Origin of the sequence: Pseudomonas sp. NPDC096925 (assembly GCF_044762545.1) — a bacterium.
Taxonomy (GTDB): domain Bacteria; phylum Pseudomonadota; class Gammaproteobacteria; order Pseudomonadales; family Pseudomonadaceae; genus Aquipseudomonas.
In genome coordinates, this window is record NZ_JBIWEM010000001.1 from 137,455 (window position 1) to 192,189 (window position 54,735).

56 protein-coding genes, 1 tRNA gene, 1 pseudogene and 1 riboswitch (1 of these 59 only partly in view) are annotated in these 54,735 nt (G+C 61.7%); of the genes and pseudogenes, 26 read left to right on the forward strand and 32 right to left on the reverse strand.

From position 1 onward, the window contains the following. The 7 genes from ACIQYU_RS00690 to ACIQYU_RS00720 all read right to left on the reverse strand — a co-directional run. Positions 1–1,190, reverse strand: the 5' portion of a protein-coding gene (locus ACIQYU_RS00690) for a YbfB/YjiJ family MFS transporter (protein ID WP_402797781.1). Its footprint begins 1 nt before the window's first position; the window shows 1,190 of its 1,191 coding nt (coding positions 1–1,190); it begins with the start codon at positions 1,188–1,190; its stop codon straddles the left edge of the window (only 2 of its three bases are visible, at positions 1–2). Positions 1,191–1,223: 33 nt separating this feature from the next. Then, positions 1,224–1,655 (reverse strand): DoxX family protein, encoded by a 432-nt coding sequence (locus ACIQYU_RS00695; protein WP_233688078.1) that lies wholly within the window; start codon positions 1,653–1,655, stop codon positions 1,224–1,226. 169 nt (positions 1,656–1,824) lie between these two features. Further along, complete coding sequence (locus ACIQYU_RS00700; protein WP_207832396.1) at positions 1,825–2,937, reverse strand: alkene reductase; 1,113 nt, start codon at positions 2,935–2,937, stop codon at positions 1,825–1,827. A 156-nt stretch (positions 2,938–3,093) separates the two neighbouring features. After that, positions 3,094–4,062 (reverse strand): XdhC family protein, encoded by a 969-nt coding sequence (locus ACIQYU_RS00705; RefSeq protein ID WP_233688077.1) that lies wholly within the window; start codon positions 4,060–4,062, stop codon positions 3,094–3,096. Positions 4,063–4,114: 52 nt separating this feature from the next. After that, on the reverse strand, positions 4,115–6,334 hold the full coding sequence (locus tag ACIQYU_RS00710; protein ID WP_233688076.1) for a molybdopterin cofactor-binding domain-containing protein: 2,220 nt from the start codon (positions 6,332–6,334) through the stop codon (positions 4,115–4,117). Continuing rightward, positions 6,327–6,800 carry a (2Fe-2S)-binding protein gene (locus ACIQYU_RS00715; RefSeq protein WP_207832400.1) on the reverse strand — a complete coding sequence of 158 codons (474 nt, stop codon included), beginning with the start codon at positions 6,798–6,800 and terminating at the stop codon, positions 6,327–6,329. Before ACIQYU_RS00715 ends, ACIQYU_RS00710 begins: the two co-directional genes overlap by 8 nt. Next, positions 6,797–8,065 carry a cytochrome c gene (locus ACIQYU_RS00720; protein WP_207832402.1) on the reverse strand — a complete coding sequence of 423 codons (1,269 nt, stop codon included), beginning with the start codon at positions 8,063–8,065 and terminating at the stop codon, positions 6,797–6,799. The genes ACIQYU_RS00715 and ACIQYU_RS00720 overlap by 4 nt, the downstream gene beginning before the upstream one ends. 331 nt (positions 8,066–8,396) lie before the next feature. Here ACIQYU_RS00720 and ACIQYU_RS00725 point away from each other — a divergent pair, with 331 nt between their 5' ends. The 4 genes from ACIQYU_RS00725 (at position 8,397) to ACIQYU_RS00740 (ending at position 12,443) form a co-directional block, all read left to right on the forward strand. Beyond that, a complete protein-coding gene (locus ACIQYU_RS00725; protein ID WP_233688075.1) occupies positions 8,397–9,611 on the forward strand; it encodes an MFS transporter in 1,215 nt (404 codons plus the stop codon). A gap of 414 nt (positions 9,612–10,025) precedes the next feature. Beyond that, positions 10,026–10,928 carry a LysR family transcriptional regulator gene (locus tag ACIQYU_RS00730; RefSeq protein ID WP_207832406.1) on the forward strand — a complete coding sequence of 301 codons (903 nt, stop codon included), beginning with the start codon at positions 10,026–10,028 and terminating at the stop codon, positions 10,926–10,928. A gap of 95 nt (positions 10,929–11,023) precedes the next feature. Then, the gene (locus tag ACIQYU_RS00735) at positions 11,024–11,632 is read left to right on the forward strand and encodes a DsbA family protein (RefSeq protein WP_207832408.1); all 609 of its coding nucleotides are present in this window, start codon (positions 11,024–11,026) and stop codon (positions 11,630–11,632) included. Positions 11,633–11,798: 166 nt separating this feature from the next. Continuing rightward, positions 11,799–12,443 (forward strand): hydrolase, encoded by a 645-nt coding sequence (locus tag ACIQYU_RS00740; RefSeq protein WP_402797793.1) that lies wholly within the window; start codon positions 11,799–11,801, stop codon positions 12,441–12,443. Between the two features lie 39 nt (positions 12,444–12,482). On the opposite strand, the pseudogene ACIQYU_RS00745 reads toward ACIQYU_RS00740, so the two are convergent. Further along, positions 12,483–12,769, reverse strand: a pseudogene (locus ACIQYU_RS00745) (AraC family transcriptional regulator); the annotation flags it as partial. Between the two features lie 57 nt (positions 12,770–12,826). On the opposite strand from ACIQYU_RS00745, the gene ACIQYU_RS00750 reads away from it, so the two are divergent. From ACIQYU_RS00750 to ACIQYU_RS00760, 3 genes are all read left to right on the forward strand, one after another. Further along, positions 12,827–13,186, forward strand: coding sequence for a response regulator transcription factor (locus tag ACIQYU_RS00750; RefSeq protein WP_233688385.1), 360 nt, complete (start codon positions 12,827–12,829; stop codon positions 13,184–13,186). 101 nt (positions 13,187–13,287) lie between these two features. Continuing rightward, on the forward strand, positions 13,288–14,268 hold the full coding sequence (locus ACIQYU_RS00755; RefSeq protein ID WP_207832412.1) for an MBL fold metallo-hydrolase: 981 nt from the start codon (positions 13,288–13,290) through the stop codon (positions 14,266–14,268). A 290-nt stretch (positions 14,269–14,558) separates the two neighbouring features. Next, complete coding sequence (locus ACIQYU_RS00760) at positions 14,559–15,464, forward strand: LysR family transcriptional regulator (protein WP_233688384.1); 906 nt, start codon at positions 14,559–14,561, stop codon at positions 15,462–15,464. A gap of 39 nt (positions 15,465–15,503) precedes the next feature. On the opposite strand, the gene ACIQYU_RS00765 is transcribed toward ACIQYU_RS00760, so the two are convergent. The 11 genes from ACIQYU_RS00765 to ACIQYU_RS00815 form a co-directional block, all read right to left on the reverse strand. Beyond that, positions 15,504–15,944, reverse strand: a complete 441-nt coding sequence (locus tag ACIQYU_RS00765; RefSeq protein WP_207832416.1) for a DoxX family protein — start codon at positions 15,942–15,944, stop codon at positions 15,504–15,506. Positions 15,945–16,013: 69 nt separating this feature from the next. Next, positions 16,014–16,637: a DedA family protein gene (locus ACIQYU_RS00770; RefSeq protein ID WP_233688383.1), complete on the reverse strand. Its 624-nt coding sequence runs from the start codon at positions 16,635–16,637 to the stop codon at positions 16,014–16,016. Between the two features lie 117 nt (positions 16,638–16,754). Further along, positions 16,755–17,399 (reverse strand): hydrolase, encoded by a 645-nt coding sequence (locus tag ACIQYU_RS00775; RefSeq protein WP_207832420.1) that lies wholly within the window; start codon positions 17,397–17,399, stop codon positions 16,755–16,757. Between the two features lie 886 nt (positions 17,400–18,285). Next, positions 18,286–19,386, reverse strand: coding sequence for a redox-regulated ATPase YchF (ychF, locus tag ACIQYU_RS00780; RefSeq protein ID WP_063911218.1), 1,101 nt, complete (start codon positions 19,384–19,386; stop codon positions 18,286–18,288). A gap of 23 nt (positions 19,387–19,409) precedes the next feature. Beyond that, positions 19,410–19,994, reverse strand: coding sequence for an aminoacyl-tRNA hydrolase (gene pth / locus ACIQYU_RS00785; RefSeq protein WP_008099045.1), 585 nt, complete (start codon positions 19,992–19,994; stop codon positions 19,410–19,412). A gap of 79 nt (positions 19,995–20,073) precedes the next feature. Next, on the reverse strand, positions 20,074–20,667 hold the full coding sequence (locus ACIQYU_RS00790; RefSeq protein ID WP_087502895.1) for a 50S ribosomal protein L25/general stress protein Ctc: 594 nt from the start codon (positions 20,665–20,667) through the stop codon (positions 20,074–20,076). A 121-nt stretch (positions 20,668–20,788) separates the two neighbouring features. Continuing rightward, the gene (locus tag ACIQYU_RS00795; protein ID WP_016391678.1) at positions 20,789–21,730 is read right to left on the reverse strand and encodes a ribose-phosphate pyrophosphokinase; all 942 of its coding nucleotides are present in this window, start codon (positions 21,728–21,730) and stop codon (positions 20,789–20,791) included. Positions 21,731–21,777: 47 nt separating this feature from the next. Continuing rightward, positions 21,778–21,852, reverse strand: a tRNA-Gln gene (locus ACIQYU_RS00800). A 20-nt stretch (positions 21,853–21,872) separates the two neighbouring features. Further along, positions 21,873–22,733, reverse strand: coding sequence for a 4-(cytidine 5'-diphospho)-2-C-methyl-D-erythritol kinase (gene ispE / locus ACIQYU_RS00805; protein WP_207832422.1), 861 nt, complete (start codon positions 22,731–22,733; stop codon positions 21,873–21,875). A gap of 3 nt (positions 22,734–22,736) precedes the next feature. After that, positions 22,737–23,354 (reverse strand): lipoprotein insertase outer membrane protein LolB, encoded by a 618-nt coding sequence (gene lolB, locus ACIQYU_RS00810; RefSeq protein WP_207832423.1) that lies wholly within the window; start codon positions 23,352–23,354, stop codon positions 22,737–22,739. A 4-nt stretch (positions 23,355–23,358) separates the two neighbouring features. Further along, positions 23,359–25,080, reverse strand: a complete 1,722-nt coding sequence (locus tag ACIQYU_RS00815) for a tetratricopeptide repeat protein (RefSeq protein ID WP_207832425.1) — start codon at positions 25,078–25,080, stop codon at positions 23,359–23,361. 519 nt (positions 25,081–25,599) lie between these two features. On the opposite strand from ACIQYU_RS00815, the gene hemA reads away from it, so the two are divergent. The 6 genes from hemA to ACIQYU_RS00845 all read left to right on the forward strand — a co-directional run bounded on the left by hemA (position 25,600) and on the right by ACIQYU_RS00845 (position 30,945). After that, a complete protein-coding gene (hemA, locus tag ACIQYU_RS00820; RefSeq protein WP_063911223.1) occupies positions 25,600–26,877 on the forward strand; it encodes a glutamyl-tRNA reductase in 1,278 nt (425 codons plus the stop codon). After that, entirely contained in the window at positions 26,874–27,956 is a 1,083-nt protein-coding gene (gene prfA, locus ACIQYU_RS00825) for a peptide chain release factor 1 (RefSeq protein WP_013970909.1), read from the forward strand. The genes hemA and prfA overlap by 4 nt, the downstream gene beginning before the upstream one ends. Further along, positions 27,956–28,786 (forward strand): peptide chain release factor N(5)-glutamine methyltransferase, encoded by an 831-nt coding sequence (gene prmC / locus ACIQYU_RS00830; protein WP_207832427.1) that lies wholly within the window; start codon positions 27,956–27,958, stop codon positions 28,784–28,786. The genes prfA and prmC overlap by 1 nt, the downstream gene beginning before the upstream one ends. After that, positions 28,780–29,535, forward strand: coding sequence for a molybdopterin-synthase adenylyltransferase MoeB (locus ACIQYU_RS00835; protein WP_013970911.1), 756 nt, complete (start codon positions 28,780–28,782; stop codon positions 29,533–29,535). The genes prmC and ACIQYU_RS00835 overlap by 7 nt, the downstream gene beginning before the upstream one ends. Beyond that, on the forward strand, positions 29,528–30,325 hold the full coding sequence (gene murI / locus ACIQYU_RS00840; RefSeq protein WP_207832429.1) for a glutamate racemase: 798 nt from the start codon (positions 29,528–29,530) through the stop codon (positions 30,323–30,325). Before ACIQYU_RS00835 ends, murI begins: the two co-directional genes overlap by 8 nt. Positions 30,326–30,426: 101 nt before the next feature. After that, positions 30,427–30,945: an acyloxyacyl hydrolase gene (locus tag ACIQYU_RS00845; protein WP_207832431.1), complete on the forward strand. Its 519-nt coding sequence runs from the start codon at positions 30,427–30,429 to the stop codon at positions 30,943–30,945. Between the two features lie 123 nt (positions 30,946–31,068). Here the strand turns inward: ACIQYU_RS00845 and ACIQYU_RS00850 are convergent, their stop codons facing one another. The 5 genes from ACIQYU_RS00850 to ACIQYU_RS00870 all read right to left on the reverse strand — a co-directional run bounded on the left by ACIQYU_RS00850 (position 31,069) and on the right by ACIQYU_RS00870 (position 36,142). Next, positions 31,069–31,767, reverse strand: coding sequence for an SDR family oxidoreductase (locus ACIQYU_RS00850; RefSeq protein ID WP_207832433.1), 699 nt, complete (start codon positions 31,765–31,767; stop codon positions 31,069–31,071). Then, on the reverse strand, positions 31,764–33,206 hold the full coding sequence (gene phrB / locus ACIQYU_RS00855) for a deoxyribodipyrimidine photo-lyase (protein WP_233693840.1): 1,443 nt from the start codon (positions 33,204–33,206) through the stop codon (positions 31,764–31,766). The genes ACIQYU_RS00850 and phrB overlap by 4 nt, the downstream gene beginning before the upstream one ends. After that, positions 33,197–34,096, reverse strand: a complete 900-nt coding sequence (locus ACIQYU_RS00860; protein ID WP_207832437.1) for a MerR family transcriptional regulator — start codon at positions 34,094–34,096, stop codon at positions 33,197–33,199. The genes phrB and ACIQYU_RS00860 overlap by 10 nt, the downstream gene beginning before the upstream one ends. Beyond that, complete coding sequence (locus ACIQYU_RS00865) at positions 34,086–35,054, reverse strand: DUF523 and DUF1722 domain-containing protein (RefSeq protein WP_233687306.1); 969 nt, start codon at positions 35,052–35,054, stop codon at positions 34,086–34,088. The genes ACIQYU_RS00860 and ACIQYU_RS00865 overlap by 11 nt, the downstream gene beginning before the upstream one ends. A gap of 101 nt (positions 35,055–35,155) precedes the next feature. Beyond that, entirely contained in the window at positions 35,156–36,142 is a 987-nt protein-coding gene (locus ACIQYU_RS00870) for an NAD(P)/FAD-dependent oxidoreductase (protein ID WP_063911231.1), read from the reverse strand. Positions 36,143–36,329: 187 nt separating this feature from the next. Here ACIQYU_RS00870 and ACIQYU_RS00875 point away from each other — a divergent pair, with 187 nt between their 5' ends. After that, on the forward strand, positions 36,330–37,235 hold the full coding sequence (locus tag ACIQYU_RS00875; protein WP_402797813.1) for a TIGR01777 family oxidoreductase: 906 nt from the start codon (positions 36,330–36,332) through the stop codon (positions 37,233–37,235). A gap of 13 nt (positions 37,236–37,248) precedes the next feature. After that, entirely contained in the window at positions 37,249–38,262 is a 1,014-nt protein-coding gene (gene hemH, locus ACIQYU_RS00880) for a ferrochelatase (RefSeq protein WP_207832442.1), read from the forward strand. Positions 38,263–38,394: 132 nt separating this feature from the next. Here the strand turns inward: hemH and ACIQYU_RS00885 are convergent, their stop codons facing one another. After that, positions 38,395–39,669: a uracil-xanthine permease family protein gene (locus ACIQYU_RS00885; RefSeq protein WP_046616023.1), complete on the reverse strand. Its 1,275-nt coding sequence runs from the start codon at positions 39,667–39,669 to the stop codon at positions 38,395–38,397. A 2-nt stretch (positions 39,670–39,671) separates the two neighbouring features. Further along, positions 39,672–40,310: a uracil phosphoribosyltransferase gene (gene upp / locus ACIQYU_RS00890; protein ID WP_063911234.1), complete on the reverse strand. Its 639-nt coding sequence runs from the start codon at positions 40,308–40,310 to the stop codon at positions 39,672–39,674. Positions 40,311–40,470: 160 nt separating this feature from the next. Here upp and ACIQYU_RS00895 point away from each other — a divergent pair, with 160 nt between their 5' ends. From ACIQYU_RS00895 to ACIQYU_RS00910, 4 genes are all read left to right on the forward strand, one after another. Continuing rightward, a complete protein-coding gene (locus ACIQYU_RS00895) occupies positions 40,471–41,028 on the forward strand; it encodes a hypoxanthine-guanine phosphoribosyltransferase (RefSeq protein WP_003256346.1) in 558 nt (185 codons plus the stop codon). Between the two features lie 2 nt (positions 41,029–41,030). After that, positions 41,031–41,504 carry a WbuC family cupin fold metalloprotein gene (locus ACIQYU_RS00900; protein WP_233693841.1) on the forward strand — a complete coding sequence of 158 codons (474 nt, stop codon included), beginning with the start codon at positions 41,031–41,033 and terminating at the stop codon, positions 41,502–41,504. Between the two features lie 77 nt (positions 41,505–41,581). Further along, a complete protein-coding gene (locus tag ACIQYU_RS00905; RefSeq protein ID WP_013970925.1) occupies positions 41,582–42,052 on the forward strand; it encodes a hypothetical protein in 471 nt (156 codons plus the stop codon). A gap of 68 nt (positions 42,053–42,120) precedes the next feature. After that, positions 42,121–42,411 carry a PA4642 family protein gene (locus ACIQYU_RS00910; RefSeq protein ID WP_063911237.1) on the forward strand — a complete coding sequence of 97 codons (291 nt, stop codon included), beginning with the start codon at positions 42,121–42,123 and terminating at the stop codon, positions 42,409–42,411. A gap of 174 nt (positions 42,412–42,585) precedes the next feature. Here the strand turns inward: ACIQYU_RS00910 and mqo are convergent, their stop codons facing one another. Both mqo and ACIQYU_RS00920 read right to left on the reverse strand, forming a co-directional pair. After that, on the reverse strand, positions 42,586–44,094 hold the full coding sequence (mqo, locus tag ACIQYU_RS00915) for a malate dehydrogenase (quinone) (protein WP_063911238.1): 1,509 nt from the start codon (positions 44,092–44,094) through the stop codon (positions 42,586–42,588). A 600-nt stretch (positions 44,095–44,694) separates the two neighbouring features. Beyond that, positions 44,695–44,928, reverse strand: coding sequence for a hypothetical protein (locus ACIQYU_RS00920; RefSeq protein ID WP_063911239.1), 234 nt, complete (start codon positions 44,926–44,928; stop codon positions 44,695–44,697). 145 nt (positions 44,929–45,073) lie between these two features. Here ACIQYU_RS00920 and ACIQYU_RS00925 point away from each other — a divergent pair, with 145 nt between their 5' ends. Both ACIQYU_RS00925 and ACIQYU_RS00930 read left to right on the forward strand, forming a co-directional pair. Then, on the forward strand, positions 45,074–45,658 hold the full coding sequence (locus tag ACIQYU_RS00925; RefSeq protein ID WP_013970929.1) for a YajG family lipoprotein: 585 nt from the start codon (positions 45,074–45,076) through the stop codon (positions 45,656–45,658). A gap of 280 nt (positions 45,659–45,938) precedes the next feature. Beyond that, on the forward strand, positions 45,939–46,199 hold the full coding sequence (locus ACIQYU_RS00930) for a hypothetical protein (protein ID WP_207832446.1): 261 nt from the start codon (positions 45,939–45,941) through the stop codon (positions 46,197–46,199). 34 nt (positions 46,200–46,233) lie between these two features. Here ACIQYU_RS00930 and ACIQYU_RS00935 read toward each other — a convergent pair whose 3' ends face one another. After that, a complete protein-coding gene (locus ACIQYU_RS00935; RefSeq protein ID WP_024086266.1) occupies positions 46,234–47,400 on the reverse strand; it encodes a 1-acyl-sn-glycerol-3-phosphate acyltransferase in 1,167 nt (388 codons plus the stop codon). A 125-nt stretch (positions 47,401–47,525) separates the two neighbouring features. Between ACIQYU_RS00935 and ACIQYU_RS00940 the strand changes: the two genes are divergently transcribed. The 4 genes from ACIQYU_RS00940 (at position 47,526) to ACIQYU_RS00955 (ending at position 49,603) form a co-directional block, all read left to right on the forward strand. Beyond that, a complete protein-coding gene (locus ACIQYU_RS00940) occupies positions 47,526–47,711 on the forward strand; it encodes a CPXCG motif-containing cysteine-rich protein (RefSeq protein ID WP_063911241.1) in 186 nt (61 codons plus the stop codon). Further along, entirely contained in the window at positions 47,711–47,971 is a 261-nt protein-coding gene (locus ACIQYU_RS00945) for a putative signal transducing protein (protein ID WP_133970277.1), read from the forward strand. The genes ACIQYU_RS00940 and ACIQYU_RS00945 overlap by 1 nt, the downstream gene beginning before the upstream one ends. 15 nt (positions 47,972–47,986) lie before the next feature. Next, complete coding sequence (locus ACIQYU_RS00950; protein WP_233693843.1) at positions 47,987–48,607, forward strand: SOS response-associated peptidase; 621 nt, start codon at positions 47,987–47,989, stop codon at positions 48,605–48,607. Between the two features lie 180 nt (positions 48,608–48,787). Next, positions 48,788–49,603, forward strand: coding sequence for a M48 family metallopeptidase (locus ACIQYU_RS00955; protein ID WP_207832451.1), 816 nt, complete (start codon positions 48,788–48,790; stop codon positions 49,601–49,603). Between the two features lie 36 nt (positions 49,604–49,639). On the opposite strand, the gene ACIQYU_RS00960 is transcribed toward ACIQYU_RS00955, so the two are convergent. The 3 genes from ACIQYU_RS00960 to ACIQYU_RS00970 form a co-directional block, all read right to left on the reverse strand. Beyond that, a complete protein-coding gene (locus ACIQYU_RS00960; RefSeq protein ID WP_207832452.1) occupies positions 49,640–50,224 on the reverse strand; it encodes a TMEM165/GDT1 family protein in 585 nt (194 codons plus the stop codon). A gap of 88 nt (positions 50,225–50,312) precedes the next feature. After that, positions 50,313–50,452, reverse strand: a riboswitch (yybP-ykoY riboswitch). 39 nt (positions 50,453–50,491) lie between these two features. Further along, the gene (locus ACIQYU_RS00965) at positions 50,492–51,490 is read right to left on the reverse strand and encodes a class I SAM-dependent methyltransferase (RefSeq protein ID WP_233687302.1); all 999 of its coding nucleotides are present in this window, start codon (positions 51,488–51,490) and stop codon (positions 50,492–50,494) included. 54 nt (positions 51,491–51,544) lie between these two features. Next, on the reverse strand, positions 51,545–52,510 hold the full coding sequence (locus ACIQYU_RS00970) for a 2-hydroxyacid dehydrogenase (RefSeq protein ID WP_343583770.1): 966 nt from the start codon (positions 52,508–52,510) through the stop codon (positions 51,545–51,547). Positions 52,511–52,822: 312 nt separating this feature from the next. Here ACIQYU_RS00970 and ACIQYU_RS00975 point away from each other — a divergent pair, with 312 nt between their 5' ends. Continuing rightward, positions 52,823–54,505 carry a fatty acid--CoA ligase gene (locus ACIQYU_RS00975; protein WP_233687301.1) on the forward strand — a complete coding sequence of 561 codons (1,683 nt, stop codon included), beginning with the start codon at positions 52,823–52,825 and terminating at the stop codon, positions 54,503–54,505. Positions 54,506–54,735: the final 230 nt, after the last annotated feature.

Genomic DNA, 54,735 nt, shown 5'->3' on the forward strand with positions numbered 1-54,735 from the left:
CAAACGGTCTGAATCGATGCTGTTCGGGCCTCGCGTTTGAGGATCAGGTCGAGCAGCAGAGCCAGAATCAAGGCACCTGCAGCGACGCTGAACAGCACGCCATGATGACCGTTGCTGCTTGCGAACAGCGCTGAGTATCCATATCCCGCAATGGCTTGGAAGCTTGCGAAAGCGACTGTAGCGCGGCTCCAAGTCGCGTTCTGCTGCGTGTGCCCCTCTACCAGATTGTGCACCCGAGCAAGGACCAAAGGAACGATACCTGGCGGGAATGAGCCTATGAGCAATGCCGCTGCTCCAAGCAGGCGCAGATCATGGGTCTCAATCAGTACACCTACTGCGATAAGTTGGGCAATCAGGACAATCCGAATGCCTGTCCGAGCGCCCAGATGATCCGCCAACAGCCCGTAAAGCACCGGACCTGCAATGGCACCGATACCGTACAGGCCCCACATCAACGCTCCTGCATGGGTTCCTGCACCAAGGCCGCGGCTAACGTAGTCCACCAGGAACATCATGGGTGCAACCAGCGCAGTCGCCATCAAAGCGTACTGGCCGAACAAAACCATTACGGCGGATGAGGTTGCAGCTTCAGGTGTAGTCGGTGTCGCTTGATGGTGAGGATGATCGGCCGGCCACCCCGCCCAGCTGCTGACAGTGAGCGCGAATGAGAGTGCCGCTAAACCAAGCCAGGTTTGCTGAAGCCCTTTGGCCAACAGCCAGGGAACCAGGCTTGCAGCTCCTGCGATTCCCAATCCGATACCAAGGAAAATCGCGCCACTTGCGAGGCCCCTTCGGTTGGCAGATACATGTGGCAGGATAGCAGTTGCTGCCAGCACCATGATCACGCCACCGGCGATGCCTGAAAGCAGACGCCAGAAGAAGAACCAGCTCACCGACAGCGGCCAGGCGCAGCCAAGGAATGCCAAGCTGACCATGACCATCATGACACGCAGCACGGTTGCGCTTGACCATCTGACGGCCATTGGCCGGCCAATCAAAGCTCCAATCAGGTAGCCGGCCAGGTTTGCCGCGCCAAGGAAAACGACTGCAGAGCTGGCAAACCAATGGGCTTCAATAAGTGCCGGGATGAGTGGTGTATAAGCGAATCGTGCCAATCCGATGCCGACGAGGCTGGCACAGAGACCAGCCCAAATCGGTAGCCAGGGGGCACGTTGTGTGGATGTAGTCATGACTTCCCCCTGCGCCGTTCGCGGCGTGAAAGGTTAGACGGGATTGAGTTGGGCTTTCGCAGTCCGAGCTTTGATGTTGGCCACCAGCGCATCGAGGCTCAGCGCACCGCCGCCAAAGGCTGCGATCTGCAACAAACCGCCGGCAATGGAAATGTTCTTGAAGAAGTTAATGAACTGACCTTGATCAGCCAGATTGTTATGGAAAGCAAACGCTGCCATTACCGTGAATAGAGCCATGACCACAGCGACAATGCGCGTTTGAAAACCAATGATCAACAGTGTGGCGAGACCAAGTTCCACACCAAGTGCGGCCAAGTAGCTCAGCAATGGGAACGGCAAACCACTTGACTCGATATAAGCAATGGTTCCCTCTGGTGAGGCCAGCTTGCTGAAGCCGCTAAGCAAGAAAAGAACAGCCAACAATACGCGGCCGGTTACTGCAGTGGTATTTTTTAGTGAGTTCATTTGATTGCTCCTGATTTTAAAGTTTGCCGAAGTGGCTTTCGATGGAGAAATCATAAATTCAGGCCAACTTGGCAACAATATGAACACTTTCGATTTGACTGTTTCAAAATCAGGGACAATTGGCACCGTACAGAACTGGCTGGGGCATCCAGCCAGTCTGTCGATCAAGTTACGGGTGTACGGGGTAGTCGATGTAGCCGCGTTCGTTGCCACCGAAGAAGGTGGTCGGATCAGGTGTATTGAGCTCCAACCCATCTCGAATCCGGCGTGGTAGATCCGGGTTGGCCAGGAACGGCCGACCGAAAGCCACAACGTCCGCGCGTCCTTCCCGAATCGCTTTCTCCGCAGAGGCCGCGTCATAACCGCCTGCGATGATCAACACACCGTTCCAAGCGTCACGCAGCTTCAAGATGATCTCGTCCCAGCGCGGGTCGAAGTTTTCGTCCTTCACCGTACCGACAACGGCAGGCTCTACGAGGTGGAGATACGCCAGCCCATAGCGGTTCAACGACTCCACGATGTAGGTGAAGGTCTCGATGGGGGTGTCGTCTCCCATGCCCATGAAACGTCCCATCGGGGTAAGACGCACACCGACGCGGTCTGCACCGATCTCTTGCGCAACTGCCTGAACGATCGCCAGGAGCAGGCGCGCCCGATTCTGATAAGTACCACCGTATGGGTCATTGCGCTTGTTGCTGTTGCTGTTGATGAATTGGTCGAGCAGATAGCCGTTGCCCGCATGGATTTCCACGCCGTCCATACCGGCCTCGATGGCGTTAAGCGCGGCGATGCGGTAGTCATCAATGATTGCGGCGATTTCTTCGGTTTCTAGCGCGCGCGGTACCGGCACATCCCCCCACACCCCGTTACCATCTTCGTCGACAATGAAGGTCTTGCCAGGCGCTGCGATGGCACTCGGTGCCACAGGCAGAGCGTTATCCGGCTGGAAGCTGGGATGCGAAACGCGGCCAACGTGCCAAAGTTGCATGAAGATGCGTCCATCGAGTTCGTGCACCTCATCGCTTACACGTTTCCAGGCCTGAATCTGTTCAGGGGTATAGATACCTGGAGTCCATGCGTAACCTTGCCCCTGTTGAGAGATTTGCGTGGCCTCGGTAATGATTAGAGCCGCGCTTGCCCGCTGGCCATAATACTCCGCAGCCATTGATGTCGGGACATCCCCAGGTTGACCAGCGCGAGACCGGGTCAATGGAGCCATCGCAATGCGATGAGGAAGTTCTAAGGCGCCCACACGAATGGGATTGAACAGATGGCTGGTCATTACTCAGTTCCTTTTGAAGTAAATTCAATAAATTCAAGAGATGAAACATCGTCGCTTCTGTTTGATGAAGTTAGGTTAATACCCAGACCGAAAATTGATAATCCGCAAAACCGGAGCAAGTGCATTGCGCAACTCGCAAAACCTGGGATCTCTGCCCTAAAGCGCAGTACGAGCTTTACCTCTGTAAACCCGCAGCACGTCAGCCATGACCGACAAGGCGATCTCGGCCGGGGTCCTGGAACCGATATCCAGGCCTATGGGCATGTGCAAGCGGTCTACGTCGGTAGACGACAGGCCGCCGATTCGCCGCAACCTCTCTGCTCGCTTTTCCGAAGTGCGCTTGGAGCCCATTGCACCGATATAGAAGGCAGGGGTGTGCACAGCTTCCATCAAGGCGAGGTCATCGATTTTCGGGTCATGGGTGAGCGCAACGACGGCTGTCGCTTCGTGGCAACCTCCATTGGCGATGTACAGCGAGGGCAACAGCGGAATCAGAGGCACCCCTTCGATTGGCATTTCGGCCGCTTCTTCCCGCGGATCGCAGGCAATCACTTCGAACCCGAGGGCTTTGGCGAACTGACCACAGGCCTGGGCGACGGGTGACATGCCGGCAAGTAGCAGGCGAAGTGCAGGACCTAGGTTAATTTCCAGACGGCTACCACGGCGAGTCACGGTGTCGGCTCCGTCTGCGTAACGCCGGGAGCTGAACAGGTCGCTTTCAAGTTCGATTATCCGCGTCAGCCGTTGCTGGCCACGCATTGCGTCGAGCAACTGGCTCAGGTGAGCCTTCCATTCCACGGTTGGTTCTCGATGCTCGACCAACACATCCAGGCTGCCGCCACAGGGAAGTTGCAGGCGGCTTCGCTCTTCAGCGGTACGTCCGTAACTGACAACCTGGGCGGGGGCCGCGTGCTCGCCACGGCCCAGCGCTTGGAGGAATTCTTCTTCGACGCAGCCACCCGACAACGAGCCGCAGTGCGCGCCGGACTGCGTGGCCACCAGCATTGCACCAGGCGATCTCGGCGCCGAACCGAAGGTGGAGAGCACGGTGCACAACCACATGCTTTGCCCTTCGTCGGCCCAGGCCAGTGCTTGCTCGAGTACCTTCACATCAAGATGCTGCATCTGCCGTTACCTTTCCAAGCACTTGACCGAACGTCGGCGACCTGCTCATTGCTCAGGCCTTGCGGGTAAGTGGTAACGCAAGCCGGCGGTGGCCGGTGGCATCGGCCACGGCGTTACCCAGCGCCGCCGCCATCGGGCCTTGGACGATTTCGGCAGCGCCAAGGAACGGCTGGCCAGGCTGATCGATCATGTGTACTTCCACGTGCTTGGGAAGCTGCGGGAAACGCAGGATCGGGTAGCCGCTCCAGTCGTAGCTGCGCACCCCGCCGGCGTCATGACTGACCGCCTCGTAAAGCGTCCAACTGCTCGACTGGACGATACCGCCTTCGACCTGATTGCGAAGGCCATCGGGGTTGACGATCTGACCCACGTCCACTGCGGTGACCACCCGCTGGATCTCGATGTCGCCAGTTTGCGGATGCACCTGGATTTCCACGGCCACCGCACAGTAACCCATGATGTTCTTGTAACGGGCGAAGCCCAGGCCGATGCCGCTTCCCGGAGCCGGTGAGCGGCGTGGCCAACCGAACTCGTCCCGGGCCCGCTCAATGACTGCTCGGGCCCTTGGGTCGGTGAGGTGCTCAAGACGGAATTCGACGGCATCCACACCCGCCTGATCCGCCAACTCGTCCAGGCAGGCCTCGATGGCGAAGACATTTATGTGCGCGCCCAGCGAGCGCATCGCCGAGGTCCGGAACGGCATCTGGGTGATGAAGTTCATGTCGATGCTAGCCGCACCGGTTTCGTACAGCGGGATCGCGTTGCGGTCGCCATCCCCCTCGGGCTGGGCAATCGGAACGGAGGGCATCGAGGTGAACGGGCGGGCGATCATCCGCGCCGGCACCAGGCGTCCGGCGTTGGTGATGCGCTCGTTGTGCGGGGTGGTCCACAGCTCGTACTTCCAGTCGTTGATCCGCCCGTCACTGCCCAGGCTGGCTTGCAGCTCGGTAAGCATGGCCGAGCTGTAGGGTTCCCAGAGGTTTTCCTGTTCGCGCATCCATTGAACTCGCACGGGTACACCTGGCAGGCGCACGGCGATCAGGGCAGCATCGGCCGCGGCGTCATCGGCGCCATTGTGTCCGTAGCATCCCGAGCCTTCGGCGTGGATGCAGCGTACGGCGGCTGGCGGCAGGCCGACCATTTCGGCGATGCCGGCACGCAGCGGGAACACTCCCTGGGTGTGGGTCCAGACCGTCAGCATGCCGTCTTTGAACCAAGCTATCGAACAGGATGGGCCGATGGAACCGTGCATCAGGTACTGCTTGGTGACCCGCGCCCGGTACGTCTTGCCGCTCGAAGGCGCTGGGGTTCCCTCATGCTTGATGGGATAGCGCTTGGACTGCAACTTGGGCAGCAACTGGTGAATCACGGCTTGGTCCGGGATCACGTCGCCACCGGCCCACGTCGCGGCCTCGTAGCCGGCGCGCATGGCTTTGACCGCTTGCCACTCATCTTTGGCTACCACTGCGAGGTAATTACCGTCCCGGATCACCTTGACCACACCCGGCAGGCGTTCGATGGCGGGCATATCAAAGCCGGTGAGCTGGCTGCCCGGGCGCGGCGGTCTGATCACGCGGGCATGGAGCATGCCCGGCAAGCGCATGTCCTGTACGAACGCTGCGGCGCCAGTGACCTTTGCAGGGATGTCGAGCCGCTGCACCGCATGGCCGATAAGCTTGAACTGTTCAGGTGAAATGTCTGGTGACTTGGCCTGGGCGTACTGATGGAGGTCCACCCCAGCCACGGCGTCGGCATATCTCATGCGCGCCCCGGACGGTGCGGTAATCATCGCATCACCAGTTTTCAGCGAGGCGACGTCCAAGCCCCAGTGTCGAGCGGCAGACTCCATGAGCATTTGGCGAACCTGCGCAGCCGCGTTGAATAGCGCCGTGCCGCTGTCGAAAATCGTATGGCTGCCAGCCGTGTAGCCTTCGTTAGGGGTCAGGGCGGTATCCGCCGTGAGGAAGTTGACCGCAGCCGGCGCAACGTCCAGCCGCTCCGCTGCGATCTGCAGCAGCGCAGTCTTCACCCCGGTACCCAGCTCCACCTTGCCGGTGTACACCGTGATGCCTTCAGCCCCTACCTTGATCCATGCGTCGAGATAGGGGTTGGTGCGCAGGCTGCCCGGCAGGTCGGGGGCGAGCACGACGGTACCGAGCGTGTCCACCTCGGTATCGGCCAGCGCCTTGCGGGCTACCGGCATCAGTGTGAAGGCCATCAGCAGGCTGCTGCCTTGAAGGAAGGCGCGACGACTGAATTCGCTGTTAGCCATGGAGACCACCGTTTTCAATGACGCGTGTAATGGCTTCGATAATCCGCAGGTGGGTACCGCAGCGGCACAGATTCGTCGCCATGTGGGTGCGAAGCGTAGCCTGGTCGGGCCGAGGGTTTTTCTCCAGCAAGGCCTGGGCGCGCATGATCATCCCGGCGATGCAGTAACCGCACTGGGCAGCCTGGGTATCAATGAACGCCTGCTGCAAGGGGCCGGGGTGCTCGGCCGTGCCCAAGCTCTCGACCGTGCGCACCTTGCGACCTTCCAGCCCCGCGCACGGGGTCACGCAGGAAAACACCGGCTTGTCGTCGACGATGACGGTGCAGGCGCCGCACTGGCCCAGTCCGCAACCGTACTTGGCGCCGTTGAGCTCCAGCTGGTTCCGCAGGGCATAGAGCAACGGCATGTCCGGGTCGATATCCAGGCTGTGTACCTGGCCGTTTACGTTGAGATTCACCTTGCTCATGGGGTCTCCTGGCGCAGTGCCTGAATGGTTGCATCAACATCAGGCCACGGTTTGTCCGGGCTCGCCTGATGGCGGATGAACTCGGCCAGGGCGGTGAGCTGCTGGTCGTTCAGGCTCGCGGCGAACGGCGGCATGGCTGGGCCCGGTTCGCCGGGCGTGGGCGCGATACCTTCCAGCACTGTCTTGATGAAGTTGCGTGGTTTATCGGCCTGGACTGCTGACGTGGTGGTCAGTGCCGGTCTGCCGTCGATGGCGCGCATGGGCGCCGCGCCGCCGTGGCAACCGGCACAGGCGCCCTGGAACAGATCATGGCCCAGACGGGCCGACTCAGCGGTTAGCGCGGTGCTGGCGCCGATAGGGCTCGGCTTGGCATCGCTCGCGGGCAGGCTCAGCAAGTATTCCGCGATGGCATCGACATCGGTCTGTGGCAGGCGGGCGAGCTCCTGACTGACCGGGCGCATTGGACCGGCCGGCGTGCCATGGTTGTCTACAACCTTGGCCTGCAGGTACTCCACCAGTTGTGTTTGCGACCAAGGCTTCTCGCGACTTGCCAGACCCAGCAAGGAGGGTGCTTCCCACCCATCGACCACGCCACCGGAAAGTGCTTTGGTGTCTTTTTCAGCGCCGAGGAAGTTCAGGGGTGTATGGCAACCCCCGCAGTGGCCTGCGCCTTCGACCAGGTACCGTCCACGGTTCCACTGTTGCGATTGCTGCGCTGCCGGCTCGAACGGCGCCGTGTGCAGGAACATCAAGTTCCAGCCCGAGACCAGCGGGCGAATGTTCATGGGGAACTTCATGCGATTGGGTGTCGCCGGCTCGTATGCAGGCGGGCCACTCATCAGATACGCATAGGCATCGGCCAGGTCGTCGTCGCTGAGCAGGCGGTAGTGCTTGTACGGGAAGGCCGGGTAGAGAAAATGACCGTCTCTGGAGATGCCCTCGCGCATGGCACGTACAAATGCTTCGAACGGCCACTGGCCAATGCCGGTCGTGGCGTCCGGGGTGATGTTGGTGCTGTAGAGCGTGCCGAACGGCGTCACCAGTGGCAGGCCACCTGCGAGGTACTTGCCACCCGGGCGCGTATGACACACAGCACAATCGCCGGCTGTCACCACGTCGGCGCCTCGAGCGATTTGGGCCGTATCGAATTCCACAGGCTTATCGATCGGGTCGATCGCAGGTCGCCACATCAGCCCGAACGCTACAGCAAGTCCTCCTGCGCCGAGCGCAACAGCTGCAGATACCCAAAGCTTTTTACGTGACATTAATACCCACCTCGCTCTTGGCTAAGAGCGCCGACTGACGCCCTAAGCTACAGGGGCTTGAGATGGCGGACGCCAATCGAGCCGAACTCATCGAAGATCTCCTCATCTTCAACCTCGGCTTATTGGGTGCCGATTAGTTGAAGGCGTGAGCCTAAAGGAGCACGACTTACAGGGGTATAGGTACCTCACGCAACGAAGCTTTGCTCATCACGCAACGCTGCCAGTTTTGCGCAACTTGCATAACTTCGTTGCTGGAAGTTCGTATTCTCATGACTGTCCCTCACGCATAGGCTTGCTCCTGAACTTTCTCAACCCATTCGGAGATGTCGCCATGTCAGCGAGCAGCCCTGATGTAATTGCTTCACCGTCGGTGCATGCCGATACAGTCCCGACACTATCTAAAGCGTTGGTCATCTTTCTCGCGTTTTGCTGTGGCGCCGTAGTCGCCAACCTCTACTACGCACAGCCCATCGTTGAGCTTATTGCCCCAAGCATTGGCCTTTCGCCTGAACATGCCAGCCTGATCGTTTCGCTGACCCAGTTCGGCTATGCCGCTGGACTGCTGTTCTTGGTTCCACTGGCCGACCTGATGGAAAACAAGCGTCTGGTGATCGGCTTCACCCTGGTGGTAGGCGCATTCCTCGCAGCAGCAGGTTTCGCTGATTCGCCGTCGCTGTTCCTGATTGCCTCTCTGATGATCGGGCTTACTTCTGTCGCTGTGCAGATCCTGGTGCCGCTGGCCGCCCACATGGCGCCTGAGAGCAGTCGAGGCCGCGTGGTGGGCAACATCATGAGTGGTCTGTTGCTCGGAATCCTGCTGGCTCGCCCTGTTTCAAGCCTGGTGTCGGAGTATGTGGGCTGGAGGGGCGTGTTCTTCAGTGCCGCCGTGCTGATGGTCGTTATCGCGGCCCTGGTAGCGGCACTACTGCCTAAGCGCGTTCCGAATCATCACACTACCTACGCCCGCTTGATTGGTTCCGTCTTCGGCCTGGCTAAGCAATATGCTGTGCTTCGTGAGCGTTCTCTGTATCAGGGGTTACTGTTTGCAAGCTTCAGCTTCTTCTGGACTGTCGTACCGATCGAGTTGATCCGTCACTACGGCTTTACCCAGAACGGTGTAGCGCTCTTCGCTCTTGTGGGGGCCGTGGGCGCCATTGCAGCCCCGATCGCAGGCCGTCTGGCTGATGCAGGTCATGGTCACGCGAGTACACTGGTAGCCTTGGTTATGGCACCGGCTGCGTTGCTCATCGCCGGGATCCCAGGGCTGGGTTACCTAGGCTTGGTCGCTGCGGCGATCGCTCTGGATTTCGCCGTGCAAATGAACATGGTCCTTGGCCAGCGTGAAGTCTATGCCCTGGACCCCAACAGCCGTGCACGGCTGAACGCAGTGTTCATGACCAGCATCTTTGTCGGTGGTGCGTTGGGTTCGATGGTCGCGAGCCCACTCTACGAGAGCTTTGGCTGGGCGATTACCGCTTACGCTGCCGCAGCGATCCCCACCTTGGCACTGGTGATTTTCTTCGCGAAGCACGTCGGTAAGCGTTGATCTGAACACATAGCTGCAAAAAAAACCGCGATCACCTGAAGCATCAATGCACTAGGTGTCGCGGCCCAAAGGGAGGACGTATCGGATTGACCAGGCGGACCTTAAATTGGGGAAGAATCTGCCCAGTCAGGCTTGGAGCCCAGGATTCATCACTATCGATTCGAAACCGTGGGAGGGTCGACAAAGCATAGCGAAGAGAGATCACACCTCTGTCCTCCAAGTGCAACAAAAAGCCTTAAGTTGCCTCAACAATGCTAATGGCATCTGCAACACGATTCTTGAATTTAGGTGCTCCTGCGACAGCACGCCTGTCATATCTCGAAGCCAGGCAAGTGGCTATGATCCAGATTGCCTGCCCCGTTGACCGGTGGCGACAATGGCTTCCCCTCATGGATCATCAGCTGAGTCGAATACATGGATAAGTTTCTCGCGTTGAGCATGTTCGTAGAGACCGTGCGTTGTGGAGGATACTCTGCAGCAGCGCGAAAGCTAGGCGTGGCAACATCGTCTGTAGCACGGCAGGTCGCTGCTCTGGAGGCGGATCTTGGCACTACACTCATTACACGTAGCACACGCCAGAACAGCCCGACCGATCTCGGCCAGGCCTATTTCGATCACGCCATCACCATCCTCGACGCTCTCGCTGCAGCAGATAGCATGGTTACCGACAGGGGAAGTGAAGCGAAAGGCAAGCTGCGGATTAGCGTTCCAGTGGAATTTGGTCGGCGCCTGATTTCGCCGCACCTTGGGCGGTTTCTTGCTGCCCATCCTGAACTGGAAGTGAGCCTGAACCTTAGCGATGAAATGGTCGATCTGTACAAGGATCGGATAGATTTAACGGTCCGACTCGGCTCAACCGTTTCCAGCGAAGAGGTGATCTGCACTACGGTTGGTCATTTTCAGCGTTGGTTAGTGGCTAGCCCTGCCTACTTGGAACAGCATGGCGCCCCAACGCAACCTGGTGATTTATTGGATCACTCGTGCATGCGCTTCGATTACGGAGGCCCCATGAGGGACTGGCATTTTGAAGTCGAAGACGAGACGGTATCCGTGGCGGTACAAGGCCGAATGCAAAGCAATAATGCCGACATCCTCAGGCATGCGGCAGTCGCTGGGCAGGGCGTGGCGCTGTTAGCTGATTGGTTGGTTGCAGAGGATGTGCAGCATGGACGGCTCACCCGCTTGATGCCTGAGTATGAGGTGAATCCAACGTCCGTGAATTCCTCTATCAATATTATTTACCTGCCTATAAATCGCGAGTCCACCCGCATTCGGGTCTTCGCGCAATTCATGAAAGAGTTACTGAATATTGCATAGCAGCTTACGCAATGCTCTATTGCGTGACGCGGGACTTCTGCTGTCTTGAGTAACTCCTTACCCTTAAGGTGAATAAATCCTTCAGGGTATCGAGCATGAATACTTCACCAATATTAGCGTTTGACTTTCTCGATCCCTGGGGTTGGATTGGGGTGCGTCGGCTTGCAATGGCGATGAATCAGGCCGGAAAGGCTTTCGACGTTACTTTCCAACCGTGTCGGTCTTCGCTGAGCCGGATAGCAGCAGGGATGTCATACGCTGAATTCTTGGAGCGCCGCTTCGGCACACAAGCTCTGATTCATCAGTCTCTCGTGACGACCGAGATGCAAAAGCTGGGCATGGAGCCTGCTTTTAGCCAAATCCGCAGCGTTCCTGATACCCGTCCCGCCCTTGCTGCTGTGCTGTGGCTGCAGCGAAATGAGAGATCTGCCGAGGCATTCGTGCAACGAGTGTACGAGGCTCTGTATTGCTACGGTGAGAACATCGGTGATGATGCCGTTCTGGAAAAGCTACTGAGCCAGGAGGCAGTGGCTTTTAGCGACATTAAGTCCTTCCTGCTTAGTGACTTGTTTAGTAGAGAGCTTCAGGAAACCGAAACCTCAGTCGCAGGTTGGGCCGGGCGTGTGATTCCTTCCTTTCGCATTAACGGCACTGTTGTCTTCGGCGCGCAGACTCCAGGTGTTCTGGCACCTATGTTTGCCTAGCGAATCACTGGTTCCATTTTGGAAACAGAGAAATCGAAATTGCTGTAATTGTGCACTTGGTTAGGTCGAAACAGAATGGCACCCATACCGCAGACAACGCCACCGGCATAGCGCGGTGACCCATTTAAAACCCATGGCTTTCAACCATTCTGAAGAGATCACGACCATGTCCAAACGCGAACTGCTGAACCCAATCAACTCCGCTCTGATCCTGATCGACCACCAGCCGCAGATGGCTTTCGGTGTCCAGTCGATCGACCGTCAGACCCTGAAGAACAACACCGTTGGCCTGGCCAAGGCTGCCAGGATCTTCAACGTGCCGACCATCTACACCTCGGTCGAAACCGAAAGCTTCAGCGGCTACATCTGGCCCGAACTGCTGGCAGTGAACCCGGACGCCAAGCCGATCGAGCGCACCTCGATGAACAGTTGGGAAGACGCCAAGCTGGTTGAAGCCGTGAAGGCCACCGGCCGCAAGAAGCTGGTCATGGCCGCGCTGTGGACCGAGGTCTGCCTGACGTTCCCGGCTCTGGAAGCCATGGAAGCCGGCTACGAGGTGTACATCGTCACCGACGCCTCGGGTGGCACCACTCAGGAAGCACACGACATGTCGGTGCAGCGCATGATTCAGGCCGGTGCGATTCCGGTGACCTGGCAGCAGGTTCTGCTGGAGTACCAGCGTGACTGGGCACACAAGGACACCTACCAGGCGGTCATGGACCTGGTCGTGGAACACAGCGGTGCCTACGGCATGGGCGTTGATTACGCCTACACCATGGTGCACAAGGCGCCACAGCGAACCCTGGGCTGAGCCCTTTAATGAAAGGAACCCGCACACTGCGGGTTCTTTTCATTGTGATCCAAACTGCTGTCGATACTGGCTTGGGGTCACTCCGATACGCTCGCAGAACACCTTGCGCATGTAGCGAGCACTGCAAAAACCGCATCGCGAGGCGATGGTTTTGAGTGGCCAACGACCAGCAGCACCTTCGCCACTTCCAGGGCTAATTCTTTGCCGTGATCCTCTGCAACGATCGCTAGCGCCATGTCGATTTCAGCGGTGATACCGCTGCTGGTCACAAGATTGCGATCCATCACAAAGATCTGCTCTGCTTCGACCTTAGGATCAGGAACTGCATGAATAGATATCCTGAGTGCAAAGCACTCAGTCCTGATCCGTCGGATGCAGTCGTCATATGCATTGTCGATGACGATTCATCTGTGCGAAAGAGCCTCTCGAACCTATTGCGCTCAGCAGGATTTGATACCCTGGCATTCGCGTCAGGGGAGGACTTCCTTGCCTCGCCACCTGCTTTGAAGGCCGGTTGTGCCTTGCTCGACCTCAAAATGAAAGGCCTGTCGGGTGCGGATGTGCAGAAAGAGCTGTGCCGGCTGCAAAGCCGCTTGCCGGTTATCTGCATGTCAGCTCATTGGGACGATAGTGCTCTATCAGGGGCGATGTACCATGGTGCGATTGCATGCCTTTCAAAACCGTTCACGGAAGAAGCCTTGCTCGAAGCGGTCGACGAGGCGACTCAAGGTTCTGATCAGTGAGTACCAAACTCCTTTGAGCGCGGCTTCGGAGCACAGTTTTTCAAGAGTTCTGGCAGCTGGCTAAATACTCTCTAGGCTCACCCTTTCTCTGAGAGCCTGAAATGTCTAGCCTCCGAATCCTTCTCGTTTCTGCTGCGCTATTGAGCGCGAATGTCTCGTGGGCACAGCCGCCTGCGCCCATTCATACCCAAGTGCCAGGTTACTTCCGCCTGGCAGTGGGTGATTACGAGGTCACCGCACTCTTCGACGGATACAACGATCTGGGGCCGAGCCTGTTGGAAGGACTTGCCCCTGAAAAAATCCGTCAGCAACTGGTAGAGAATGCCGTTGACCCCGAGCGTATGCAGACCTCGTTCAACGCCTTTGTCGTGAATACCGGTAAGCACCTTGTGCTGGTAGATAGCGGTGCTGGGCATTGCCTACCTCAGACGGCCGGATCGCTGGAGTCGAACCTTCGCACCTCTGGTTACAAGCCAGAGCAAATCGATACCGTCCTCCTCACCCACATGCATTTGGATCACGTCTGCGGTTTGGTGACCGAATCGGGTAAAGCCCTGTTCCCGAATGCCCAGGTCTACGCCACCAAAGCTGAGGCGGATTATTGGTTGAGCCCGCAAGAGAAAGCCAAAGCGCCGGCAGGTGGCAAAGAGTACTTTGACATCGCAGTCAATTCGCTCAAGCCATACCGTGACGCTGGCCGCTTCAAGACATTCACCCCGCCTCAGCCGCCTATTCGTGAGGTGGAAGTCATAGCCAGAGCTGGCCATACACCCGGCAGCGTGACTTACCGGTTCGAATCGGGTGGCAAAGCCATCGTTTTCATTGGTGACCTGATCCACAGTGCTGCGGTGCAGTTCGATCATCCCGAAGTTTCTATTCACTTCGACACAAAACCTGAACAAGCGATTGCTTCCCGCAAAGAGGAATTCAACGATCTGGCCAAGCGGGGCGAATGGCTTGCAGCAGCGCATCTGCCGTTTCCAGGCATCGGCCATTTGACTATGAATGGCCAAGCATATCGTTGGGTACCTGCTTTGTTTGGACCTTATCAACGTGCCGCTGAAGTCCCGCTGCTCAAGTAGTCCAGATCGGCTGATGCCTGTCGGCCAGGGCACATCTCGCAAGTGAGTCGGGCAGTTTTGTGTCGCCGCATGTCTCCACGCGCGAAAAGCCCGTGCATCACTGCACGGGCTCGGATGGGGATATTGTCGGATGAATCAGGACAGGATGGTTGAAAGCTATGGGTTTTAAACGGATCACCGTGCTGTGCCGGTGGCGTTGTCTGCGGTATGGATGCCATTCTGAAGTGCATATCGGATAGGGGCAATCAGGCAAAAGCAAGAACTTTTGGTTTAAAAAAAGGGACAATCAAGTGGACCGATTTGAATGCATGCGGACCTTCATAGCCACCGTTGACGCCAGCGGATTCACGGCGGCGGCGAGGATTCTGCATGTACCGCGCTCTAAGGTGAGTAAACAAATCCAGGCGCTGGAAGAAGCGCTTGGAGTACAGCTGCTGCATCGCACGACCCGCAGCCTGCACCTGACAGAAGCAGGCTGCGAATACTACGAAGCGTGTCGAGAAGTGGTGGCTTCGTTGGATGAGGCGGAGCAACGAGCACGGAGTGGATTGGCGCAAGTCCAAGGCGTATTACGAGTAAACGCTCCGATGTCCTTCGGTCTATGCCGTCTGGGTCCGCTGCTCCCTCAATTTCATGCGCTGTATCCGAAAGTAGAACTGCAGCTTGTTCTGAGTGATCAGCAGGTCGATCCTATCAAGGGCGGCTTCGACGTCACGATCCGCATCGCGAGTCTTGCTGACTCCTCGCTAGTAGCCAAGCATCTCTCTCCCGCACCGAGGGTCCTGGTTGCTTCTCCAGGTTATTTGGCTCAGCACGGCTTTCCTGAAACGCCTAAGGACCTGGCCTGTCACAAATGCCTCAATTATGGGTATCTGCAGAGCGGCGCTAGCTTGCAACTGAGCAACGGAAAAGAAATCCAGCGTGTTCACGTGACCGGACCGCTGCACGCCAACAATGGCGATTTGCTTGCGCAGGGTGCAGAGGCGGACATGGGTATTGCCTTGTTGCCATTGTTTATCGTGGACAAGGCGTTGGCCGAGGGGAGGTTGGTTCAGGTGCTGAAAGATTGGGAGGCCCCGCCCATTTCAATTCATGCGGTTTATCCCACAGCTCGAAGGGTCCCGCTCAAGACACGGGCCTTCCTGGACTTTCTCGCCGCTGAGCTCCGGATTCCGGAGACTGCAGCGGTATCTTAGGTATGATTCTTGTGACGCAAAGAGGGTTGCACCTGAGGGTCACACAACCTTGGGTTTCGGAGTAAAGGCCGGTGCCTTGAAAACCCAGGCGCCTGGCCCGGTGATAGCCAAACCGGCAAACAATACAGCGAACAACCAGGCGAATTGTGCTTCCTCCAACGTCCATTCCGGATGCACTACTAATAGGGCAACACCGAGGACGGCCAAGACCGGGAGGCAAGCAAGGCGTGCAAATATGCCGAGTATGAGCAAGATGGGGCAGAGAACTTCAGCGAAGACTGCCATGGCCAACGTCAACGTCGGACCTAGGCCAAACGGATCCTCGATACGCTGTAGCTCTGTGCTCCAGTTCAGCAGCTTGGGCAACCCGTGGATCTGCAGAAGCAAAAGCGCGGCAGAGACGCGAAAAAAAAGTAGTCCCAGTGGCACCGAGATACCTGCGAGGGGGCTCTCTTTCTGCGGGAATTCAGACTTAGACATTGAGAATAAACCTCCTATCGTGACGATGACGCCTTGGATCACCGTTAAAAATGGTGCGATTGCCGCGAGCTATTTCGTAACCGGGCTTCGCATCGCATGTTTCAAAGCAGAAAGTGCTGCTCTGAAGACCATGAGGGTGAGCCCACCAATTCCCACTGCGGCCAGACCCAGCAGCAGGTAGTCTTTTAAGCTGTCAAAGGCATACAAGATTGGCCGACCAAAGCCTGCGCCGAGGGCCAGAGCGCTACTGCACCAAAGGAGCGAGCCGAGAATGCTGTAGGCGACGAAGTGCGATTTGGGCATAGCCATTTGGCCGGCCAACAACGTTGAGACGGCGCCTGCGCCAGGTACGAATTTGGCGAAGACTAAGACTACCGGTCCATACCTCAGGTAAGCCTTCCTGCCTTGAGCGAAGGCCGCCCCCATCTTGGGAGAACCCCGACAGATTCGTCTGGTGAGGACTTCGCCGAAACGGCTGCCCATCCAGTACCAGATACTGTCCGCCACCAAGCACACAACCACAGCCATGGCGATGACCAAGGCAGGATCGGGCGCGCCGTGCTCGCTAGCGAACGCGCCTGCAAGCACGAGTGAAGGGTAGGACGGGATTGGTAATCCAATCTGGTCGCCAAACACATTCAATGCGAGCAGCGACAATGGGTGATTGACTGCGAAGCTCTCAATTGGACTCATGGCGGCACCTCTTCTGGGCTCGACTACCGTCGGATCGCTGAACGCAGGGTGCGACGAGTCAGCGCGAAACCAGCCGCTTGAGATATAGCCTCAAGCGGCTGGTTTCACGGCTAACGGTCAGGACACCTTACGTTGGGGGGCTTTGTGCACCATGGTGTAGGCGTAATCAACGCCCATGCCGTAGGCACCGCTGTGTTCCACGACCAGGTCCATGACCGCCTGGTAGGTGTCCTTGTGTGCCCAGTCACGCTGGTATTCCAGCAGAACCTGCTGCCAGGTCACCGGAATCGCACCGGCCTGAATCATGCGCTGCACCGACATGTCGTGTGCTTCCTGAGTGGTGCCACCCGAGGCGTCGGTGACGATGTACACCTCGTAGCCGGCTTCCATGGCTTCCAGAGCCGGGAAGGTCAGGCAGACCTCGGTCCACAGCGCGGCCATGACCAGCTTCTTGCGGCCGGTGGCCTTCACGGCTTCAACCAGCTTGGCGTCTTCCCAGCTGTTCATCGAGGTGCGCTCGATCGGCTTGGCGCCCGGGTTCACTGCCAGCAGTTCGGGCCAGATGTAACCGCTGAAGCTTTCGGTTTCGACCGAGGTGTAGATGGTCGGCACGTTGAAGATCCTGGCGGCCTTGGCCAGGCCAACGGTGTTGTTCTTCAGGGTCTGACGGTCGATCGACTGGACACCGAAAGCCATCTGCGGCTGGTGGTCGATCAGGATCAGAGCGGAGTTGGTTGGGTTCAGCAGTTCGCGTTTGGACATGGTCGTGATCTCTTCAGAATGGTTGAAAGCCATGGGTTTTAAATGGGTCACCGCGCTGTGCCGGTGGCGTTGTCTGCGGTATGGATGCCATTCTGACGAAGGGTCTATTTCAAGACAATTAGGCTTAAACGGGAATGATTGTTCCTATTTTGGGGACAATTAAGCTGCTCGCTTACGCAGACACTATCCATCCGGATAGTGCCTTTTAATGCTTCTAATGAACGGACGGGTGAATCTGGCACGCTGACTCAGCCCACCTCCACCCGTGGTCCCGACTCGATGCAAACATCCGAAATTCATTACATCCGCACTCTGTCAGGGTTGGTCCTGAGCGAGGCGGAGTGTTCGAGTTTCCGATTTGCCAGGCATTACCACTTGGATTACCACATTGGGCTGGTTACCGACGGCATTTTCCGCCAATGTCTGCAAGGCCTTTCATGCACGCAACAAGCTCGCCTCGATACTTATAGACCGATCTGTTTGAGATTCGAACTGGAAAATGGCGCCAGTCTAAGCCTGAACTTTCCAGGTGAGAGGCATAGGCGTGAAGGTGTTTAAGGAGAGCGTTTACCGTTTTAACATCTCGATGCTGAGTCTGGATTTTGTCTAACGTCCACAGATTCACCTCTGACCAGCTCGCACCCGTATCCCAGAAAATTTGCGGAAGGTGTTTGATGTCAGGTAGGCGTAGATGGGGGGGTAAAGGAGGAGGGACCACAGGAGGTGGTGGAGGAGACAGGAGAAAGGTGAACGTATTCCAGACAAGCCATATGAGCCTCCTCTAAAGAGCTGCCCGAGATGAGCTCGAGCTAGCACTTTACAGATTGACAGCCAACCATCGTGTCCATAGGTTGGCACATGATGGTTGGCTGCCAATGAGCACTCACTATACGTTGAAGCGGAAGTGCATCACATCGCCGTCCTTGACGATGTAATCCTTGCCTTCCAAGCGCCATTTACCGGCTTCCTTGGCACCGCTCTCACCCTTGAACTGGATGAAGTCGTCATAGGCCACCACTTCAGCGCGGATGAAGCCTTTTTCGAAGTCGGTGTGGATCACGCCAGCGGCTTGTGGTGCGGTGGCACCGACGCGTACGGTCCAGGCACGTACTTCCTGCACGCCGGCAGTGAAGTAGGTTTGCAGGTTCAGCAGTTCGTAACCGGCGCGGATCACGCGGTTCAGGCCAGGCTCTTCCAGGCCCAGGGCCTCAAGGAACATGTCCTTCTCTTCACCGTCTTCCAGCTCGGCGATTTCCGCTTCGATCTTGTTGCACACCGGCACCACCACCGCGCCTTCTTCCTCGGCAATGGCCTTGACCACGTCCAGGTGCGGGTTGTTGTCGAAGCCGTCTTCGGCCACGTTGGCGATATACATCACCGGCTTGCTGGTCAGCAGGTGGAAGCCGCGGATGACCGCCTTGTCTTCGGCGCTCATGTTCTTCATCAGGCTGCGTGCAGGCTTGCCTTCGGTGAAGTGCGGGATCAGCTGCTCGAGGATGGCCTTCTGCGCCAGGGCGTCCTTGTCGCCGCCCTTGGCGTTGCGGGCAACCTTCTGCAACTGCTTCTCGCAGCTGTCGAGGTCGGCGAAGATCAGTTCGAGGTCGATGATCTCGATGTCACGCTTGGGGTCGACGCTGTTGGAAACGTGGATCACGTTCTCGTCTTCGAAGCAGCGCACCACGTGGGCAATGGCGTCGGTCTCGCGGATGTTGGCGAGGAACTTGTTGCCCAGGCCTTCGCCTTTCGAAGCACCAGCCACCAGGCCGGCGATGTCGACGAATTCCATGGTGGTCGGCAGGATGCGGTTTGGCTTGACGATTTCAGCCAGCGCATTCAGGCGCGCATCGGGCATTGGCACGATGCCGCTGTTTGGCTCGATGGTGCAGAAAGGGAAGTTCTCCGCCGCGATGCCAGACTTGGTCAGGGCGTTGAACAGGGTGGACTTGCCGACGTTGGGCAGGCCGACGATGCCGCAATTGAAACCCATGGGTATTCCCCTCTCTAAGGAAATCAGGCCTTCTGGCTGTGCAGCTCGCGCATCGCTTTGGCGAAGTCGCCGGCAAGCACGTCCGGCAGCACGCCGAGGGCAAAATCGATGCTGGCGTCGAGCTTCTCCTGCTCGGCGCGCGGCGCGCGGCCCAGGACGAAGTTGGAGACCAGTTTGGCGTCGCCCGGGTGGCCGATGCCAAGCCGCAGGCGGTGGAAGTCGTTCTGGTTGCCGAGCTGCGCGATGATGTCGCGCAGGCCGTTGTGCCCACCATGGCCACCGCCGCGCTTGAGCTTGGCGACGCCCGGGGGCAGGTCGAGTTCGTCATGCGCCACCAGGATCGCTTCCGGCTTGATGCGGAAGAAATTGGCCAAGGCCGCCACGGACTGGCCGCTACGGTTCATGTAGGTGGTGGGGATGAGCAGACGAACGTCGTTGCCCTGATGGCTGAATTTAGCCGTCAGGCCGAAATATTTGCGGTCAGCGGTCAACGAGACGCGCTGGGCGCTGGCAATGCGTTCAACGAAAAGAGCCCCTGCGTTATGCCGGGTCTGTTCGTATTCGGGGCCGGGGTTACCCAGGCCGACGATCAACTGGATGGCGGTCACGTCAGGGGCTCTTCCTTGGAGTTGGTGGGTTACAGGGCGCGCGGCACTGTAACCCGATCAACGCCGGCGCGCGAGTGGATTACTCGGCAGCGCCTTCTGCTTCTGGAGCAACGCGTGGAGCGTGAACGTTGGCAACAGCTTTGTCATCACCGTGGGCCAGAGCTACGAACTCTACGCCTTTCGGAGCTTTCAGGTCCGACAGGTGGATGATGGTGCCGATTTCAGCGTTGGCCAGGTCAACTTCGATGAACTCAGGCAGGTCTTTGGCTTCGCAGGAAACTTCGATCTCGGCTTCTACGTGGGAGATCTCGCCGCCTTTCTTGACCGGGGCTTCTTCGTTGACGAAGTGAACCGGTACCTTGGCGGTCAGTTTCTGGCCAGCAACGACGCGAACGAAGTCGGCGTGCATGATGAAGCCTTTGGCCGGGTGACGCTGCAGGGCCTTGACCACGACGTTTTGCTTGGCGCCGTCGACGTTCAGTTCCAGAACGTGGCTGAAGGCAGCCTCGTTTTCGAACAGCTTGGTGATTTCCTTGGCCAGGATGGTCAGGGACTGGGCGTCCTGGTTACCACCGTAGACAACGGCTGGGATGTTGGCGGAGTGACGCAGGCGGCGGCTCGCACCTTTCCCCAGGTCAGTACGCGCTTGGGCGTTCAGAGTGAATTCGGTCATTTTGTTTCTCCAAAATAGCCCCCCGAGGGCGTTTGCGACCAGCGCCAACGGGGATGGCAAAAAAGCCCCGCCCCAACAACCAGTGTTGGGGCGGGGCGCTTTTCGTCAGCGTGTGTTCCGCTTAGCGGAACATCGCGCTGATCGATTCTTCGTTGCTGATGCGGCGGACCGCTTCAGCGACAACCGGTGCGATATCCAGCTGGCGGATACGGTCACAGGCTTGAGCAGCGGCGGACAGCGGAACGGTGTTGGTCACCACCAGCTCGTCCAGTACCGACTTCTCGATGTTCTCGATCGCGCGGCCCGACAGGACAGGGTGCGTGCAGTAGGCGTAAACCTTGGCAGCGCCGTGTTCTTTCAGGGCTTTGGCCGCGTGGCACAGGGTGCCGGCGGTGTCGACCATGTCGTCTACCAGGATGCAGGTGCGCCCTTCGACGTCGCCGATGATGTGCATGACCTCGGAGTGGTTAGCCTTCTCGCGGCGCTTGTCGATGATACCCAGGTCGACGCCCAGGGACTTGGCGACGGCACGTGCGCGCACGACACCACCGATGTCCGGGGAGACGATCATCAGGTTCTCGAAACGCTGGTCTTCGATATCGTCGACCAGTACGGGCGAGCCGTAGATGTTGTCGACCGGGATATCGAAGAAACCCTGGATCTGGTCAGCGTGCAGGTCGACGGTGAGTACACGGTCGATACCGACGACAGTGAGCATGTCAGCGACGACTTTGGCGCTGATGGCTACACGTGCCGAACGCGGACGGCGGTCCTGGCGGGCGTATCCGAAGTAAGGAATCACGGCGGTGATTCGGGATGCTGAGGAGCGGCGGAAGGCGTCGGCCATCACTACCAGTTCCATCAGGTTATCGTTGGTCGGGGCACAGGTCGGCTGAATAATGAAGACGTCTTTACCACGAACGTTTTCATTGATCTCGGCACTGATCTCGCCGTCGGAGAACTTACCGACAGAGACATCACCGAGAGGGATATGCAGCTGACGTACTACACGCCGAGCCAGATCGGGGTTGGCATTCCCCGTAAAGACCATCATCTTGGACACGCGCAGTACCTGAAGGCTGAGGGTAACCTGGATGAGTATAAGGAAAATGGCAGGGGCGGCTGGATTCGAACCAACGCATGGCAGGATCAAAACCTGCTGCCTTACCGCTTGGCGACGCCCCTGTATCTGTTGCTGCGAACGCTTATGCGCTCGACTTCTTGACCAGACTTTGCAGCTTGCGATGCAACATCGAAACGTTGCTTCCTTTCGCCACAAACCCTGTTTGGGTCGCTGAAAGAAGGGCCAGAACTTTATCAGCTTCGGCTTTGCTTGGGAAGGCCCCAAACACACAACTTCCAGTACCGGTTAATCGAGCCTCAGTGAATTTGCCCAGTGAATTCAACGCATTGCGAACTTCCGGGTAACTCTGCTCTACCACCGGTTGGCAGTCATTTCGACTGTTTCCCTCGGGAACGGGGCGCATCTTAAGGGGGAGCGAATCACGTGTCAACTGTGGATGTGAAAAAATTTCTACTGTGCTGACAGACACTTGCGGCACCAGCACGACATACCACGGCTCCTCCGGGTCGACCGGGGTCAGTTGTTCACCCACGCCCTGGGCGAATGCCGCGTGGCCGCGCACGAATACCGGTACGTCGGCGCCCAGGCTCAGGCCCAGTGCGGCCAGGCGGTCTTCGTCCCAGTCCAGTTGCCACAGGTGGGTGAGGGCCAACAGGGTAGTGGCGGCATCCGAGCTGCCGCCGCCGATGCCACCGCCCATGGGCAGCACCTTGCTCAGCCAGATGTCGGCGCCCAACGTCGTGCCGGATTGCTCCTGCAGCTTGCGCGCGGCACGCACGATCAGGTTGCTGTCGTGCGGTACCGCCTCGATCTCGGTATGCAGGCGGATCACGCCGTCGTCACGCAAGGCAAAGTGCAGTTCGTCGCCGTGATCGAGAAACTGGAACACGGTTTCCAGCTCGTGATAGCCGTCGGCGCGGCGGCCGATGATGTGCAGCCACAGGTTGAGCTTGGCCGGGGCGGGCAGGGTAAGGGTTTGCATGTATCAGTGTCCCAGCTGGCGCGGCTGCCAGTCCTTGACCACCAGGGTCACGTCGATGTCCTTGCCGTGCAGCTTGAGGCGCTCGGGCAGCCAGTAGCCGTTCTGTTCGGTGTAGCTCAGGTACTGCACCTGCCAGCCATCCTGGTCGAGGCTGGCCAGGCGGCTGTCGCTGTCCAGGGTCAGCTTGCTCTTGCTGTCGGGGGCGGGCAGGCCGCGTACCCACCAGACCAGGTGCGAGACCGGCAGCTGCCAGCCCAGCTGTTCTTCCAGCAGGGCTTCGGGGCTGGGGGCCTCGTAGCGGCCCTGGTTGGCCACTTCCAGCACCACGCCGCCGGGGCGCCCGGTCAGACGTGCGGCGCCACGGCCCAGCGGGCCGGCCAGGCGAATGTCGTAGTAGTCCTGGCGTTGCAGCCAGAACAGCGTGCCGCTACCGGAGTCGCGTGGGGCACGGATGCCGACCTTGCCGTTGATCTGCCAGCCATCGAGGCTGCTCAGCTGCTCTTTATGGGCGCGCCACTGCTGCGGGTTGCCGTGGCCCTGCAGGGCCTCGCGGCTACCGAAGCCGGCACAGCCGGCCAGCAGGGCGATCAGGGTGAAGGTAATGCAATGGCGCAGGAACATGGCGTTAGAGAGTCTCGGATCCGGTCAGGCGCAGGAGGGTCTTGCGCAGGATGGGGCTGTCGGCCTGGGCTTCGAAGCCCTTGGCCCAGACCTGGCGGGCTTCGCGGCGCTTGCCGTTGGCCCATAGCACTTCGCCCAGGTGGGCGGCCACTTCGTGGTCGGGGAAGCTGGCAAAGGCCTTGCGCAAGTAGGTTTCAGCCTCGTCGAGGTTGCCCAGGCGGTAGTTGACCCAGCCCAGGCTGTCGAGCACCGCCGGGTCGTCCGGGGTCAGCTGATGGGCCTTGTCGATCAGCGCCTTGGCTTCGCTGTAGCGGGTGGTGCGGTCGGCCAGGGTGTAGCCGAGGGCGTTCAGGGCCATGGCATTTTCCGGCTCGCGGGCGATGATGGCGCGCAGGTCTTTTTCCATCTGCGGCAGGTCGTCACGCTTCTCGGCCAGCATGGCGCGGGTGTACAGCAGGTTGAGGTCGTCCGGGTAGCGCTGGATGGCTTGCTGCAGCACCTGGCTGGCCTGGGCGTCCTTGTTGTTGTTGCTGTAGCTTTCCGATTCGATCAGGAACAGCTGGATGGCGTAATCCGGCTGGGCTTCGCGGGCGTCGGCGAGCAGGCGGGAGGCCTCGGTACCACGGCCGTTGGCGATCAGGATGTCGGCCTGGCGCAATTGCGCCGGCAGGTAGTCGGGGCCCGGGCCGACCAGGGCGTATTCACGCAGGGCGCCAGCGGGGTCGTGGCGCTCCTCGCGGATGCGGCCCAGGTTCAGGTGCGCGGCGTCGACGTTGCTGTCGCGCTCGATCAGCTCCTGCAGGTAGCCCTCGGCTTCATCCCAGTCCTTGTTTTCCAGGCACACCAGGGCCAGCGAATAGCGCAGTTCGTCGTCGTCGGGGTATTGCTGGACCAGGCTGAGGAACTCGCCCTTGGCATCTGCGATGCGGTCCTGTTCGACCAGGGTGCGGGCATAGGTCAGGCGCAGGCGCTTGTCGTCCGGGTTGTCGCGAATCGCGCCGCGCAGCAGTGGCAGGGCCTCCGGGCCGCGGTTCAGGGCTTGCAGCAGGCGCGCGCGCAGCAGGATCGGGGCGACTTCGTCGTTTTGCGGCGGGTGCGACTCGAGCAGCTCCAGAGCTTCTTCGGCCTTGCCGTCCTGGTTCAGCAGCAGGGCCTTGCCGAACACCAGCTGGCTGTTGTCCGGGTACTTCACCAGCAGGCGCTCGAAGCTTTGCAGCAGGCCGTCGCGGGTGCCCTGGTCGGTTTCGGCGGCGGACAGGGCGAGGAAGTCGAAATGGGTGTCGCCTTGGCCCTGCAGCACCTTTTCCATGTACGCCATGGAGTCGTCATAGCGGCCGGCGCGGGCCAGCTGGATGGCGGCGGCGCGCTGGGCGTCGAGGTTCTGCGGGTCGTTGCGGGCCCAGACCAGGGCGTTGTCCAGCGCCGGTTCGTCGGCGCCGAGGTATTCGGCAATGCGGTAGGCGCGCTCGGAAACCCCCGGGTCCTGGGTTTTCGCGGCCTGGTCGGTGTAGTTGGCCAGGGCGATGTCGAAGCGGTTGCGTTGGCCGGCCAGCTCCGCCACCAGCAGGCTATAGAGCGTGTCCTGCTTGAACGAGCCATACACCACGGGCTTTTCCGCCTCGGGTTTGCCGGCCTCGGCGACGGGAGGCTCGGCCTTTTGCGGGGCCAGGCTCTGGCAGCCCTGGAGCAGGGCGAAGGCAAGCAGCAATGCGTATGGTTTGTTCATAGAAGGCTTATTGGAGGACTCACCGGCGGTCGGAGCATGATGACACAAGCGCGGGGGCAAACCCACCTGTGCTGTGGCTGGTTAACTGCGACCTTTGAGGGGGGGGAAGGGTTCCGGACAGGTTGGTTGTGCCGGGTGTATGGCTTGATTGGTGTGGTGGTGCGGAGATCGAGCGCCGCCCGCGCGGCGCTTCGCGGGACAAGCCCGCTCCCACATTTGTTGCAACGTGGCCATGTCTGTTGGAGAGGCGTTGCCAGCCTTGGTGCATGTCTTCAGACAAGTGGGGCTGCGGATGTGTCCACCTCGAAATAGAGTCGAGCCAACAAGGCGTGCAACCATGGCCTGACAGGTTCGGCACGTTGCAACAAATGTGGGAGCGGGCTTGTCCCGCGAAGCGCCGCGCGGGCGGCGCTCGATTTTACAGGCGCAGAAAGTGTCAAGGCGAACACCAACGGTGGTTGTCCTGAAACCTGCGAAAGAGGACAATTATCGGCTTCTCGTCACAACCAGCGACCTTGCATGGCCTTTCTTGCACTTGGTATCAACCATAAGACTGCCTCGGTAGACGTACGCGAGCGCGTGGCGTTTACCCCAGAGCAGCTGGTAGACGCCCTGCAGCAGCTCTGCCGACTGACATCCAGCCGCGAAGCGGCGATCCTGTCGACCTGCAACCGTAGCGAGCTCTATATAGAGCAGGACCACCTGTCCGCCGATGCCGTGCTGCAATGGCTGGCCGACTATCACCGCCTCAGCCTGGACGAGCTGCGCGCCAGCGCCTACGTGCACGAAGAGCACGAGGCGGTGAAGCACATGATGCGGGTGGCCTCCGGCCTGGACTCGCTGGTGCTCGGCGAGCCGCAGATCCTCGGCCAGATGAAGTCCGCCTACGCCGTGGCGCGTGAGGCCGGCACCGTCGGCCCGCTGCTCGGGCGCCTGTTCCAGGCCACCTTCAGCGCCGCCAAGCAGGTGCGCACCGACACCGCCATCGGCGAAAACCCGGTGTCGGTGGCGTTTGCCGCAGTCAGCCTGGCCAAGCAGATCTTCAGCGACCTGGGCCGTAGCCAGGCCCTGCTGATCGGCGCCGGCGAAACCATCACCCTGGTCGCCCGCCATCTGCATGAGCAGGGCGTGCGCCGCATCGTCGTGGCCAACCGTACCCTGGAGCGGGCCAGCATCCTGGCCGAGCAGTTCGGTGCGCACGCGGTACTGCTGGCCGACATCCCCCAGGAACTGGCCAACAGCGACATCGTCATCAGCTCCACCGCCAGCCAGCTGCCAATCCTCGGCAAGGGCGCGGTCGAGAGCGCGCTGAAGCAGCGCCGGCACAAGCCGATCTTCATGGTCGACATCGCCGTACCGCGCGATATCGAAACCGAAGTCGGCGAACTGGACGACGTCTACCTGTACACTGTCGATGACCTGCACGACGTGGTGGCGGAAAACCTCAAGAGCCGCCAGGGCGCGGCCCAGGCCGCCGAGGAACTGGTGTCGGTGGGGGCCGAAGATTTCATGCTGCGCCTGCGCGAGCTGGCCGCGGTGGACGTGCTCAAGGCCTATCGCCAGCAAAGCGAGCGCCTGCGCGACGAAGAACTGCAAAAGGCCCAGCGCCTGCTGGCCAACGGCGGCAACCCCGAAGACGTATTGGCCCAACTGGCCCGGGGGCTGACCAACAAACTCCTGCATGCGCCAAGCGTGCAACTGAAAAGGCTCTCGGCCGAGGGCCGCCTCGATGCGCTGGCCATGGCCCAGGAACTCTTTGCCCTCAACGAGGGCTCGACGGACAAATCCCCGCAATGAAAGCGTCGCTGCTGAACAAACTGGAAATCCTCCAGGACCGCTTCGAAGAACTCACCGCACTGCTCGGTGATGCCGAGGTCATTTCCGACCAGACGCGCTTTCGCGCCTATTCCCGTGAGTACGCCGAAGTCGAGCCGGTCTACGCTGCTTATAAAGAGTGGCGCAAAGTCCAGGACGACCTCGAAGGTGCCCAGGCGCTGCTCAAGGACAGTGACCCGGACCTGCGCGAAATGGCCGTGGAAGAAGTGCGTGAAGCCAAGGAACAACTGCTGACGCTGGAGTCGCAGCTGCAACGCATGCTGTTGCCCAAGGACCCCAACGACGGCCGCAACGTGTTCCTCGAAATCCGTGCCGGCACCGGTGGCGACGAGGCAGCGATCTTCTCCGGCGACCTGTTCCGCATGTATTCGCGCTACGCCGAAAAGCGTGGCTGGCGCCTGGAAATCCTCTCCGAGAACGAAGGCGAACACGGCGGCTACAAGGAAATCATCGCTCGCGTCGAGGGGGAGAGCGTGTACGGCAAGCTCAAGTTCGAGTCCGGCGCGCACCGCGTACAGCGCGTGCCCGAGACCGAATCCCAGGGCCGTATCCACACCTCCGCGTGCACCGTGGCGGTACTGCCCGAGCCGGACGAACAGGCGGCCATCGAGATCAACCCGGCCGACCTGCGCGTGGACACCTACCGCGCATCCGGTGCCGGTGGCCAGCACGTCAACAAGACCGATTCGGCGATCCGTATCACCCACTTGCCAACCGGTATCGTGGTCGAGTGCCAGGAAGAGCGTTCGCAGCACAAGAACCGTGCCCGCGCCATGTCCTGGCTGTCGGCCAAGCTCAACGACATGCAGACCAGCGCGGCGCAGAACGCCATCGCCACCGAGCGCAAGCTGCTGGTCGGCTCTGGCGACCGTTCCGAGCGCATCCGCACGTACAATTATCCGCAGGGCCGGGTGACCGACCACCGTATCAACCTGACCCTGTACTCGCTGGACGACATCCTCGCCGGCGGCGTGGAGGCGGTGATCGAACCGCTGCTGGCCGAGTACCAGGCCGATCAACTGGCCGCCCTGGGGGACTGATGACCATCATCGCCAGCCTGCTGCGCAACGCGCAGTTGCCAGAATCGCCCACCGAGCGGCTGGATGCCGAGCTGCTGTTGGCTGCGGCCATCGGCAAGTCGCGCAGCTACCTGCATACCTGGCCCGAGCGAATCGTCAGCAGCGAAGACGCCGAGACCTATGCCGGTTACCTGCAGCGCCGCCGTGGCGGCGAGCCGGTCGCCTACATTCTCGGGCTGCAGGGCTTCTGGAAGATCGACCTGGAAGTGGCGCCGCATACCCTGATCCCGCGGCCGGATACCGAGCTGCTGGTCGAAGCCGCCCTTGAGCTGCAACCTGCCACGCCGGCCAAGGTCCTTGACCTGGGCACCGGCACCGGCGCGATTGCCCTGGCCCTGGCCAGTGATCGCCCGGCCTGGCAGGTAACCGCAGTGGACCGAGTGGAGGAGGCCGTCGCCCTGGCCGAGCGCAACCGCCAGCGCCTGGGCCTGGAAAACGTCCAGGTACGGCTCAGCCACTGGTTCGACAGCCTGGCCGGCGAGCGTTTCGACCTGATTGTCAGCAACCCGCCCTACATCGCCGCCGCAGACCCGCACCTGGTTGCCGGTGATGTGCGCTTCGAGCCCAGCAGCGCGCTGGTGGCCGGTGCCGATGGCCTGGACGACCTGCGCGTAATCGCCGCCCAGGCCCCCGCGCACCTGTTGCCGGGTGGCTGGTTGTTGCTGGAACACGGCTACGATCAGGCAGCGGCGGTGCGCGCCCTGCTGGCTGAACAAGGTTTCATCGAGGTCGCCAGCCGCATGGATCTGGGCGGTCATGAACGCATTACCCTGGGGCGCCTGCCATGTTGAGTGATCAGGAACTGCTGCGTTACAGCCGGCAGGTATTGCTGGCCCAGATCGATATTGACGGCCAGTTGCGGCTCAAGCAGAGCAAGGCGCTGATCGTCGGGCTCGGTGGCCTTGGCTCGCCAGTTGCCCTGTACCTGGCCGCCGCCGGGGTGGGGGAGCTGCACCTGGCCGACTTCGACACCGTCGACCTGACCAACCTGCAACGCCAGGTCATCCACGACAGTGCCAGCGTCGGCATGAGCAAGGTCGATTCGGCCTTGCAGCGCTTGCAGGCGATCAACCCGGAAATCAGCCTGGTCGCCCATCGCCAGGCGCTGGACGAGGATTCGCTGGCGGCCGCCGTGGCGGCGGTCGACCTGGTGCTGGACTGCTCCGACAACTTCGGTACCCGTGAGGCGGTCAACGCCGCCTGTGTCGCGGCTGGCAAGCCGCTGGTCAGCGGTGCGGCGATCCGCCTGGAAGGGCAGTTGTCGGTGTTCGACCCACGGCGTGACTACAGCCCTTGCTACCACTGCCTGTACGGCCATGGCAGCGAAGCCGAACTGACCTGCAGCGAAGCCGGCGTGATCGGCCCACTGGTGGGCCTGGTAGGCAGCCTGCAGGCGCTGGAGGCGATGAAGCTGCTGGCCGGGTTCGGCGAGCCGCTGGTCGGCCGCCTGCTGTTGATCGATGCGCTCGGCACTCGTATCCGCGAATTGCGGGTCAAGCGCGACCCGGCTTGTGCGGTCTGCGGCAAGCGCGATGGCTGAGCGTTCGGCGCCGGTCGGCGTGATGGACTCCGGGGTTGGCGGCTTGTCGGTACTCGCCGAGATCCAGCGCCTGCTGCCCAACGAGACGCTGCTGTACGTGGGTGATTGCGGCCACATACCCTACGGCGAGAAGTCGCCGGACTATATCCGTGAGCGTCTCCGGCGCATTGCTGCGTTCTTCCATGAACAGGGCGCCAAGGCCATGGTACTGGCCTGCAATACCGCCACGGTGGCGGCGGTGGCCGACCTGCGCGAGTTGTACCCGAACTGGCCGCTGGTGGGCATGGAGCCGGCGGTGAAGCCCGCTGCCGCCGCCACGCGCTCTGGCGTGGTCGGTGTGCTGGCCACCACCGGTACCCTGCAGAGCGCCAAGTTCGCCGCCTTGCTCGACCGTTTTGCCAATGACGTACAGGTCATCACCCAACCTTGCCCGGGGCTGGTCGAGTTGATCGAGGCCGGCGACCTGGCCAGCCCGGCGCTGCGCCAGTTGCTGCAAGGTTATGTTCAGCCGTTGCTGGCCGCTGGCTGCGACACGCTGATCCTCGGCTGCACCCATTACCCCTTCTTGCGCCCGTTGCTGGCCGGCATGGTGCCAGCCGACGTGGCCATCATCGACACTGGCGCCGCGGTGGCGCGCCAACTGCAGAGGCTGCTGGGCGCGGATGACCTGTTGGCTGAAGGACCGGCTCGGGATACCCGTTTCTGGACCAGTGCTGATCCGCAATCTCTCAGGAAAATCCTACCTTTGCTGTGGCATAAGTCTGGCAGTGTGCAAAGCTTTTCATTGTAAAGAAAACCTGAAAAGCAACTGAACTACCGTACCGCTGCCGTTTTCTACCGCCTTGCCTGATATGAGGCGGACACTAATAACAGCAAAGAAGGATGTTGCTCATGAAGAAGCTGCTCGGCTTGGCGGCGGCTGCCGTCTTCACCCTGGGGCATTCATTGTCGGCGCAGGCTGCCGATGTTTCGTTTTCGGTGGGGCAGACCGGTGACTCGACCATGGTCTACCGGTTGGGGCTGCAATCGAATTGGGAGGCGAGCTGGTGGCAGACCAGCGTGGGGCGCCTTACGGGGTACTGGGATGGGGCCTACACCTATTGGGATGGCGACAAGACCGCGAGCAACCACAGCCTGTCGTTCGCGCCGGTGTTCGTTTATGAGTTTGCCGGGGAGTCGGTGAAGCCTTACATCGAGGCGGGGATCGGTGTGGCGGCATTCTCCAGCACCGAACTGGAAGACAACGAACTGGGCTCGGCGTTCCAGTTCGAGGACCGCATCGGCTTTGGTTTGCGCTTTGCCGGTGGGCATGAGATTGGCGTGCGGGCGATTCACTATTCCAACGCGGGCATCAAACAGCCCAACGATGGCGTGGAGAGCTACAGCCTGCATTACCGCATGGCGCTCTGAGCGCTCCTGTGCCGGCCTCTTCGCGGGTAAACCCGCTCCCACAGGGTGGACTGTATCTTGAGTGCAGTGGTGTACCTGTGGGAGCGGGTTTACCCGCGAAGAAGGCAGTGCCGATGCCAGACTCTACCGCGTCAACGGCCACAGGCCATTGAGGTCCAAAGCCTCCAGCACAAGCTCAGGTTCCCTCTGTGGCCAGCGCCGCAGCAGTTCTTCTGCCGCATTCTGCGGCGTCCACACCTCTGGTATTGCCTGCGCCGGGGTTACAGGTGTCTTCAACGACTGCGGCCCAACCACTGTTAGCTCAACCCCCAGAGCCTTCAACGCCTGACGCTGCTCGCGCACCCACTGCGGCAAGTTGTTCCAGCCCGCAGTCACCTGCGTCGGCGCATATAGCTGCAAGGCCGAATACCGGTTGAACACCGCCATCACCTGCGGCGAGTCACCCTTCGCCAGCAAGGGCAGCGCATTGGCCAGGCAATGCTCGCTGGCCAACTGGTTGCCAGTGACGAGCGCCTCGAACAACTCGCTGTCCGCCACATCGTCCACCAGGTAATCGCTGGTACCGGCGTTGATGATCAAGCCATCCAGCGAGCACCAGGCATGGCAGATCTGTTGGCTGGCCTGGGCCGCCTGCTGTTCTTCATGCAACTGCCAGGGCAAGCGCAACAATTGGCTGCCATAACGCGCCGCCAAGGCATCCAGTGCCTCGCTGTCCTTGCCGCTGGCGGCTACCCGGTGTCCTTCAGCGAGCAACTCTTCCACCAGCGCCAGGCCTAGTCCATTGCCGGCGCCCGTTACCCAGATACTGCGTGCATTGTTCAAGATAGCGCCCTCTGATCCTGCCGGCGCGGGAGGCCCTTGAACGCCTCCAGCGCGCGCTGGCGACTGCTGTCAAGATCGACGATTGGACTGTAGTAGGATTGTCTGGCAAAAAGATCGGCTGATCTTACGGGAAGATGAATGGTTTTTTCATCCAGCCCCTGCAATTCCGGCAGCCAGTGCCGAATGAAACGCCCCTGCGGGTCGAAACGCTGCGACTGTGAAACCGGGTTGAAGATGCGGAAATAGGGCACTGCGTCGGTGCCGGTGGACGCGCTCCACTGCCAGCCGCCGTTGTTGGCGGCCAGGTCGCCGTCTATCAGGTGGCGCATGAAATGCCGCTCGCCCTTGCGCCAGTCGATCAGCAGGTTCTTGCTGAGGAACATGGCCACGATCATGCGCAGGCGGTTGTGCATCCACCCAGTGTGCAGCAGTTGGCGCATGGCGGCGTCGATGATCGGGAAGCCGGTACGCCCCTGTTCCCAGGCTTCAAGGTCGGCCGGTGCGTCGCGCCAGGGCAGGGCTTCGGTCTGGGCGCGGAAGGCGCGGTGACGCGAGACCTGTGGATAACCGGTCAGGATGTGTTTGTAGAATTCGCGCCAGAGCAGCTCGTTGATCCAGGTTTGCACGCCGCTGCTACCGCTGTCGAACTCGCCGCGGTTGCTGGCCAGGGCGCCGTGCAGGCACTGGCGCGGCGAGATCACGCCAGCGGCCAGGTAGGCGGAGAGCTGGCTGGTGCCGGGCCTGGCAGGCAAGTCGCGCAGTTGTTGGTAGTCGTCGATGGTCTCGTCGAGAAAGCGGGTCAGCCGCGCTTGTGCCTCGGCTTCACCGGCCGGCCAGTGGTCGCGCAGGGCCTGAGCGGGTTTTTCGAAGCCGTCCACGTGCTGGGGGATCGGGTCGCTGCTGATCTGCAGCGGTGCCTGGCGTTTGACTCGGTGGGCCAGGGCGGGGAGGCCGCGGTGCAAGTGCTCCAGGCAGCTCTTCTTGAACTGGCTGAACACCTGGAAGTAGTCGCCGCTGCGGGTAAGGATGGTGCCCGGGCGGAACAACAGCTGGTCGAGGTGGCTGTGGGCCTGGATGGCCGACTTTTCCAGCAGCGCCCGGGTGGCGGTGTCGCGACGTTGTTCGTTGATGCCGTACTCCTCGTTCCAGTGCACGCTTTGCACCTGGTGTTGGCGGCAGACATCGAGCACCGCCTGTGGCGCCTGGTCCCAGGTGTCGATCTTGCGGATCAGCAGGGGAATGTTCAGGCGTCCCAGCGACTGGCGCAGGTCGCGCAGGTTGCGCAGCCAGAAGTCGACTTTGCAGGTAGCGTCGTCGTGGGCCTGCCATTGCCCGGGGCTGACCAGCCACAGGGCGACGGTCGGGCCGCGCTCGCTGGCGGCGCTGAGCGCGGTGTTGTCATCGATGCGCAGGTCACTGCGCAGCCAGGTCAGGTGCATGGTGCGGTCATCTCTACGGGCTGGCGGTCATGGGCTTGCAGCAAACGCAATGCCGCCTGTGGGGTATCGAACAGGGCGAGGTTGGGCAGCCGGAGGGCTCGCAGCCGGGCTTCGTGCAGCGCCAGCGTTGGCCCACCGAGCAAGGTCGGTACGGGCAGGTTGGGCAGGGTGCGTTGCAGCGCCTTTTCATCGATGCGTGGCCCCAGGTGCAGAAGCACGGCGCGCGGTTTGAGCATGGTGACGGCGCATTGCAGGTGCGCGCCGGCAATGGCGTGCTCCAGCACTTCGACTGGCAGGCCGTTGCTGGTGAACAGCCAGGCGCACAACCACAAATCGGGGTTGAAGGTGCGTTCGCTGTCTTCAGCCAGCAAGATGGCAGGGCCTTGCAGCAACTGGTTGTCGTGGTAGACCCGGGCGCCCAGCTTGCTGCGCAGCCAGCTGTGGAAAAACACCTGCTCCAGCCGTGCATTGAAGTAGTTGCGCCAGCGCAGCTCCAGGAGGTCGAGCAGCGGCAACAGCAACTGCTCGCACAGGGTGACGGCCGGGTACAAGGCCATCGCCTGGTTGAGCTGCTGGTCGAGGGCGCGCTGCGACAGCGTGGCAATGGCCTCGATCAGCTGGAACTGCCGGGCTTGCCAGTCGCCTTTCGGCGCCGTGCTGGCCGGTTTGTCGAGCAGCTCACGTACCTGGCTGACGGAGGCACCGCGCTGCAGCCAGGCGAGGATCGCCTCGACGCGTGCGACCTGCTCCAGCGGATACAGGCGATGGCCCTTGGCAGTGCGTTGGGGCTTGAGCAGGCCGTAGCGGCGCTCCCAGGCGCGCAGGGTGACGGGGTTGACGCCCGTGCGGCGAGCCAGTTCGCCGATGGGCAACAGGATTTCAGACGGCATTGCGCAGGCCCAGGCGCTCTGGGTGCGGCTGCAGGTAGGCCTGTTGCTGCAGATACGGGTCGGGGTGCTTGCGCAAGTGGTGCTTGAGCAGGGTCAGCGGCACCACCAGCGGCACAACGCCTTGCTGGTATTGGCCGATGACGGTCTGCAGCTCGGCTTTGTCCTGCTGAGTGAGCGCGTCCTTGAAGTAGCCGCTCAGATGCTGCAGCACGTTGCCATGGGTGCCACGGCTGGCGCAGCGGCGCAGGGCCTGCATCAGCTGGCTGAAGTAGCGCGGGCCGATGCTTTGCGGGTCGTCTTCCTTGCTCATGCTGCCGAGCAGGCGCCCCAGGCTGCGGTAGGCTTGGGGGTTGTTGGCCATCAGCAGGTACTTGTAGCGTGAGTGGAAGCGCACCAGGGCGCCCCGGCTCAGGCCTTCGGCCAGCAGGCGCTGCCAGTCGGCGTAGGCGTACACGCGGCTGATGAAATTCTCGCGCAGCACCGGGTCGTGCAGGCGGCCTTCTTCTTCCACCGGCAGGTCTGGGCGCCTTGCGCAGAACGCCTGGGCATACACGCCCCGCCCGCTGTTGAAGGCCGGATGGCCATTGTCCTGGTACACCTTGACCCGCTCCAGGCCACAGGAGGGCGATTTCTGCATGAAAATGTAGCCGCAGATATCGTCGAGTTCGGCGGCCATTTGCTCGCCGTAGCTGCGCAGCGGGCCGGTCAGGTCCATCCCGGGGTTGCGGGTTCCGACCACTTCCGGTTGCTCGGGGTCGCCGACCAGGCGGATCGGGTCGCGCGGTACGCCCAGGCCGATGGCCACCTCCGGGCACACCGGCAACCAGTCGAAGTGTTCCTCGAGCTGCGTGCGGCACAGGTCGGAGGCCTTGTGGCCGCCGTTATAGCGCACGCTGTGCCCGGTCAGACAGGCGCTGATGGCGATACGCGGCTTGCTGTGGGCGGATGAGTCGTGCATGGGCTGTCTCCAGATAACCTGTACGAAACCAAAAATTTGTACAGGTTTATTCCAGCACAGCCCTGAAGTTATGCAAACCAGTTTTTTTGTATAGCTCTACATCACTCGAGGTGTTCGAGCAGCCGGCGCGCAGCTTCCTGGCCGCTGAGCCAGGCGCCCTCGACCCGCCCGGACAGGCACCAGTCGCCGCAGGCATACAAGCCTTGGTCTGCATCGGCCAGCGCGCCCCATTCATGGTTGCTGCTCGGGCGGGCATACAGCCAGCGGTGGGCCAAGGCAAAAGTAGGTGGCGGCACCACGCAGCCGACCAGTTCGGCGAACTCGCCCCTCAGCTGTTCGATCACCTCTTCCTTGGGCAGGTCGATGTGTTGCCGGCTCCAGTTCGAGGTAGCGTGCAGTACCCAGGTGTCGAACTTCTCGTCACGCCCGGGTTTGCTACGGTTGCGCGCCAGCCACTCGAGCGGGTTGTCCTGCACGAAGCAGCCTTGCATCGGCGTGTCCAGCGGGGTCTGGAAGGCCAGGGCGACGGCCCAGGTGGGCTCCATCTGCACGCCGGCGGCCACGGCGGCGAGCTTGGGGGTGGAGGCCAGCAGCGGGGTGGCCTGCGGTGCCGGCACGGCGATCACCACGCGGCTGTAGGGGCCGTGGCTGCAGCCTTCGGTGTCCTGCAGGTGCCAGTATTGCTTGCCGCGGAACACCTCGGCGATGCGGCAGCCGAAGTTGACCGTCACGTCCTTGAGCAGGCCGCGGGTGATTGCACTCATGCGCGGCACACCCACCCAGCGCGTCTGCTCGTCGGGGGAGGGGGTGAGCTCACCATCGCGGTAGTTGTACAGCTGCGGTTTCCATTGTTCGGCCCAACCGGCGGCGACCCACTGCTGCACCTGCTCGACGAAGCGCCGGTCACGGGCGGTGAAGTACTGGGCACCCAGGTCCAGCGCGCCGACTTCGCTGCGCTTGCTGGCCATGCGCCCGCCACTGCCGTGGCCCTTGTCGAACAAATGCACGGATTGCCCGGCCTTTTGCAAGGCCTGGGCGGCTGACAAGCCGGCTATACCGGCCCCGATGATGGCGATAGGTACTGTCATGATGGCCTCTTCAAACCTTGCTGTAAGCAGACTACGCTGTCAGGTAAACCTGTACAATGCACAAAATTTGTATAAGGTTATTCCGCGTTGGCAGACAGGTTGACCTATGTTTATCCGAGAGCGTCGGGTCAAAAAAGTGCCTTGATGTTAAAAATAGACCACCGCCGCATTCTGCGAGGACACAGCCATGCATATATTGCTGACAGGTGGCACCGGGTTGATTGGCAAGCACCTGTGCCAGTACTGGCTCGGCCAGGGTCATCGCCTGACGGTGTGGAGCCGGCGACCTGAGCAGGTGCCGAAAATTTGTGGCACCGGCGTGCGTGGCATCGCCCGCCTGGAGCAACTGGAGGCGGATGATCAGTTGGACGCGGTGATCAACCTGGCCGGCGCGCCGATTGCCGACCGGCCCTGGACAGCCGCCCGGCGCAACCTGCTGTGGGCCAGCCGCGTCACCCTCACCGAGCAGTTGCTGGCCTGGCTGGGCACCCGTGAACAGCGCCCGCAAGTGCTGATCTCCGGCTCTGCGGTGGGCTGGTACGGAGACGGTGGCGAACGCGAGCTGACCGAGGCTTCACCGCCGGTGCGCGAAGATTTCGCCAGCCAGCTGTGCATTGCCTGGGAAGAGACGGCCCTGCGTTCCCAGGCCCAGGGTATTCGCGTGGTGCTGGTGCGTACCGGGTTGGTGCTGGCCAGTGATGGCGGCTTTTTGTCGCGCCTGCGCGTGCCCTTCAAACTGGGGCTGGGCGGGCCTTTGGGCGACGGGCGGCAGTGGATGCCCTGGATCCATATAGACGACCAGGTCGCCCTGATTGATTTTCTCTTGCAGCACAAGGATGCCAGCGGTCCTTATAATGCCTGCGCCCCGGAGCCGGTGCGCAACCGCGAGTTTGCCAGGCGCCTGGGGCGCACCCTGCACCGGCCGGCGTTGCTGCCGGTGCCGGCACTGCTGCTCAAGGCCGGCCTGGGTGAGCTGTCGACGCTGCTGCTCGGCGGCCAGCGCGCGCGCCCGGTACGTTTGCTGGCGGCAGGCTTCACCTTCCGCTTCAACGATTTGCAATCGGCCCTGGACAACCTGTCCAGCCGCCTCTGACATAGGACGCTGCATGACCGATCACGCTCTGCTGCTGGTCAACCTGGGTTCCCCGGCCTCCACCTCGGTGGCCGATGTGCGCCGCTACCTCAACCAGTTCCTCATGGACCCTTACGTGATCGACCTGCCTTGGCCGGTACGGCGCCTGCTGGTGTCGCTGATCCTGGTCAAGCGCCCGGAGCAGTCGGCACACGCCTATGGCTCGATCTGGTGGGACGAGGGCTCGCCACTGGTGGTGCTGACCCGTCGCCTGCAGGCGGCGATGGTCGAGCACTGGCCCCATGGCCCGGTGGAGATTGCCATGCGCTATGGCCAGCCAGCCTTGCCCGAGGTTCTTGAGCGCCTGGTGGCCCAGGGTGTGCGCAAGGTGACCCTGGCGCCGCTGTACCCACAGTTCGCCGATAGCACGGTAACCACTGTAGTAGAGCTGGCCAGGCAGACGGTCAGTGAACGCCAGTTGCCGTTGCAGATGCGCGTGCTGCAGCCGTTCTACGAGCACCCGGACTACATCGAGGCACTGGGCGCCAGCGCCAGGCCTTACCTGGAGCAGGATTACGATCACCTGTTGCTGAGCTTCCACGGCTTGCCGGAACGGCATCTGAAAAAGCTGGACCCGACTGGCAAACATGACTTCCAGGCGGCCGATTGCTGCAAGGATGCCAGTGCCGATATGCGTGCGGTGTGTTACCGCGGGCAGTGCCTGGCCACGGCCAGGGCCTTTGCGCAGAAAATGGGCATACCCGATGGCAAATGGTCGGTGTCTTTCCAGTCGCGGCTGGGGCGGGCCAAGTGGATCGAACCCTATACCGAGGCGCGGCTGGACGAACTGGCCAAGGCCGGGGTGAAGAAGCTGCTGGTGATGTGCCCGGCGTTCGTGGCCGATTGCATCGAGACGCTGGAGGAGATCGGCATGCGCGGCAGCGAGCAGTTTGTCGAGGCGGGCGGGCAGGAGCTGGTGCTGGTGCCTTGCCTGAATGATCACCCGGAGTGGGTGAAGGTGCTGGCGGGAATGTGCGAAAAAGCCTGAGTCCAAGGTTGCCTGTTCTGGCCTCTTCGCGGGTAAACCCGCTCCCACAGGTTTTGCACAAGGCCTGAGGGCAGCGGGGTACCTGTGGGAGCGGGTTTACCCGCGAAGTGGCCGGGTCAGGCTAAAGCCGAATCAAGGCAACTGATCATCCAGTTTCTTGTGCTTCCAGCCATCATTGCCCGGCAAGATCAGGTTCAGGGCAATAGCCACGATGGCGCACAGGGCGATGCCCTTCAGGCCCCAGTCATCCGGGCCGTCACCGCTGCCGATCAGCACGCCGCCGATACCGAACACCAGGGTTACCGACACGATCACCAGGTTGCGCGCTTCGGCCAGGTCGATCTTGTGGCGGATCATGGTGTTCATGCCCACCGCCGCGATCGAGCCGAACAGCAGGCACAGGATGCCGCCCATCACCGGTACCGGGATGCTCTGCAGCAGCGCGCCGAACTTGCCGATGAAGGCCAGGGTGATGGCGAAGACCGCCGCCCAGGTCATGATCTTCGGGTTGTAGTTCTTGGTCAGCATCACCGCGCCGGTCACTTCGGCATAGGTGGTGTTGGGCGGGCCGCCGAACAGGCCGGCTGCGGTGGTGGCCAGGCCGTCACCCAGCAGGGTGCGGTGCAGGCCAGGCTTCTTCAGGTAGTCACGGCCGGTCACGCTGCCGACCGCGATCACCCCGCCGATGTGTTCGATCGCCGGTGCCAGGGCAACCGGGACGATGAACAGGATGGCCTGCCAGTTGAACGCTGGCGCGGTGAAGTTGGGCAGCTCCAGCCACGGTGCGGCGGCGATCCTGGCAGTGTCGACCACGCCAAAGGCGAAGGACAGGGCAAAGCCTACCAGCACGCCGGCAATGATCGGCACCAGGCGGAAGATGCCCTTGCCGAACACGGCGACGATCAGCGTGGTCAGCAGGGCCGGCATCGAGATCATCATGGCGGTCTTGTACGGCAGCAGCACGCTGCCGTCACCGGCCTTGCCCATCGCCATGTTGGCGGCGATCGGCGCCATGGCCAGGCCGATGGAGATGATCACCGGGCCGATCACCACCGGTGGCAGCATGCGGTCGATGAAACCGGTGCCTTTGATTTTCACCATCAGGCCCATGAAGGTGTACACGAAGCCTGCGGCCATCACGCCGCCCATGGTCTCGGCCAGGCCGAACTGGCCCTTGGCGAGGATGATCGGGGTGATGAAGGCAAAGCTCGAGGCCAGGAACACCGGTACCTGGCGGCCGGTGACCAGCTGGAACAGCAGGGTGCCGATGCCGGCGGTGAACAGCGCGACGTTCGGGTCGAGGCCGGTGATCAGTGGCATCAGCACCAGCGCGCCGAATGCCACGAAGAGCATCTGCGCGCCCGAAACGACCTGGCGCCAGAGCGGGTCGTTGAAGCCGTCCTGCATGGTCAGGCGTCCTTTTGCTTGGTGCCGAAGATCTTGTCACCGGCGTCGCCCAGGCCCGGCACGATGTAGCCGTGTTCGTTCAGGCGCTGGTCGATCGAAGCGGTGTAGATCTGCACGTCCGGGTGGGCTTTTTCCACCGCTTCGATGCCTTCAGGCGCGGCGACCAGGACCATGGCGCGGATCTCCTTGCAGCCGGCCTTCTTCAGCAGGTCGATGGTGGCGACCATCGAACCGCCGGTGGCCAGCATCGGGTCGATGATCAGGGCCAGGCGCTGGTTGATGTCCGGCGCGAGCTTTTCCAGGTAGGTGTGGGCTTCGAGGGTTTCCTCGTTGCGGGCAACGCCGACGGCGCTGACCTTGGCTCCCGGGATCAGGCTGAGCACGCCATCGAGCATGCCGATACCGGCGCGCAGGATCGGCACCACGGTAATCTTCTTGCCGGCGATTTTTTCAACCTGCACCTTGCCGCACCAGCCGTCGATCTCGTAGGTTTCGAGCGGCAGGTCCTGGGTGGCTTCGTAGGTCAGGAGCGCGCCGACTTCCTGGGCAAGTTCGCGAAAATTCTTGGTGCTGATATCGGCACGGCGCATCAGGCCGAGCTTGTGGCGGATCAGCGGATGGCGGATCTCACGAGTGGGCATAGGGGGGCTCCGAAAGGCGGGCAAAAAAACCGCGCTAGATTAATCTATTCAGCCTGTGCTGTCGTCTGGTCATTCTGGACGTTAGTCCATAAATGCTTGATCTGTGACGAGCGGATGCGTACCTTTGCCCGCTTTTCCAAAATGCCCCCCGGAGAGCGCCATGTCCGCCGATCTCGAGCATATCCGTCAAGTCATGCGTGAAGCTGACTGCCTGTACACCGAAGCCGAAGTCGAAGCGGCCATCGCCAAAGTCGGCGAGCAGATCTGCAAAGACCTGCACGACAAGAACCCGGTGGTGTTCTGCGTGATGAACGGCGGCCTGATCTTCTCCGGCAAACTGCTGACCCACCTGCAGTTCCCGTTGGAAGCCAGCTACCTGCACGCCACCCGCTACCGCAACCAGACCAGTGGCGGCGAGCTGTTCTGGAAGGCCAAGCCGGAAGTGTCGTTCATCGACCGTGACGTGCTGATCGTCGACGACATCCTCGACGAAGGCCACACCCTCAGCGCCATCATCGAGTTCTGCAAGCATGCCGGCGCGCGCTCGGTGCACACGGCGGTACTGATCGACAAGGACCATGACCGCAAGGCCAGCCCGGAGCTCAAGGCCAACTACGTGGGCCTGCCCTGCGTCGACCGCTACATCTTCGGTTACGGCATGGACTACAAAGGCTACTGGCGCAACGCCAACGGCATCTTCGCCGTCAAGGGGTTGTGATCATGCGCCAGCCTGCGTTCATCGACCAATCGCTGTTCGCCGGGCTGGCCGCACAGGCCGCCGCCAACCCGCGCGGGCGGCAGCATCACACCTTCCATGAGATGGAAGAACCCTGCCACCGCATGGTGGTCGGCCTGCAGCCGGGCACCTACATCCCGCCGCACCGCCACCTGAGCGCCGACAAGGCCGAAACGCTGATTGCACTCAAGGGGCGCTTCGGTCTGTTGCTTTTCGATGAGCAGGGGGCGGTGACCGACAAGCGGGTGCTGCAGGCAGGCGGCAATTGCCTGGGGGTGGACCTGGCCCCCGGCATTTACCATGGGCTGGTGGTGCTGGAGCCGGACAGCATCCTGTTCGAGTGCAAGGCTGGGCCATACCGGCCGGTGGGCGAGGGTGAGCATGCGCACTGGGCACCGCGCGAAGGAGAAGAGGGCGTGGCCGAGTACCAGGCCTGGATGCTCGCGCAGTTCGATTGATGTTGCCTGCATCGGCCTCATCGCCGGCAAGCCCAGACACAGCATGCTAGAGTGCTCCTTCATTCAAGGAGCCTCACATGCGTGCGTTTCTTCCCCTCCTGCTGGCGGTCAGCCTGCCACTCGCCGCCGCACCGCTGCACAGCCAGTTCCTGCCACCTGACGACCAGTCCCTGCGCCAGGAAGCGCCGACCGGCCAGCAATTGCTGCAAGTGACCGACTACTCGGTGGTCGTGGGCACCCAGCGCCAGTCCGACCAGCAGCCGATCCCGATCACCTCGTCGTTGCAGGTGCGCCTCAAAGGCAAGCCGCTAAGCAAGGGTGCGACCATCGCCCAGGTGCTGCTGACCTTCGACGGTGAGGCTGCCAAGAGCTTGAAGAAGCCTGTGTACGACGAGAAAACCCGCACCCTGAGCCTGAATTACCCGCTCAGCGACTACCGGGTGATCATGGACCTGCTGCGCAACGAGACGCTGTATGTGCAGTTTCTCACGTACGGCAACGGCCATGTCTGGGCCGACCTGCACACCGGTACCGTACGTACGCGTTGAGGCGCCCGGCCTGCGGGGGGTACACTGCCGGCCTTCGAAATTTCGTGATGGTCCAGTTGGAGTCGGCAATGCGTAAAGACAAGAAACAGGTAATCGGTGACGAGATCAGCGACGACTACATCAAGACGTTCCTTCAGTTCGAGCCTGCCGATGGCGTGACCTCGCCGTCGCTGCACAAGCTGGTCAAGGCCTACCGTGGCCTGCGCATCGACGATTTCGAGCGTTTTGTCGGCTTCTTCGTCGAGGCCGGGCTGGACCTGGATGGCAAGGACGAGCACGGCAAGACCTTTGTCGAACAGATTGCCGACCAGCGCAATGCGGCGGATTACATCGAGATCATCGCCAAGGCCCGTGGTTGATTTGTAAACCTGCTCCGGCCTCTTCGCGGGTAAACCCGCTCCCACAGGTACAGCGCAGCCCTAAGCTGTGGTGCTGTCCTTGTGGGAGCGGGTTTACCCGCGAAAGGGCAGGAACAGGCTGACATCCAGGCACAAAAAAACGCCCCGAGGGGCGTTTTTTCGTTACCGGGCGAATCAGGCGTAGTGCTTGGCTGCCGGGCTGCTTTCCACCAGTTCCAGTGCCACGTCGTTGTCGGCACTGATCTTGTGGTACAGGGCGGCATCGGTCGCCAAGGTCTTCTCGCGAGCCGGGAAGATTTCCTTGAGCTTGGCAGCCCAGGCACCTTTGGCCTGCTCGGGGAAGCAGCGTTCGATCAGTTCCAGCATGATCGACACGGTGACCGAAGCACCCGGCGATGCGCCGAGCAGTGCAGCCAGGCTGCCGTCCTGGGCCGAAACCAGCTCGGTACCGAACTGCAGCACGCCGCCTTTCTTCGGGTCTTTCTTGATGATCTGCACACGCTGACCAGCCACTTCCAGGCGCCAGTCTTCGGCCTTGGCCTGTGGGTAGAAGCGACGCAGGGCTTCCAGGCGCTGCTCCATCGACTGCATCACTTCGCTGACCAGGTACTTGGTCAGGTCCATGTTGTCACGGGCCACGGCCAGCATCGGGCCGATGTTGCCCATGCGCACCGACAGCGGCAGGTCCATCAGCGAGCCGTGCTTGAGGAACTTGGTGGTGAAGCCGGCATAGGGGCCGAACAGCAGCGATTTCTTGCCATCGACCACGCGGGTATCCAGGTGCGGTACCGACATCGGCGGGGCGCCTACTGCGGCCTGGCTGTAGACCTTGGCCTGGTGCTGCTTGACGATTTCCGGGTTGTCGCAACGCAGCCACTGGCCGCTGACCGGGAAGCCGCCGAAGCCTTTGCTTTCCGGGATGCCCGACAGCTGCAGCAGCGGCAGGGCCGCGCCACCGGCGCCGAGGAAGACGAAGCGGGCGTCCACTTCACGGCTGCCGCCGCTGTTGACGTCCTTGATGCTCACGGTCCAGCCCTTGCCGTTACGGCGCAGGCCGACGACCTTCTTGCTGTACTTCACCTGGGCGTCCTGCGAGTCGCCCAGCAGCTTCAGCAGCTTGTTGGTCAGGGCGCCGAAGTTGACGTCGGTGCCCTTGAGCACGCGGGTGGCGGCGATGTGCTGGTCGGCCGGGCGGCCTGGCATCATCAGCGGCATCCAGTCGTTCATCACGGCCTTGTCTTCGGTGTATTCCATATCGGCGAAGGCATGGTGCTGCTTGAGCAGCTCATAGCGCTTCTTGAGGAAGGAAACACCCTTGTCACCCTCGACGTAGCTCAGGTGCGGGACAGGGTTGATGAAGGCACGCGCCGAGCCGAAGTTGCCCTTCTTGCTCAGGTAGGCCCAGAACTGGCGCGAAACCTCGAACTGGGTGTTGATGTGCACGGCCTTCTTGATGTCGATGCTGCCATCGGCGGCCTGGGGCGTGTAGTTAAGCTCGCACAGGCCGGCGTGGCCGGTGCCTGCGTTGTTCCAGGGGTTGGAGCTTTCCGCGGCTCCGGAGTCCATCGCCTCCACGACCTCAAGCTTCAGGGTCGGGTCGAGCTCCTTGAGCAGTACGGCCAGGGTGGCACTCATGATGCCCGCGCCTACCAGTACCACATCAACCGATTCGTTCTGCGCCATTTAACGCGTCTCCACAATCTACAGCTACCTAATTGACAGCATAGGACCTGGGTTTGCCAGGTTCGCCATGTCCGACTTTTCGCAGTTCTTGCAACTTCCGCGGACACCGCCAATCAGTCTTCGGGTTCAGGTATTGAACGCGGCTTGCCACGGGTGCGGCAATTCGACTTATGGTCAAGGTGTCGTGCGTGCGTTATGGAACGGCTCAGACACTCATACGGGATGAGCGCATTTGCCGCCTGTTCAGGGCTGTTCGGGACACATCTGCCGCTTTTGCACATGCCAGACTGTTCATTTGCTCGCCACACTCTTGTGAAGTTGTGAAAACCGTTTTTTCACGCTCTTTTGGAGACGTGAACCTCAAAAGGGGACTGCGCGATGGCAACCCGCAGGTTCATGCAGTGTGAAGGGCCGGAAAAGCAGGCACGACAGCCGATGCAAGACCTGAGTGGAAGGCTCTCTGTGGGCGAAGCGTTGAAGTTGCCGGGGTCAATCGGCGAGTGCGGGGCCCGATCAGGAGACGTCCTTATAATCGGGGGGAGATTATAGCGATGTCGCGGGCAGAAATGTCGCCATTCGTGGTTTTTATTGCAGCGTTTGTCAGGCCGCGAGGATGCGCTGGTGCCAGCGGCGGCTTGCGCGGGCGCAAACCCGGGCGCTGGCGGGCAGTTCGCGGCCCAGCCAGGCAAGCTGGATTTCGCCGACCTGGACCCAGCCGCTGCCGCTGGGCGCCTGGCTGCATTGCTTGAAGGCCAGGCATTTGCCGTCGGCGTCGAGGCGGGCATAGGCGTTGTGGCGCGGGCGTTGGAAGAGCAGGGTCCAGAGCGAGGCCATGGCGACGAGTCCTTTGCGTTAGGGCTTGGCGCAAGGATAAGGGCGTGGCGATGAAACGATTGTGACAAGCGGGTCGGACCGATGACTGGTCGATGCGTGGCTAGGTATACTGTGGGCCTTCGCCGCTTTTTCTGGAGTAACGCGCATGTTGCAACGTCTGTTGTTCGGTTTGATCGCCGTGGCCAGCCTCAGCCTGGTCGGTTGTGCCCACAGCCCGCAACAACTCAACCCGCAACCCACGCTCAAGGCCCAGCTCGCCCCGGTCGGCCATGGCCAGCCGGTCGTGGTCCGGGTGGTTGACGGGCGGGCTTCGCAGTCCCTGGGCACTCGCGGTGGCATGTATCCCGAGACCAGCACCATCAGCGTCAGCGGTAACGACATCGTGCCCAAGCTGCAGGCCCAGGCCGAAGCCGCCGTGCGCCTGCTCGGCTTCACCCCGACGCCGAACGCCTACAACGCACCGCAGCTGACCGTGACCCTGGCCGAGCTGAAGTACCAGTCGCCGAAAGACAACCTGTACGTGACCGAGGCTACCATCGGCGCCACCTTCCGTGCCGACGTGTCCAATGGCGGCCGCCGCTACAGTGGTCGTTATGGCGCTTCGCTGGACCAGCGTTTCGGCATGGCGCCGAACCAGGAAACCAACACCCAGCTGGTGGGCGATGTGCTGAGCGATGCCCTGACCCGCATGTTCAAGGACCCGACCATCGGGCAGGTGCTGGGGCAGTAAGCCTTCATCAGGTAAAACTAAACCCGCTGCCTGTGATCCGGGCAGCGGGTTTTTTGTTGTCTGTGCCGGCCCTTTCGCGGGCACGCCCGCTCCTACAGGGATATCACTGGACCTGAACATAGTGATGTTCCTGTGGGAGCGGGCGTGCCCGCGAAGAGGCCGGCAAATCCTCATGCCATGCCAGATGAAACTTGATGACACTTTGTCGCCTGGGCCGGGCGTCAGGTAGCGACTTGGGTAAAATGCAGGCCTTTGCCGTCGCTCATACCGAGGTTGCGTGATGTCCTTGCAAGTACTCTGGGGGTTCCTGGCCGCCCACCCGATCAAGCTGATCAATCTGCTGGCGCTGCTGCTGACCTGCCCGGGCGGGTGGTTGCTGCACAGTGCACGGCGGCGCGAGGCCGAAACCCGCGAATACATGACAATGTGCGAGGGGGTAGTGGACGCATTCGACCTTCGGGTGCCGCGCTATTTCTACATTCTCGGTTTTTCGTGCCTGGCGATGGCGTTGCTGTTGTCCTGGTTCAGTACCTGGGTCTGAAAGCCTGGGGCTGCAAAGCAGCCCCGGCATTCGTTCAGGCAACCGGCGCCTGCTGCCTGACCTGGTACTGGTTACGCACCGGCGTCGCATACTGCAGCACCAGGTACGGCCGCTGCTCCTCAGGGCAGGCATCCAGGCGGCGTTGCCATTCCTCCTTGGCCCGGGCCAGCTCATCAGCCGGGAACACCTTCTCGGCGCTGGGCACCTGCAGCGCCTCATCCTTGCCATCCCACATCGCATAGGCCAGGTAGTGCACCGGGAACAGCCGGTAGCCACCGAGGATCTGCCGGTCGATTTCCGCTGCCAGCTGCTTGGTGTCCTCGTGGTACTCGGTCACCGGCGGGGCGAAGTTGATGTGCACCCGGCCCTTGTAGCCGGTAATGCCCTTGGCGATGCTGTTGTCGTCCTCGCCCGGCGCCTTCTTGTAGGTGCCGGTGGTGGCGCGGATGTACAGCTCGCGGGCCTTGGCCTGGTCGCACGGGTCGTATTCGTAGCTGATCGACACCGGCGTCAGGTTCAGGCTCTGGATCACCGCGCCGAACGGCTCGTCCTTGCGGCTCATGTGGAACATCTTGAGGATTGCCGAATCGGTGCGGTCGTCACCGTCCTTGGCCCGGCCTTCGGCCTGGGCGATCCAGATCGACGTGGCGTCGTTGCGGATCGAGTGGTTGATGTAGGCCGAGAGCAGCTGGTAGGCCGCCAGCTTCTCGCGGCGCCCACTGATCGAGCGGTGCACGATGAAGCTCTTGTTCAGGCGCATCATGTCGCTGACAAACGGCTTTTGCAGCAGGTTGTCGCCAATGGCGATGCGCGGCGTGGGCAGGCCGGCGTGGTACACCGCATAGTTGACGAAGGCCGGGTCCATGACGATGTCACGGTGGTTGGCCAGGAACAGGTAGGCGGTACCGGCCTTGAGCTGCTCCACGCCCGAATAGGTGACGCCGTCGGTGGCGCGGTCGATGGTCTGGTCGACGTAGTACTCGACTTTGTCCTGCAAGGTCGAGACACAGGTGACGCCGGCGAACTCCTTGCGCAGGCGGCGAGCGATCAGCGGTTTGAGCAACCAGCCGAGAGCACCGGCCGCACGCGGGAAGCGGAAGTGGGTGAGGATATCGAGGAATGCCGGGTCGCTGAGCAGGCGTGCCAGAACGGCAGGGACCTCAGCGTCGTCGTACGGTCGGATGGCATCGAATTCGCCCATCATGCTCTCTTGTTGGAAACGGCTAGGGTAATAAGGTAGGGACGGGTTCCGAAAAACGGCTCGGACACACACAGGCCCTGTAAATAGACCGGCAATTATACGCATAAGTCACTGCGGAGACCTCGATGCTGGAAACCGACTTCTATGATTGCCCTTATTGTGGCGAACGTGTGGAAACCACTGTTGACCTGTCAGGTGGTGACCAGGTCTACACCGAGGACTGCCAGGTGTGCTGCCAGCCTGTGGTGTTCATTCTGCAGGTGCATGGTGACGAATGGATGCTCGAAGTCCGCCGCGAGGACGATACCTGATGCAACGCATCTACGAACCGGAAAGCCTGCTTGAGGCGGAAATGCTGGCGGGCATGCTCGCCAGCGAGGGGGTCGAGGCGCACCTGGTCGGCCGTGACCTGGTCGGTGCTGCCGGCGAGCTGCCGCTGCAGGGCCTGCTGGGGCTTGCCGTGGCTGATGAGCAGGCCGAATACGCACGGCAACTGATCGATGCGTACAATGACGCCCAGCCACTGGTTGGCGACGAACCGGAGAGTTTCCCCGGTACCTTGATCTGCTAGGTTCTGAAATCGCCCATGTGTGGACGTTACGCCCTGTTTCGCTGGCCCCAGGCCCTTGCCAGTCTGCCTGGCTTTCCCGCCGGCCAGCCACCTCAATGGAACATCTCGCCAGGGGGCACGGTGCTGATCCAGCGCCAGCTCGACGGCCAGCTGCAACTGGCCAAGGCGCGCTGGGGGCTGACCCCGGCCTGGCTCACCGACCTTTCGCGTACCCCCGCCCATGCCCGCGCCGAGACCCTGGCCGAGCAGCCGATGTTTCGTGACGCGTTTCGCCAGCGCCGCTGCCTGATGCCGGCCAACGGCTTTTACGAATGGCGTGGCAGCGTGCGCAAGCGCCCGTACTGGCTGACCCCGGGGGAGGGCGCGTCGCTGTACTTCGCTGCCGTGTGGGAGGCCTACCCGGTGCAGGATCAGGTGTGGCTCAGTTGCGCAGTGGTGACCCAGGCGGCGATGAACCAGCGTCGGCCGCTGATACTGGACGAGGCAGGGCAGGCGGCCTGGCTTGACCCGGACACGCCGCTGACCCGCCTGCATGAATTGCTGGCCAGCCCGCCGGCGACGTTGCGCGAGCGGGCCCTGGCGCATTTCGTCAATGACCCGAAGCTGGATGCACCGGAGTGCCTGACCCCGGCTTGATGGGTTGCCTGTACCGGCCTCTTCGCGGCTGAAGCCGCTCCTGCAACGATCGCATTATCCCTGTAGGAGCGGGTTCACCCGCGAAGGGGCCGGCACAGGCGACGAAAATCTTCCCTGCGGCTATGGCGGCCCCAAGCGACTCGGCCTACGATACGGCGCATGTAAAAAGGGAGTGTTTTCATGCGTAAGTCTTTTGTCGTCAGTCTGTTGAGTGCCGGCATTCTGCTAGCCGGCTGCCAGGCGGTGAACACCACCAGCGGCGGTGCTGTCGGCGTCGAGCGCCAGCAGTACATGTTCAGCATGCTCTCGACCGATGAGGTCAACCAGATGTACGCCCAGTCGTACCAGCAGACCCTGGGCGAGGCATCGAACAAAGGCGTGCTCGACAAGTCCAGCGCTGATGCCAAGCGTGTCCAGGTAATTGCCAACCGCCTGATCGCCCAGGCGCCCAAGTTCCGCCCGGATGCCGCGCAATGGAACTGGGAAGTCAACGTGATCAAGAGCGACGAGCTCAACGCCAACTGCGGCCCGGGTGGCAAGATCATCGTCTACACCGGGCTGATCGACCAGCTCAAGCTCACCGATGCGGAAATTGCGGCGGTGGTGGGCCACGAGATCGCCCATGCCTTGCGTGAGCACAGCCGCGAGGCGATGTCCAAGGCGTACGGTGTGGAAATGGCCCGCCAGGGGGCCGGCGCCCTCTTTGGCCTGGGCCAGAGCAGCATGGCCTTGGCCGACACCGTGGTGAACTACGCCATGACCCTGCCCAACAGCCGGGCCAACGAGAACGAAGCCGACCTGATCGGCCTGGAGCTCTCGGCGCGTGCCGGTTACGACCCGAATGCCGCGATCACCTTGTGGAACAAGATGAGCCAGGCTTCCGAAGGCGCACCGCCTGAGTTCATGAGCACTCACCCGGCGTCCCAGAGCCGCATTGCTTCGCTGCAGGCGGCGATTCCGAAGGTGATGCCACTGTATCAGGCGGCCAGGAAGTAAGACCGTAAGGGGCCGCAGAGCGGCCCCCGTCAGCAGTCAACCCACCCAGCCACTGGCTTTCATCGCCGAGTACACGGCCACGATCGCCAGCACGAAGAACGCCGTGGCCGCCAGGCGACGGATCAGCGTCAGCGGCAGTTTGTCCGCCGCGAAGTTACCCGCCAGTACCACCGGCACGTTGGCAATCAGCATGCCCAGGGTGGTGCCGATAATGACCATGATCAGGTACGGATACTGTGCAGCCAGCATCACCGTGGCGACCTGGGTCTTGTCACCGATTTCAGCCAGGAAGAACGCGATCAGCGTGGTCAGGAACGGCCCGAAGCGGCGTGCCGGGTTCTCGTCGTCATCCATCTTGTCCGGTACCAGGGTCCACAGTGCAGTGGCGGTGAAGCTCGCAGCCAGAACCCAGTGCAGGGCCGAGTCACTGAAGAAACTACCGACCCACGCACCCACCGCACCGGCCGCGGCATGGTTGGCCAGGGTGGCGGCGATGATACCGGCGATGATCGGCCAGGGCTTGCGGAAGCGGGCAGCGAGAATGAGCGCGAGCAATTGCGTCTTGTCGCCGATTTCGGCGAGGGCAACGATGGCGGTGGGGACCAACAGAGATTCCAGCATCAGGATTCCTACGGGGGCGGGTCGACACGGCTATGACACGTACAGCCTTCCCGCCCCGGGTAAGGTGTGCGTGTCATAGGTCTTGTCAAACCCTGGATCCGTCTATGCGGATCTCGCCATGCAGGCTGGCATGGTGGGTCGCACGCGCCATGGTCTGTGGACCAAGTATGTTGACGCGTACCGGGCGAGCTGGGTGCTCGCGGGAGACTACTCCCCTAGGACGGTGCGGATTCTGCCTAGGCAGAACGCTTTCGGCAAGCGCTGTTTTTATCCGTGTGTTGCCTGGTAGATGCGGAAACCGTCCGCCTCGTCGCGTATCTGGCAGTTGCCCAGCGCCCCTTCGATCAGCGGCTGGTAGCGCAGGAAGCTGTTGGCAACCAGGCGCATTTCGCCACCTTTTCGCAGATGAACGGCCGATTTTTTCAGCAAGTTTTCCGATGCCTGGTAGTTGGTGTGCACCCCGGTGTGGAACGGCGGGTTGCTCAGTATCAGGCTCAGCCCGGTCGGCGCCGCGTCGATGCCATCGCCGCTGATCACTTCGCCTTCCAGACCATTGGCGGCCAAGGTCAGGCGGCTGGCGGCCACGGCGAAGGCATCAACGTCCAGCAGGGTCACCTGGCTTTGCGGATAACGGCGCTTGACCGTGGCGCCCAGCACCCCGGCGCCGCAGCCGAAGTCCAGTACATGGCCGCTCGGCAGGCCATCGAGGTGCTTGAGCAGCAGGGCGGTGCCGCGATCGAGGCGACCATGGCTGAACACACCGGGCAGGCTGACCACCTGCAACGGGCCATCTTCCAGGCTGAGCTCGAAGCGTTCGGCCAGGCTTTCCAGGGGTTTGGCTTCTGGCGCGTGTTCGATGGTCACCTGCCACAGCTGGCAATGGCGGGCACTGTCGAGCTTGCGCGGCTTGCCAAAGGCCTGCAGCTGCTTGGCCGCGCCTTCGATGCCACCGCGTTTTTCGCCGACCAGGTACAGCTCGCGGCCGGCCAGGCGCGAGGCCAGGGCGTTGAGCAGGTAGGCGGCCAGTTCGCGGGACTTGGGCAGGAACAGCACGGCGCTGTCGAACGCCACTTCAGGGGGCTCGACTGCATAGTGGCTGCGGCCGGCGAAGCGGCTTTCGAGCATGGCCTGATCGCCCGCATGCCAGGTCCAGGCCTGGGCCTGGGGCAACTGAGCGAGCAGGCTGTCGGCGGGGGCGCCGGCAAGCAGCAGCGGCCCCTGGAACAGCTCTGCCTGGCGGAGCAACACTTCACTGCGCGGGTCCATGGACGACGCCTCCTGGAAAAAAGTGGCGCAGTGTAGCAGAGCTAGGCGCCGGGCTCAGCTGACCACGCGGCGTGGCTGCCCGGCGAAGAAGGCCTGGGCATTCTCGCTGAGCTGGCCGACGATGCGCTGGCGCGACTCCACCGCACCCCAGGCGCTGTGCGGGGTGATGATCAGGCGCGGGATGCCGGGCTCCAGCAGCGGGTTGCCGTTGACCGGCGGCTCCACGCTCAGCACATCGGTAGCGGCGCCGCCCAGGTGGCCACTGCGCAGGGCGTCGGCCAGCGCTTGCTCATCGATCAGGCCGCCACGGGCGGTGTTGACTACCAGCGCGTTGGGCTTGAGCAGGGCCAGCTCGCGGGCGCCGAGCATGTGCCGGGTGTGCTCGTTCAGCGGGCAGTGCAGGGTCAGGGCGTCGACTTGCGGCAGCAGCTCGTCCAGTGGCAGCCGGTCGGCGCGATCCGGGCGGCCGGGGATCTGCCCGCTGAGCACGCGCATGCCGAAGGCTTCGGCCAGCCGCGCCACGGCGCCGCCCAGTTCACCATGGCCGAGCAAGCCAAGGGTCTTGCCTTCCAGTTCGACGATGGGGAAGTCCAGCAGGCAGAACTGGCTGGCCTTGGCCCACTGGCCGTCGGCTACCGCCTGGTTGTAGTCGCACAGGCGGGTGGCCAGGGCCAGCAGCAGGGCGAGGGTGTGCTGGGCGACGGACGGTGTGCCGTAGCCCTGGCAGTTGCACACGGTGATGCCCTGGGCGCGCGCTGCCGCCAGGTCGACATTGTTGGTGCCGGTGGCGGCCACCAGGATCAGCTTCAGTTGCGGGTTGGCGGCCAGGGTCGCGGCGTCGAGCATGACCTTGTTGCTGACCACCGCCAACGCGCCCTGCAGGCGTTCGGCGACTTGCTCCGGGCGGGTGGCGGCGAACAGCTCGAACTCGTCGAACTGCTGCTTCAGGGGCGAGAGGTCGAGATCGCCCAGGTCCAGGGACTGGTGATCGAGAAACACGGCGCGACGCGGGCTGGGCATGAAGTTCTCCGAGGCTGGGCGGGATTTCGGTGTCACGGCCATTCGCGGGTAAACCCGCTCCCACAGATATTGCACAATTGCAGAGGCTGGTGCAGTACCTGTGGGAGCGGGTTTACCCGCGAACAGGCCCTCAGCTTCACCACATGACCTGAAGCTGCCGCCGCAGTGTCTAGCTCAACCTTGCCGCCCGTCAACGCCCGCCACTCATACCTTTGCCACGCAAATCATTCCTTCGGCTGATTTAGCCGTCACATTGGCGAACTACAGTAGTTCCCAGACTTGTCCGGCCCGCTTTTCAGAAAAGGGATACCCATGTTGCAGACCCGCATCATCAAGCCCGCCGAGGGCGCCTACGCCTACCCGCTGCTGATCAAGCGCCTGCTGATGTCCGGCAGCCGCTATGAAAAGACCCGCGAAATCGTCTACCGCGACCAGTTGCGGCTGACCTACCCCCAGCTCAACGAGCGCATCGCGCGCCTGGCCAACGTGCTGACCGAAGCCGGGGTAAAGGCCGGTGACACCGTGGCGGTGATGGACTGGGACAGCCACCGCTACCTGGAATGCATGTTCGCCATCCCGATGATCGGCGCGGTGGTGCACACCATCAACGTGCGCCTGTCGCCCGAGCAGATTCTCTACACCATGAACCACGCCGAAGACCGTGTGGTGCTGGTCAACAGCGACTTCGTCGGCCTGTACCAGGCCATCGCCGGGCAACTGACCACCGTCGACAAGACCCTGTTGCTGACCGACGGCCCGGACAAGACTGCCGAGCTGCCCAACCTGGTCGGCGAGTACGAGCAACTGCTGGCCGCCGCCAGCCCGCGCTACGACTTCCCGGACTTCGACGAGAACTCGGTGGCCACCACCTTCTACACCACCGGTACCACCGGCAACCCCAAGGGGGTGTACTTCACCCACCGGCAACTGGTGCTGCATACCCTGGCCGAAGCCTCGGTGACCGGCAGCATCGACAGCGTGCGCCTGCTGGGCAGCAACGATGTGTACATGCCCATTACCCCGATGTTCCACGTGCATGCCTGGGGCATTCCCTACGCCGCCACCATGCTCGGCATGAAGCAGGTGTACCCGGGGCGCTACGAGCCGGACATGCTGGTCAAGCTGTGGCGCGAAGAGAAGGTCACCTTCTCCCATTGCGTGCCAACCATCCTGCAGATGCTGCTCAACTGCCCGAACGCTCAAGGGCAGGACTTCGGCGGCTGGAAGATCATCATCGGCGGCAGCGCGCTCAACCGCTCGCTGTACCAGGCCGCCCTGGCGCGCGGCATCCAGTTGACCGCCGCGTATGGCATGTCCGAGACCTGCCCGCTGATTTCCGCCGCCCACCTGAACGACGAGCTGCAGGCCGGCAGCGAGGATGAGCGCATCACCTACCGCATCAAGGCCGGCGTGCCGGTACCGCTGGTCGAGGCGGCCATCGTCGACGGCGACGGCAACTTCCTGCCCGCCGACGGTGAAACCCAGGGCGAGCTGGTGCTGCGTGCGCCGTGGCTGACCTTGGGCTACTTCAAGGAGCCGGAAAAGAGCGAGGAGCTGTGGCAGGGTGGCTGGCTGCACACCGGTGATGTCGCCACGCTGGACGGTATGGGCTACATCGACATCCGTGACCGCATCAAGGATGTGATCAAGACCGGTGGCGAGTGGATTTCCTCGCTCGACCTCGAAGACCTGATCAGCCGCCATCCGGCCGTGCGCGAAGTGGCGGTAGTGGGGGTGGCCGACCCGCAGTGGGGCGAGCGCCCGTTTGCCCTGCTGGTGGTGCGCGAAGGCCAGGTCATCGACGCCAAGGCGCTGAAGGAACACCTCAAGCCGTTCGTCGAGCAAGGGCACATCAACAAGTGGGCCATTCCAAGCCAGATCGCCGTTGTTACTGAAATTCCCAAGACCAGTGTCGGCAAGCTCGACAAGAAACGCATCCGCCAGGACATCGTCCAGTGGCAGGCCAGCAACAGCGCGTTCCTTTCCACGCTGTAACCGCCATGCGGGTCGCTTACCGCAGTACGCGATCCGCATGCTAGAGCGGGTGAGCCTTGCCAAACGGCAGAAATACGCCATCCTTTAGCACTGCCAGCGCGCAACCGGGACAACATTACAGCGAGTTGGCAGCACGGAGCGCAAATCACACTTTAGAGGGATCAAGCGCCTGTGCCTTGCTGGCTATAGTCGGGGCCAGGGGATTTTCAGGAATGGGGGAAGGCGACATG

What these genes read in the sequence shown, in the direction of transcription:
- ACIQYU_RS00705 (WP_233688077.1), bottom strand. Translation starts at nt 4,062, where the DNA reads ATGCAGCATCTTGATGTGAAGGTACTCGAGCAAGCACTGGCCTGGGCC.
- ychF (WP_063911218.1), bottom strand. Translation starts at nt 19,386, where the DNA reads ATGGGTTTCAATTGCGGCATCGTCGGCCTGCCCAACGTCGGCAAGTCC.
- ACIQYU_RS00930 (WP_207832446.1), top strand. Translation starts at nt 45,939, where the DNA reads ATGTCCTTGCAAGTACTCTGGGGGTTCCTGGCCGCCCACCCGATCAAG.
- ACIQYU_RS00970 (WP_343583770.1), bottom strand. Translation starts at nt 52,510, where the DNA reads ATGCCCAGCCCGCGTCGCGCCGTGTTTCTCGATCACCAGTCCCTGGAC.
- ACIQYU_RS00730 (WP_207832406.1), top strand. Translation starts at nt 10,026, where the DNA reads ATGGATAAGTTTCTCGCGTTGAGCATGTTCGTAGAGACCGTGCGTTGT.
- ACIQYU_RS00945 (WP_133970277.1), top strand. Translation starts at nt 47,711, where the DNA reads ATGCAACGCATCTACGAACCGGAAAGCCTGCTTGAGGCGGAAATGCTG.
- ACIQYU_RS00775 (WP_207832420.1), bottom strand. Translation starts at nt 17,399, where the DNA reads ATGTCCAAACGCGAACTGCTGAACCCAACCAACTCCGCTCTGATCCTG.
- ACIQYU_RS00835 (WP_013970911.1), top strand. Translation starts at nt 28,780, where the DNA reads ATGTTGAGTGATCAGGAACTGCTGCGTTACAGCCGGCAGGTATTGCTG.
- ACIQYU_RS00710 (WP_233688076.1), bottom strand. Translation starts at nt 6,334, where the DNA reads ATGGCTAACAGCGAATTCAGTCGTCGCGCCTTCCTTCAAGGCAGCAGC.
- ACIQYU_RS00935 (WP_024086266.1), bottom strand. Translation starts at nt 47,400, where the DNA reads ATGGGCGAATTCGATGCCATCCGACCGTACGACGACGCTGAGGTCCCT.
- upp (WP_063911234.1), bottom strand. Translation starts at nt 40,310, where the DNA reads ATGCCCACTCGTGAGATCCGCCATCCGCTGATCCGCCACAAGCTCGGC.
- ACIQYU_RS00735 (WP_207832408.1), top strand. Translation starts at nt 11,024, where the DNA reads ATGAATACTTCACCAATATTAGCGTTTGACTTTCTCGATCCCTGGGGT.
- ACIQYU_RS00715 (WP_207832400.1), bottom strand. Translation starts at nt 6,800, where the DNA reads ATGAGCAAGGTGAATCTCAACGTAAACGGCCAGGTACACAGCCTGGAT.
- ACIQYU_RS00965 (WP_233687302.1), bottom strand. Translation starts at nt 51,490, where the DNA reads ATGGACCCGCGCAGTGAAGTGTTGCTCCGCCAGGCAGAGCTGTTCCAG.
- phrB (WP_233693840.1), bottom strand. Translation starts at nt 33,206, where the DNA reads ATGCACCTGACCTGGCTGCGCAGTGACCTGCGCATCGATGACAACACC.
- prmC (WP_207832427.1), top strand. Translation starts at nt 27,956, where the DNA reads ATGACCATCATCGCCAGCCTGCTGCGCAACGCGCAGTTGCCAGAATCG.
- mqo (WP_063911238.1), bottom strand. Translation starts at nt 44,094, where the DNA reads ATGGCGCAGAACGAATCGGTTGATGTGGTACTGGTAGGCGCGGGCATC.
- ACIQYU_RS00720 (WP_207832402.1), bottom strand. Translation starts at nt 8,065, where the DNA reads ATGTCACGTAAAAAGCTTTGGGTATCTGCAGCTGTTGCGCTCGGCGCA.
- murI (WP_207832429.1), top strand. Translation starts at nt 29,528, where the DNA reads ATGGCTGAGCGTTCGGCGCCGGTCGGCGTGATGGACTCCGGGGTTGGC.
- ACIQYU_RS00920 (WP_063911239.1), bottom strand. Translation starts at nt 44,928, where the DNA reads ATGGCCTCGCTCTGGACCCTGCTCTTCCAACGCCCGCGCCACAACGCC.
- ACIQYU_RS00940 (WP_063911241.1), top strand. Translation starts at nt 47,526, where the DNA reads ATGCTGGAAACCGACTTCTATGATTGCCCTTATTGTGGCGAACGTGTG.
- hemA (WP_063911223.1), top strand. Translation starts at nt 25,600, where the DNA reads ATGGCCTTTCTTGCACTTGGTATCAACCATAAGACTGCCTCGGTAGAC.
- ACIQYU_RS00815 (WP_207832425.1), bottom strand. Translation starts at nt 25,080, where the DNA reads ATGAACAAACCATACGCATTGCTGCTTGCCTTCGCCCTGCTCCAGGGC.
- ACIQYU_RS00740 (WP_402797793.1), top strand. Translation starts at nt 11,799, where the DNA reads ATGTCCAAACGCGAACTGCTGAACCCAATCAACTCCGCTCTGATCCTG.
- ACIQYU_RS00905 (WP_013970925.1), top strand. Translation starts at nt 41,582, where the DNA reads ATGCGTGCGTTTCTTCCCCTCCTGCTGGCGGTCAGCCTGCCACTCGCC.
- ACIQYU_RS00755 (WP_207832412.1), top strand. Translation starts at nt 13,288, where the DNA reads ATGTCTAGCCTCCGAATCCTTCTCGTTTCTGCTGCGCTATTGAGCGCG.
- ACIQYU_RS00860 (WP_207832437.1), bottom strand. Translation starts at nt 34,096, where the DNA reads ATGCCGTCTGAAATCCTGTTGCCCATCGGCGAACTGGCTCGCCGCACG.
- ACIQYU_RS00950 (WP_233693843.1), top strand. Translation starts at nt 47,987, where the DNA reads ATGTGTGGACGTTACGCCCTGTTTCGCTGGCCCCAGGCCCTTGCCAGT.
- ACIQYU_RS00900 (WP_233693841.1), top strand. Translation starts at nt 41,031, where the DNA reads ATGCGCCAGCCTGCGTTCATCGACCAATCGCTGTTCGCCGGGCTGGCC.
- ACIQYU_RS00695 (WP_233688078.1), bottom strand. Translation starts at nt 1,655, where the DNA reads ATGAACTCACTAAAAAATACCACTGCAGTAACCGGCCGCGTATTGTTG.
- ACIQYU_RS00910 (WP_063911237.1), top strand. Translation starts at nt 42,121, where the DNA reads ATGCGTAAAGACAAGAAACAGGTAATCGGTGACGAGATCAGCGACGAC.
- ACIQYU_RS00725 (WP_233688075.1), top strand. Translation starts at nt 8,397, where the DNA reads ATGTCAGCGAGCAGCCCTGATGTAATTGCTTCACCGTCGGTGCATGCC.
- ACIQYU_RS00975 (WP_233687301.1), top strand. Translation starts at nt 52,823, where the DNA reads ATGTTGCAGACCCGCATCATCAAGCCCGCCGAGGGCGCCTACGCCTAC.
- ACIQYU_RS00895 (WP_003256346.1), top strand. Translation starts at nt 40,471, where the DNA reads ATGTCCGCCGATCTCGAGCATATCCGTCAAGTCATGCGTGAAGCTGAC.
- ACIQYU_RS00960 (WP_207832452.1), bottom strand. Translation starts at nt 50,224, where the DNA reads ATGCTGGAATCTCTGTTGGTCCCCACCGCCATCGTTGCCCTCGCCGAA.
- ACIQYU_RS00765 (WP_207832416.1), bottom strand. Translation starts at nt 15,944, where the DNA reads ATGTCTAAGTCTGAATTCCCGCAGAAAGAGAGCCCCCTCGCAGGTATC.
- ispE (WP_207832422.1), bottom strand. Translation starts at nt 22,733, where the DNA reads ATGCAAACCCTTACCCTGCCCGCCCCGGCCAAGCTCAACCTGTGGCTG.
- ACIQYU_RS00925 (WP_013970929.1), top strand. Translation starts at nt 45,074, where the DNA reads ATGTTGCAACGTCTGTTGTTCGGTTTGATCGCCGTGGCCAGCCTCAGC.
- ACIQYU_RS00865 (WP_233687306.1), bottom strand. Translation starts at nt 35,054, where the DNA reads ATGCACGACTCATCCGCCCACAGCAAGCCGCGTATCGCCATCAGCGCC.
- ACIQYU_RS00770 (WP_233688383.1), bottom strand. Translation starts at nt 16,637, where the DNA reads ATGAGTCCAATTGAGAGCTTCGCAGTCAATCACCCATTGTCGCTGCTC.
- ACIQYU_RS00875 (WP_402797813.1), top strand. Translation starts at nt 36,330, where the DNA reads ATGCATATATTGCTGACAGGTGGCACCGGGTTGATTGGCAAGCACCTG.
- prfA (WP_013970909.1), top strand. Translation starts at nt 26,874, where the DNA reads ATGAAAGCGTCGCTGCTGAACAAACTGGAAATCCTCCAGGACCGCTTC.
- ACIQYU_RS00790 (WP_087502895.1), bottom strand. Translation starts at nt 20,667, where the DNA reads ATGACCGAATTCACTCTGAACGCCCAAGCGCGTACTGACCTGGGGAAA.
- ACIQYU_RS00870 (WP_063911231.1), bottom strand. Translation starts at nt 36,142, where the DNA reads ATGACAGTACCTATCGCCATCATCGGGGCCGGTATAGCCGGCTTGTCA.
- hemH (WP_207832442.1), top strand. Translation starts at nt 37,249, where the DNA reads ATGACCGATCACGCTCTGCTGCTGGTCAACCTGGGTTCCCCGGCCTCC.
- lolB (WP_207832423.1), bottom strand. Translation starts at nt 23,354, where the DNA reads ATGTTCCTGCGCCATTGCATTACCTTCACCCTGATCGCCCTGCTGGCC.
- ACIQYU_RS00955 (WP_207832451.1), top strand. Translation starts at nt 48,788, where the DNA reads ATGCGTAAGTCTTTTGTCGTCAGTCTGTTGAGTGCCGGCATTCTGCTA.
- ACIQYU_RS00700 (WP_207832396.1), bottom strand. Translation starts at nt 2,937, where the DNA reads ATGACCAGCCATCTGTTCAATCCCATTCGTGTGGGCGCCTTAGAACTT.
- ACIQYU_RS00885 (WP_046616023.1), bottom strand. Translation starts at nt 39,669, where the DNA reads ATGCAGGACGGCTTCAACGACCCGCTCTGGCGCCAGGTCGTTTCGGGC.
- ACIQYU_RS00845 (WP_207832431.1), top strand. Translation starts at nt 30,427, where the DNA reads ATGAAGAAGCTGCTCGGCTTGGCGGCGGCTGCCGTCTTCACCCTGGGG.